We start from the raw sequence: 50987 nt of genomic DNA, 5'->3' as shown, positions 1-50987 counted from the left end.
AACCGCCGCCCGTCAATCCAAGTCGAAGGCACTCCCGTTGCTCTCCCGATCAGATGAGCCTCGACTATGTCTAACTTTCCCCGGACAGCCCTGCCGTGAACGGGGGGAGATTGGCAGTTTCAGCGCCTCGCTCGGTCATGCAACGTTGGCGATTGGCGAAGGCCGGCGCGACATCTGATCTCCCCCCTTGCGGGGGAGATGTCCGGCAGGACAGAGGGGGTGCTGTCCCGCCGACGTCTCGGACTTTCCAACTTACTACTACCGGTTGCGCATCACCACGCACGCCCCGCCGACGCTTTGCAGCTTGTCGCAGATGCCGTTGGCTTCGCCGCGCGAGTCGGCGCCGATCCTGACTGCGTAGATGCCGCGGCGACCGATCGGCGTGCGCACCCGGCTCACCACCGGATCATGGCTGGCGAGCAGCGCCGGGAATCGGCTTTTGACCCTCAGCCATTGGCCGATCGCCGCCGAGCGGCGGAAATTGCCCGCCACCTGCACGCCCCACGGCTTGACGTTGATCGAGGCCATGGCGACGGTCCGTGACATGATCACCGGCAGCCGGCGGCAGGCGACCGCGAAGCTCATCTTGGGATCGAGCGGCTGGACGGCGCCGGCATAGGATTTGTCGGAGAACTTGTCGACGGGCTCGCCCATGATGTCGAAGACATAGCTTTCCGTCTCCATCGGCAGGAAGCCGCCGGAGGCGAGCCAGCGCGACACGCGGTTCTCGCCGGCATTGTAGGCCGCCGCCGCGAGGCCGAGATTGCCGTAGCCCGCCTTCATCTCGGCGAGATATTTCGCCGAGGCCGGGATCGCCTGCTCGATGTCGAAGGAATTGGCCAGGCCTCGCATCTTGGCGGTGCCGGGCATGAATTGCGCGATGCCTTCCGCGCCGACCGGGCTCACCGCGTTCGGATCGAAACGGCTTTCCTTCCAGATCAGCCTGGCAAAGAAATCCTTGGGCAGGCCATTCTGTCGGGCCTGGGTTTCGATCAGATCGCAGACACGGCTGATCAGCCGTTTGGCAGCCGATTTCGACTGCGGCGGATCCGCCGAAGCGGCCGCCACCCAACTCAGGCAGCAAAGCAAGGCCAGGGTCACCGTGAGGAAACGGTGCATGGCCTACTCGGCCGCCGCCTTGCCGTGTCCGTAGCGCTGCTCGATATAGTCGCCGACCATCTTCTCGAAATCCTGCGCGATCGAGGGTCCGCGCAGCGTCGCCGCCTTCTTGCCGTCGATGAAGACCGGCGCCGTCGGCGTCTCGCCGGTGCCGGGCAGCGATATGCCGATATCGGCGTGCTTGGATTCGCCCGGGCCGTTGACGATGCAGCCCATCACCGCGACCTTGAGGTTCTCGACGCCGGGATATTTCTCGCGCCACATCGGCATGTTCTTGCGGATGTCGGCCTGGATGCTCTGGGCGAGTTCCTGGAACACGGTGGACGTCGTGCGCCCGCAGCCGGGGCAAGCCGCGACGATCGGCACGAACTGCCGGAAACCCATGGTCTGCAAGAGTTCCTGCGACACCTGCACCTCGCGGGTGCGATCGCCATTCGGCTCCGGCGTCAGCGAGATGCGGATCGTGTCGCCGATGCCCTGCTGCAGGAGGATGCCCATCGYGGCGGAAGAGGCGACGATGCCCTTGGTGCCCATGCCCGCCTCGGTGAGACCCAGATGCAGCGCATGGTCGGAGCGGGTGGCGAGCTCGGTATAGACGGCGATCAGATCCTGCACGCCGCTGACCTTGGCCGACAGGATGATCTTGTCGCGGCCAAGCCCGATCTCTTCGGCCATCTCCGCCGACAGGATCGCCGACTGCACGATCGCCTCGCGCGTCACTTCCTGCGCGGTGAGCGGCGAGCCCTTCGCCTGGTTGTCGTCCATCAGCCGGGTCAAGAGCTCCTGGTCGAGCGAGCCCCAGTTGACGCCGATGCGCACCGGCTTGTCGTGTTTGATCGCCATCTCGACGATGGCCGCGAACTGCCGGTCCTTCTTGTCCTTGAAGCCGACATTGCCAGGGTTGATGCGATATTTCGCCAGCACCTCGGCACAGGCCGGATGATCGGCGAGCAGCTTGTGGCCGATATAGTGGAAATCGCCGACCAGCGGCACGTCGATGCCGAGCCTCAGCAGCCGCTCATGAATGCGCGGAACCGCGGCCGCGCTCTCGTCGCGGTCGACCGTGATGCGCACGATTTCCGAGCCGGCGCGGTGCAGCGCCGCGACCTGGGCAACGGTCTGATCGACATCGGCCGTGTCGGTGTTGGTCATCGACTGCACGACGACCGGGGCGCCGCCGCCGACGATCACGCCGCCGACCGACACGCCGACCGAGTTGCGCCGCGGAAAGGGAGAGGAAAAATATCCGGTCATGCCGGCCGCCTTCATCTGAAAGTTCCGGGCATGAGGTGGCGGAGCAAAGATGGCTTGTCAATGGCAACCGGCAGGCAAGGCCGTCAAATCCGCTGCTCCCAATTTGCCGCCGCGCGGCTCAAAAGGAAGCATCGGCCTGCCGAATGGCGCCCAAAGCGGTCGGGAAATTCAGCGTAAAACACCAGCCGGTGGCATTTCTTGCCACCGGGAGGCTGCACCGCGGCGGGAGCGGTTATGGTGCCTAGAGGAGTTTCAGTGTGCGGTCGGTTTCACCTTCAGCTTTTCAATCTCGTCCTTGATTGCCAACTTGCGCCGCTTGAGAGTGGCGATCTCGAGGTCGTCTACCGAAGGATGGTTCATCGCGTCGATAAGTTCGCGCTCGATATCGCCGTGCTTTCGCTGCAGCTCATCAAGATGGGATGCAAGAGACATGATTGGTTCTCCCTTTCATGGTTTCCTCGATTGCAGCCGTCGCGGGCGCCTCCACCGCAGGTTGCGACTGTGACGGCACGATGATAGTTTGCCACCAACCAATCTCGATGTCGAATGCCACGTGGTAGCATTCCACGACAAAGTGAAATGTGATAAGGGCTGCGCGCCGGTCACCAACCGGTCCCGCCCAACCAGCCCGATTGGGCGATGCATACGCAAAACGGTAGATAATGTCCGAACAGGAACAGGCTGAAATACGCCTCGAATATTCCCGGCTCAAACAGGAACACGCCGATTTCGACGCCGCCATCAACGCGATGATCGCCACAGGCTGCGACCCGCTTCAGATCCAGCGCATGAAGAAAAAGAAGCTGATGCTGAAAGACCGGCTGTCGGCGCTGGAAGACCGCATCATCCCCGACATCATCGCCTGAGCTGAGGCGACGGCCAAGGCCGTGGACCGCGCCGGCCGAAAGGACTGCAGGCATCGACAATCCTTGCGGCAGCAGGCGAATTCCGCTAAGGCGCGCCTTTGTCGCCGGGGAGCGAAGCCTTGACCGATCAGCGTGCCGACGTCGCCATCATCATGGGCAGCCAGTCCGACTGGGCGACGATGCGCCAGGCCGCGGAGACGCTCGAGGCGCTGGGCATCCCGCACAAGCGGCTGATCGTCTCGGCGCACCGGACCCCCGACCGTCTCTATGAATTCGCCAAGGGCGCCAAGGCCGCCGGCTACAAGGTGATCATCGCCGGCGCCGGCGGCGCGGCGCACCTGCCCGGCATGACGGCGGCGATGACGCCGCTGCCGGTCTTCGGCGTTCCCGTCGAATCCAAGGCGCTGTCGGGCCAGGACTCGCTGCTTTCCATCGTGCAGATGCCGGCCGGCATCCCGGTCGGCACGCTGGCCATCGGCAAGGCGGGCGCGGCGAACGCCGCCCTTCTCGCCGCCGCCGTGCTGGCACTGAACGACGACAAGCTTGCAGCCCGGCTCGACGCCTGGCGCTCTGCGCAGACCGCCAAGGTCGCCGCCGAACCGACGGACACGCCGTGAATCTCGCTCCGGGATCGACCATCGGCATCATCGGCGGCGGCCAGCTCGGCCGAATGCTGGCGATGGCCGCAGCGCGCCTCGGCTATCGCGTCGTCGTGTTGGAGCCCCAGCCCGACTGCCCGGCCGCGCAGGTCGCGAACCGGCAGATCGTCGCCGCCTATGACGATCCGGCAGCGCTTGCCGATCTGGCTGCCTCCAGCGCCGTCGTCACCTACGAATTCGAGAATGTTCCGGTCGCCGCTGCCGAAGCGTTGGCGGCGAGGGTTCCGGTCTATCCGCCGGCCCGCGCGCTCGAAGTGGCGCAGGATCGCCTGACCGAGAAAAGTTTCCTCAACGGTATCGGCATCCCGACGGCGGAGTTCCGTCCGGTCGGCAATGACGACCAGCTGACCGAGGCGCTCAAGACGTTCAACGRCAGCGGCGTGCTGAAGACCCGCCGCATGGGCTATGACGGCAAGGGCCAACGCGTCTTCCGCAACATGGAAACGGCCGGTTTTGCCGGTGTCTGCGAGGCCATGGGCAATGTGCCRCTGATCCTCGAATCGCTCGTCGCCTTCGAGCGCGAGATTTCGGTGATCGCCGCGCGTGGGCTGGACGGATCCGTCGCGGCTTACGATCCGGCGGAAAACGTCCACCGCGAAGGCATCCTGCGCACCTCGACGCTTCCAGCCGCGATTGATCCGGCGACAGCGGCGGCCGCCAAGGACGCGGCCGCCAAAATCCTCTCCGCGCTCGACTATGTCGGCGTCATCGGCGTCGAATTCTTCGTGCTTGCCGACGGTTCGCTTCTGGCCAACGAGCTGGCGCCGCGCGTCCACAATTCCGGCCACTGGACGGAAGCCGCCTGCGTCGTCTCGCAGTTCGAGCAGCATATCCGCGCCGTCACCGGCCTGCCGCTGGGCTCGCCTGCCCGCCATTTTGATTGCGTGATGGAAAACCTGATCGGCGACGACATGCTGAGGGTGCCGGCCCTGCTTAACGAACCCGATCTGATGCTGCATCTTTACGGCAAGGCCGAATCGCGCCCCGGCCGCAAGATGGGCCATTTCACGCGCCTCATCAGGCCGCGATAGCTATTGCATATCCTGGTCGCCGCCGCTCGCGTCCGAGCCGGCGCAGCTCGGATCGCTGAGCTTGCAGTTGGCGTCGGACGTGAGCTGCTTGATGCGCTCGTTGGTGAGCTTGGTCAGGCACTGCGATACCTCCATCGGATGGATGGAGCCGCCCTCGCTGTCGGCGGTCGAATAGGCGCATTCGGCGTCGCGGAAAGCGATCCAGGCGCGTTGCGCCGTCTGCAAGAGCTTGTTCGAGGCCTGATCGTTGCTGCCGACGATGTTCTTGTAGGCGGCGTTGAGCTTGGCGTCGGCGGCCTGGTAGTCGGCATCGGCGCAGATATTCAGCATCGACTGACTATCGTCGTTGCGGTCGCAGTCTTCCGCCCAAGCGGCCGGGGCTGTCGCAAGCAAGACCAGACAGGCAGGCAGAAACATGCGGCGCATGTGCAATCTCCGGTCGTTTCGCCGAGATCGCACCATTCCAGCCGCTTTCGAGTCGCGCAATGGCGCGTCGCCGGGATGGCGAATATTTGATATGCCGGCCCACTTGTGGCATTCGGACATCGTCACGTGGTTGACACGGACGACACTCCTCGTTTATGAGCCACGCCAAGTTCAAAGGCGCGCTTTTTTCGGGCGCGCCTTTAAAATTCGGCCCGGGACGGGCCCTGACCGAACAGGCAAGACCATGAAGATCAAGAATTCGCTCAAGGCGCTCAAGGCGCGTCACCGCGACAACCGGCTGGTTCGCCGCAAGGGACGCATCTACATCATCAACAAGACCGCTCCGCGCTACAAGGCGCGCCAGGGCTGAGCCTTGCGCGCGGCTTGATGCATGTCGCCCGAAAAGGAAGCGGCATGCGAAGAGACCAGGCCGCGCTGATGTCGATTGCCGGTTCGCCGGCGCTCTCACGCTAAAATCACTTTGACGATCCGCCGTCYGGGACTAGATTCCGGCGATGCGGATTCTTTTTGCATTTTTCACCGCCCTTTTGCTTTCCGGCTTGCCTGCGGGAGCCGAAGAGGTGCCGGGCGCGCTGCCTCCGGATGCCGCGCCGCCGCCCGCCGCCACGCCGCCGCCGGCCGCTCCGACCAAGCAGGGCCGCCTCGACCAGCTCTTTACCGAGCTGAAGCGCGAGCGCAACGAGAAGGCGGCCGAGCGCATCGCCGGCCGCATCTGGAACGAATGGAGCCAGTCGGGCAGCGCCTCGATCGACCTGATGATGCAGTGGGCGCAGAAGGCGACGGAAGACCAGAAATTCGACGTCGCCCTCGATTTCCTCGACCAGGTCGTGACCTTGCAGCCCGACTATGCCGAAGGCTGGAACCGCCGTGCCACTGTGCATTTCCTGATGAAGAACTACGGGAAGTCGATGGCCGATATCGACCGCACCTTGCAGCTCGAGCCGCGCCATTTCGGCGCGCTCTCCGGCCTCGCCCAGATCATGACCGAGACCGGCCACAAGCAGTCGGCGCTGGAAGCCTGGCAGAAGGTGCTGGCGATCTACCCGATGATGCGCAGCGCCCAGGACCAGGTCTCGACGCTCTCGGAAGAGCTGGCCGGCGAGGGAATTTAGGCAGTAGGGATTGGGCAGTAGGCAGTAGGGGAAGAGAGCCCTACTGCCTACTGCCTACTGCCTACTGCCTACTGCCTACTGCCTACTGCCTACTGCCTAAACTAATTCCGCCCCTCGCCCGTATCTCCCCCCATGAACCTCATCTGCGCCGCTCTCCTCTTCCTCGTCGCGTTTTTCTTTGCCCTCGCCGGCGTCACCCGCGCCGGCGTCTGGTCGATCGAGCGTCGCAATCCGCCCGTCGGCGCGTTCGCCGAGATCAGGGGCGCGCGCATCCACCATGTCCATATCCCGGCGCCGGCCGGGGCCGATCTGCCGCCGGTCGTCTTCATCCATGGCGCCAGCGCCAATCTCAAGGACCAGATGCTGCCGCTGAAGCCGCTGCTCGAGGGGCGCGCCGAGATGCTGTTCCTCGACCGCCCGGGTTTCGGCTGGTCGGCGCGCGGCGACAATGAGACGCTTGCCGCGCAGGCGGACACGATCGCCGCGCTGATGGACCGCTTGGGCATCGAAAAGGCGGTCATCGCCGCCCATTCCTTCGGCGGCGCGATCACCACGGCCTTCGCCCGCCGGCATCCCGAAAAGACGTTGGGGTTGGTCTTCGTCTCGCCCGCCACGCATCCATGGCCGGGCGGCGCGACCGCCTGGTATTACAAGCTCGCCGCCACGCCGGTGATCGGCTGGCTGTTTTCCGAAACGCTCGCTTATCCGGCCGGCATGCTGCGGATCGGCGATGCCACCGCTTGCGTCTTTTCACCCAACAAAGTGCCGGAGTTCTATATCGACGACGCCTCGATCCCGCTGGTGCTCAGGCCATCCGCCTTCCGCGCCAACGCCCGCGATGTCGCTCAGCTCTACGACTATGTCCACGCCGCCTCACCCTCATACCGCGAGATCAAGGCGCCGACCGTCGTCATCTCGGGCGACCGCGACAAGGTGGTCTACGCCACGATCCATTCCGTCGGCCTCGAGCGCGACATTCCCGGCGCCGAGTTGGTCTGGGTCCGCAATCTCGGCCACAAGCCAGACTGGACCGCGCCCGACCTCGTCCTCGGCGCGATCCAGAAAGTCGCGGGCAAAGATGTCGATCTACAAGCGATGGCCAGAACCGTGGAGGGGCGGATCGCCGGCGATGCCTATCATGACGGCCAATGCCCGGACATCAAAGTGCCCGATGCCGAGCTCGCGCCGACCTGAAACCTCGGGAATCAGCTCCTGAATGCCACGGCAAGTACGGTTAGGTGTGCCGATATTCGGGTTAGGCCGGCCTGACCCGAATATCGGCACGCCCTAATGCGTATCCGACCCGACATAGGCAATGCGCAGCATATTGGTCGATCCAGGCGTTCTCAGCGGCACGCCGGCGGTGATGATCACCCGGTCGCCAGGCTTGCCGAAACCTTCTTCCAGTGCGATCCGGCAGGCCCGGTCGACCATGTCGTCGAGATCGGTGGCATCCTCTGAGACGACACAGTGCGTGCCCCACAAGAGCGACAGGCGGCGCGCGGTGTTGAGGATCGGCGACAGCGCCACGATCGGCACCTGCGGGCGCTCGCGCGCGGCGCGCAGGCCGGTGGTGCCCGACGCGGTGTAGGAGATGATCGCCGACAGTTTCAGCGTCTCGGCGATCTCGCGCGCGGCGAGCGAAATGGCGTCGGCCCCGGTCGCCTCGGGCTCCGAGCGCTGCGCGTTGATGATGCCGGCATAGGTCGGATCGGTTTCGACCTTGGTGGCGATGCGGTTCATCATGGCGACCGCCTCGACCGGATAGGCGCCGGCCGCGGATTCGGCCGAAAGCATGATCGCGTCCGCGCCTTCGAAGACGGCGATCGACACGTCGGAGACCTCGGCGCGGGTCGGCACGGGCGCGGTGATCATCGATTCCAGCATCTGCGTGGCGATCACCACCGGCTTGCCGGCACGGCGCGCCGCGCGGGTGATCTGCTTCTGGATGCCGGGCACCGCCTCGACCGGCATCTCGACGCCGAGATCGCCGCGGGCGACCATCAGCGCGTCGGAGAGTTCGATGATCTCGGGGAGCCGGGCAACCGCCTGGGGCTTCTCGATCTTGGCCATGATCAGCGCGCGGCCGCGCGCGATCTTGCGGGCCTCCGCCAGGTCTTCCGGCCGCTGCACGAAGGACAGCGCCACCCAGTCGACGCCGGTGGCAAGCACCGCGTCGAGATCGGCACGATCCTTCTCGGTCAGCGCGCCGACCGGCAGATCGGTGTCGGGCAGGCTGACGCCCTTCTTGTCGGAAATGCCCGAGCCGGCGACGACCGTGCAGGTGATCGACTTGCCGTCGGCCTTCACCGCCTTCAGCTCCAGCTTGCCGTCGTCGATCAAAAGTCGGTGACCGGCCTCGACCGAGCTCAGGATTTCCGGATGCGGCAGGTAGACACGGCTGGACGTGCCCGGTTCCGGATTGTCGTCGAGGGTGAAGGTCTGGCCGACGGTCAACGCTTCCTTGACGTTGGCGAACTTGCCGACCCTGAGCTTCGGCCCCTGCAGGTCGGCGAGGATGCCGATCGGCCGGCCGACGGCGGCCTCGACGGCGCGGATGCGACCGACGAGCGTGCGCATCAGCTCGTGATCGGTGTGGCTCATATTGATGCGGAAGACATCGGCACCGGCTTCGAAGAGCTTTCTCAGCATCTCTTCGGAGGAGGAAGCCGGACCGATGGTGGCGAGGATCTTGACCTTGCGGTTACGTCTCATTGACTGTTTGTTCCCGGAGCGGGGGCCGCCGCTGGCGCGCCTCCCGTTGCGGGCTCGTCGGTCAGCTGGACCATCCAGCTGGCCTGCTCGCCCGTGTCATATTCTTGGAATCCGGCGCGCTGGAAGCCCCGGGCGACGCAATCATTCACGCCGGCGATCTTGAACTCTTTTTCGGCGACGCACATGTTGATCGGGCCATCCCAGCGCCCGCCGCGTTCGGCGTCTTCTGCATAAAGATAGTAAAACCTTGATGACAGCGGACCCTCGATGAGCGTCTTGCAGGTCGATCCTTCGATGTGCCACCAGCCCTCGGTGATCCAGCCGGCCTTGGCGCGATAGCCGATGCCGACGCCCACCAGATTTTGCGTTGCGTTGCAAACGCGGAAGTCGGCCCGGGCCGGCGAGGTCGCGAAAACCGCGCACGATCCCGCGCCGATGATCAGCAACGGCACGGCCAGGCGCTTGCGCAACCGGCCGGCAAAACCCATCGCAGATTCCCTTGCGAACCACATTTGCATCTCTCGAAGCCCCTTTTCAGCAAACTCCGGTCGCATGTCAACGCGCCGTTTTGTTCAATTCCAATCGATTTAGAAGGGCCCGTCGCGCAAATTCTCCCCGCGCAGGGGATTTTTGCGGAAACCTTGGCCAAACAACGGCATTGCGCCAGCGTCCTCTTCGTGGAATGACGATACCACATCGCAGCCGCCATCCCCTTTTCAGCCGATGACCCGATCCACAGTTTTCACGCCATTCGACATTGTCGAGGGCGACCGCAAGAAAGGCGTCGTGCTTCTGGCCGACCACGCCCGCCGCGACCTGCCGGAGGAGTATGGCAGCCTCGGTTTGCCGGCGTCCGAATTCGAGCGTCACATCGCCTATGACATCGGCGTCGAGACGGTGACGCGCGAGCTCGCGGCACTGCTCGGCGTGCCGGCCGTGCTTGCCGGTTTCTCGCGGCTGTTGATCGACCCCAACCGGGGCGAGGACGACCCCACCATGATCCGTCAGCTCTATGACGGGACCGTGGTGCCGGGAAACTATCCGATTGCCCGGGAGGAACGCGAGCGGCGGCTCGACCGCTTCTACCGGCCCTACCATGACGCCGTCGGCGCTATGATCGCCTCCGTGGCGCACGCCTCGGGCCAGGCGCCATTCATCTTCTCCGTGCATTCCTTCACGCCGGTGATGCAGGGTTTTGTCCGCCCCTGGCATGTCGGCGTCCTGTGGGACCGCGACGACCGCGTGGCGCGGCCGCTGATCGATATGTTGGCGCAGGACCAGTCCCTCGTCGTCGGCGACAACGAACCCTATGACGGCGCGTTGCGCGGCGACACCATGTTCCGCCACGCCATCGTCAATGGCTACGCCCATGCGCTGATCGAGATCCGCCAGGATCTGATCGCCGACCGCGCCGGCGCTCTCGCCTGGGCCGAGCGCCTTGCGCCGATCGTTGACGCCATCGACCGGCGTGCCGATATACATCAGGTGAAGATGTTCGGCTCGCGCACCGGACCCGTGTGACGAGCCCGACAGGCCCGGAGGTTCCCAATGACCGAACTCAGCGACGACCAGAAACGCGACTTCGAGGCGGCGGCTTTCCGTCGGCTGGTGGCGCATCTGCGCGAACGCGGCGACGTCCAGAACATCGATCTGATGAACCTCGCCGGCTTCTGCCGCAACTGCCTGTCCAACTGGTATCGCGAGGCCGCCGAGGCCGAGGGCGTGGCGCTGTCGAAGGATGCATCGCGCGAGATCATCTACGGCATGCCCTACGCCGAATGGCAGGCGCTCAACCAGACCGAGGCTTCCGCGGCCAAGAAGGCCGAGTTCGAGGCGAAGCGGCCGAAAGATCACTGAGCCAACGGCGAGGGCATAAGAGCGAACGCTGGCGGGACAGCGCCCCCCTCTGGCCTGCCGGCCATCTCCCCCACAAGGGGGGAGATTGAGCGCCATCGCCTCGCTTTTCCTGCAACGCTGGCGATTGGCGAAAGCCGACGCGGCATCTGATCTCCCCCCGTGTGGGGGAGATGTCCGGCAGGACAGAGGGGGGCGCGAAGGATCGCTACCGAGTAACTTTTTTGAGTGCACACGGCTTGGTACAAGCACTTCCTCATCAGGGTCCTTGACTGCGAATTGAATCGATCTAATTTGCCGCACAAAACACCCTTTGCATGGCAGATTTTCAGACCATGACCTTGCAAACCACGATGCAGGCCGCCACGCGCGGCCGCTGGGCCGTCGCCGGCATTTTCCTCGCCAATGGTTTCTTGACCGGCAGCTGGGCGCCGCAGATTCCGGTGTTCCTCACCCGGCTCGACATCACCCGGTTCACGCTCGGCCTGCTGATCCTGCTGTTCGGCGTCGGCGCCGTGATTTCCATGACCTGGTGCGGCCATCTCATCTCCAGGCATGGCTCGCGCACCGTGACCCGCTGGTTCGGCGTCTGCGGCAGCTTCGGCCTGCTGATCGTGGCGCTCGCGCCCAACGTTCCCCTGGCGGCGATCGCCATGCTCATCTTCGGCGGCTCGATCGGCGGCATGGATGTCGCGATGAACTCGAATGCCGTGGTGGTGGAAAGAAGGCTTTCCCGGGCGATCATGTCGTCCTCGCACGGTTTCTGGAGCCTTGGCGGCTTCGCGGGTGGCGCGCTCGGCGGCTACTCGATCCAGAACTACGGCCATCTTCCCCATGCCGTCGCAGTGACGGTGATCGCCTTTGCCGTGATCGCCTTTGCCATTCGCTACCTCATCGCCGAGGACAAGCCGCAAACGGTCGAGCACCAGAAATTCACGCTGCCGCGGCACACGGCCGTCTATCTGGTCGGGCTGATGGCGCTGCTCACCATGATCTCGGAAGGCGCGGTGCTCGACTGGGCGGCGCTCTTCCTGCATCAGGAGCTGGGCGCCGATCTCGCGGTCGCCGGCCTCGCCTATGCCGCCTTCTCGGGCGTCATGGCGCTGATGCGTTTCCTGGGCGACGGCGTGCGCAACCGCTTCGGCGCGGTGTCGACCTTGCGCGGCTCGGCGCTGGTCGCCGCTGCCGGCATGCTGGTCGCCGGTCTTTCGCCCTCGCCTTACCTCGCCATCGCCGCCTTCGCCTTCTGCGGCTTCGGCATCGCCAACATGGTGCCGATCATCTTTTCGGCCGGCGGCAACCAGGAAGGCATGTCGTCTGGCACCGGCATGAGCGTCGTCACCACCATGGGCTATTCCGGCATCCTGGTGGCGCCCTCCGCGATCGGCTTCGTCGCCGAGCACTCCAGCTTCGGCCCGATCTTCGTCGCGCTGTCCGGACTGCTGGTCATCGTGCTCTTGATGGCGGGCCTTGCTMACCGGGCCGAATTCGCTCCAGACCCCGTACCGGCCGAGTAAAGCTTCAGCTCCTCATGCAGGAAATCCGCCACGCGGCGGATGCGCATGCTGGTGCGCACGTCGCGATGCATGGCGAGCCAGACGGGCAGGACCGGCAAGGGCACGTCCGGCAGCAGCTTTTCCAGGTCCGGGTCGCGGTCGGCCAGCGGCTCCTGGCCGATGCCGATGCCGTTTCCCGTCCGCACCGCTTCCCAGAGCACGATCTGGTTGTCGGTCCTGAACCGGAAATGGCTGCGGCCGACCGGAATGCCGAACGCGGTGAAGCCGCGAATGATCTCGTCGCTGCGGTCGAAACCGACCAAGGCGTGATCGGCAAGGTCGGCCGGTTTTTCCGGCCGGCCGCGCCGGTCGAGATAGGCGCTTGCCGCGCACAGGCAGAGCGGAATGTCGGTGACCTTGCGCGCCACCAGCTCGTTCTGCGCCGGCCGGACCATGCGGATGGCGATGTCGGCGTCGCGGCGCAAAAGGTTCTCGACCTGGTTCGAGGCGACGATCTCGACCTCGATGCCCGGCTCTTCCTCGCCAAGACGGGCCATCATGTCCGGCAGCACGAAGGCGGCGACCACCTCGCTAGCCGCGATGCGCACCGTGCCCTCGATCGCCTCGACCGCACCCAGCGCCAGCAATGAAAAGGCATTGGCCTCAGCGCTGACCGCCCGCCCGCGCTCGTAGAGCGTGCCGCCGGCTTCCGTCAGCTCGTAGCCGCGCCGCCCGCGCCGGAACAACGTCACGCCGAGCGCTGCCTCCAGCTCGGCGATGTGGCGGCCGAGCGTAGGCTGGCTGGCCGCCAGCCTGCGCGCCGCACCTGAAAGACTGCCGGTTTCGGCCACCGCGACGAAGCTCTTGATCAGGTTCCAGTCGAATTCTTTCATTCATTTTTGAATAACAGATCGCCGATCTCAGTCAATTTCAATTCGTTCGTGGAGGCATCAGATTAGCCGGGCAAACGCAAACAACGGAGAGAACACATGACCAAGATCGCAATCCTCGGCGCCAATGGCCGGCTCGGCCGCGTGGTCGGCAAGGCTTTCATCGACGCCGGCTTCGACGTCCGCGCCATCACCCGCACAGGCAAGGTGCCGGCGGAGCTCAAGGGCGCCACGGCCGTCGCCGGCGACGCGCTGGACCGCGAATCCCTGATCCGCGCGACACAGGGCGCCGACATCGTCTTCAACGGCCTGAACCCGATCTACACCGACTGGGGCAAGTGCATGCCGATGGCCGAGAACGTCATGGCCGCCTGCCGCGAAAACGGTGCGCTGCACCTGTTCCCGGGCACGGTCTACAATTACGGCTCGCCGATGCCGCAGGTGATCACGGAAGCGACACCGTTCCATCCGACCACCGAGAAGGGCCGCATCCGCTGCGCTATGGAAGCGCTGTTCCGCGGCGAGGCCGAAGCCGGCCGGGTGCGCACCATCGTGCTCAGGGCGGGAGATTTCTTCGGCGGCACCGGCTCAGGTTCCTGGTTCGACCTCGTCGTCGCCGCCAAGATAGCGAAAGGCGTCTACACCGCGCCCGGCCCGGCCGACCTGACGCATGAATGGGCCTACCTGCCGGACTTCGCCGTCGCCTTCGTCGGCCTGGCGAAGAACCTCGACAAAACGGGCTTCTACGAAGCCATCAACTTCCCCGGCCACGCCATTACCGATCTCGACATGAAAGCCGCGGCCGAGAAGGCGCTCGGCCGCCAGCTGAAGCTCTCCTTCATGCCCTGGTGGGTGCTGCGCGCCGGCAGCCCGTTCGTGGCCATGTGGCGCGAGATCGTCTCCATGTCCTATCTGCGCTTCGAGGCGCACCGGCTGGCTTCGACCCGGCTGGAACAGGTCATCGGCGAAATCCCGCATACCCCGCTCGACCAGGCGGTGGCGCAAGCCATGCAGGATATCGGCATCGCCATTGCGCAGGTCTCGCGCCAGGCTGCTTGACTGTCGAGCAGGAAGGGAGCGGCCGGGCCTCGGAAGGCCCGGCTGTCATCGTTCAGCATCAGATCCTACCCATCAACAACAGGATCAGCAGCACGACCAGGATGACGCCGACGATGCCCGACGGGCCGTAGCCCCAGGCACGCGAATGTGGCCATGCCGGCACTGCGCCGATCAGGATCAGGATCAGGATTATTACGAGAAGTGTGCCGATCGTCATGAAAAACCCTCGCCGTCTGGTTGAACCTCGAGGGAACAATGCAAAAAGCCGCCCGGTTGTTCCCGGACGGCTTTGGTCTCTGCCGGTGACAAAGTGGCTTATTCAGCTGCCTTCGGGAAAGTGATCTCCGCTTCGGCAGCCACTTCCGCCGCCTTGCCGATCGACGACATCTCGCCCCTGCCGCGCCGGAACAGGCGGCTGAACCAGTTGCGCCGCTGGCCGGGCTTCACCTTGGCGCGGGTGAACACCATCAGCATCGAGGGCGTCACCACCAGCGTCAGCAGCGTGGCGAAGGACAGGCCGAAGACGATTGCCGAGGACAGCGATATCCACCATTGCGTCRACGGCGCGTTGATYGTCGTCTCGTGATGGAAGATTTCGAGACCGAGGCCGAAGGCGATCGGCAGCACGCCGAGGATGGCCGACACCGCCGTCAGCACCACCGGACGCGCACGCTCGCGGCAGGTCTGCAGCACCGCGTCCATCTTGTCCCAGCCCTCCTCGCGCAGCCGGTCATAGGTGTCGATGAGCACGATGTTGTTGTTCACCACCACGCCGGCCAGCGCGATCACGCCGATGCCCGACATGACGATGCCGAAGGCCTCGCCTGTCAGAAGCAATCCGAGGAACACACCGATCGTCGCCATGACCACGCAGGACAACACAAGCCACACGCTGGTGAACTTGTTGAACTGCGCAAGCAGCACCAGGAAGATCAGGAAGATCGCGGCGCCGAAGGCCTTGCCGAGGAAGGCGCTGGCTTCCGCGCTGTCCTCGTTGGAGCCGGCAAGCTTCCAGCGAATGCCGCTGCCGAGGTCCATGTCGGCGACGGCCTTGGTGACCTCCTGCTGCACCGCCGCGACCTGCTGCGCGCCGGCGCTGACATTGGCCTGCACCACCACGGTGCGCGCGCCGTCGATGCGGTTGAGGATGCCGACGGTCGGCTCGGGTTTCCTGACGACGAAGTTCGAGATCGGCACCGACCCTTGCGAGGTCTGCACGCGCAGTTCGTCGAGCGTCGACAGGGTGCGTCGGTCTTCCGGCAGGCGCAGCCTTATGTCGACCGCGTCGTCGGCGCCGGCCGGCCTGTATTCCGACAGCTTGAGGCCGTTGGTCACCAGCTGCACCACCGTGCCGACCGAGGTCGGGCTGATGCCGTATTGCGCCGCCTTGGCGCGGTCGACCTCGATCGCCCAGTCGACGCCGGGCGGCGGCAGGCCGTCCGAAATGTCGATGACGTTGGGGATCTTGGCGATGCGTGCGGCGACCGCCCGCGCCTTGTCGTCGAGCCCGGCCGGATCGGCGGCCGACAGCCGGATCTGGATCGGCTTGCCGGTCGGCGGGCCGGCTTCCGGCACGCGCACTTCGACATCGACGCCGGGGATGCCGGCCATCACGCCGCGCAGGTCGTCGAGGATCTGGTTGGCGGATTTGCGCTCGCGCCAGTCGACGAACTCGTACTGGATGACGCCGACCACATCCTCGGGAATGTCCTGGCCGCCGCCTTGCGTCTTGCCGACGCGCGTGTAGACCGACTTCACGCCCGGCCAGCCGAGCAGCCGGTTTTCCGCCGTCTTGGTCGCGGCGTCCATTTCCGCCAGCGAAAGATTGCCGCGGGCATGCACGTAGAGCAGGCCGTAATCCGGCTCGACGCTCGGGAAGAACTCGACGCCGGCGCCGTATTTCGAATAGGCGAAGCCGACGCCGACCAGAAGGCCGACGGTGAGCAGGATGACGGTGATCGGGAAGCGCACCGCCTGCTTGACCACGGCCATGTACCAGCCGTCGCGATTGCCCTCCTCGTGATGCTCCGGCGCCTTGGCGAAGATCGCGCCAAGCGTCGGCGCGAAGACCAGCGCGTAGAGCATCGAGGCCGACAGCGTCACGATCAGCGTGATCGGCATGTATTTCATGAAGTCGCCGATGATGCCGGGCCAGAACAGCAGCGGCGAGAAGGCGGCGATGCGCGTCATCGTCGCCGCGATGACCGGGCCGGCCATGCGCTTGGCGGCGAGCGCGAAGGCGTCCCCCTTCGGCATGCCCTCGCTCATGCGCCGTTCCGCGAATTCGGTGACGATGATGGCGTCGTCCACCAGCATGCCGACGGCCAGGATGAGGCTGAACAGCACGATCATGTTGATCGTGTAGCCCATCATGGCGAGCAGCAGGATGCCGATCAGGAACGAAGATGGAATGGCAAGGCCGATGAGCAGCGAGGCGCGGCCCGACAGCGCATAGAGGATGACGATGAACACCAGGATGACGGCGATCATCACGTGGTTCTGCAGGTCGCCGAGCAACTGGTTGACGAAGACCGACTTGTCCTGCGTGTAGGTGACGTGCATGCCTTCGGGCATCGTCTTGATGAAGGCGTCCGACACCTGCCGCACCTGGCCGATCGTGTCGATCAGGTTGGCGCCGATGCGCTTCTTCACTTCGATGGCGATGGCCGGCCTGCCGTCGAGGCGCGTCACCGTCTCGGCGTCCTTGAAGGTTGAGCGCACTGTCGCGATGTCCTTGGCCTGGACCACGGCGTTGGGCGTGGCGACCACCGGCAGGTTCGCGACATCCTCGGGCGTCTCGATCAGCGACGGCACCTTGACCGCGTATTTGCCTTCCGAACCTTCGAGATTGCCGGCTGCGACCAGGCTGTTGGAGGACGCGACGCCCTGGATCACCTGGTCGAGCTGCAACCCATAGGAGGAGAGCTTCACCGGGTCGACGACAACCTCGACGAGGTCGTCGCGCGCGCCCTGCAGCGAGCCTTCGAGCACGCCGGGCACTTCCTCGATGCGGTCGCGCAGCTCGCGCGCGGCCGACGTCAGCACGCGCTCCGGCACGTCGCCGGAAAGTGTCACGACCAGAACCGGGAATTCCGAGACGTTGACCTCGTTGACCGTCGGCTCCTCGGCCGCCTGCGGCAGGTCGGCCTTGGCGTCCTGAACCTTGCTGCGCGTATCCTGCAGCGCCGTCGCGAGATCCGTCTGCGGCTGGAACTCGACCAGCACGTAGCCGCCGCCCTGGAAGGCGGCCGAACGCATCTCCTTGAGCCCCTTGAGGCTCTTGAGCTTGCTTTCCATTGGCCTGAGCAGCAGGCGCTCGGAATCCTCCGGCGAGATGCCCTGATAGATCAGGCTGACATACATCATCGGAATCGGAACGTCGGGCTCCGCTTCCTTGGGCGTCGACTGATAGGCGACCCAGCCCGCGACGAGCAGGAACAGCAGCGCCGAGATCGTGAGGCGGGCGTTGGTGATGGCGAGTCTGACGATATCCATGACTTCGGCCTGTTATGCTTCAAAGGCTGCGGACCGCCATCGCCGGATTGGTCCGGCAACGGCGCGTCGTGCTTTACTGCGTGCCGGCGGAGGCTTCACTGATCAGCTTGTTGATGGTCGCCTGGTCGGCCTCGACGGGTTTCACCGTGTCGCCTTCCTTCACCAGTTCCTGGCCGGCGACGATGATGCGCGCATCTTCCGGAATGCCGCCCAGCACCAGGCCGTGCGGCGTGTCGTCGACCAGGTCGATCGGGAAGAACGCCACCTTGCCGTCCTTGCCGACGGCGCGGATGCCGAGGTCGCCCTTGTCGCCCAGCGTCACCACCGAGCGCGGCAGCATGACCGCGTTGGTCGGCTCGGCACTGAGCGTGATCTCGGCCGTCATGCCGGCGGGGATGGAGCCGTCGCCATTGGGGATCGCCACTTCAACGCGGAAGGTGCGGGTCTGCGCCGACGCATCGCGGCTGATGTAGCGGACCGTGCCGGTGACCTTCTGGTCGTTGACCAGGCGCACATCGGCCTCGTCGCCGATCTTGACGTAGCGCAGGTCGCGCTCGCTGATCTCGCCGCGGGCGATGACGGGATCGAGCTTCAGGATCGTCGCCACCTCGCCGCCCTGCATCACCGAGCTGCCGAGTTCCACCGGGATGCGGTCGATGACGCCGTCGAACGGCGCCTTGACCTCGTTGCGGTCGAGCTCGGCCTGCGCGGTGTCGAGTTGCGATTGCGCCAGCGTCAGGTTCGAGCGGGCGGTGTCCAGCTGCAGCTTCGGCAGATTGCCGGTCTTGGCTAGGCGCTCGGCGGCATCGAGCTCGGCCTTGCGCTGGACAAGAAGCTGCTTGGCGTTGTCGACATTGGAGATCTTCTCCTCGGCCGCGAGCATCAGCACGAGATCGCCTGTCTTGACGCGGTCGCCCTGCTTGACCGGCAGCTTCTCGATGACGCCGTTGACGCGCGTTGCAAGCACCGCGCGCTTGTCGGCCTCAGTCAGGCCGGAGATGCGGATGGCGCGCGCGAAGGTCTTGCGCGGCGGCGTCACCACCGCCACGGTGCGCGGCGCGGCCTTTGGCCCGACCTCGGCTGTCTTCGCCTTGGCGGCCTCCGGCTGGCCGGCGCCGGCCTGTTTGTCGATGGTAACCGACTTGTCCGCGGCGCTGCCGACGGAGGAAAACTCGCCCGTCCCCATCCAGGCCGCGAACCCGATGAGCACGGCAATGGCTGCAAGCTTGTGAAACCTGATTTTCGGCATCGTCATTTTTCCGTTGCAGGACCTGGCGAGGTCGGCGCTTCCGACTTGGGCGCGCGGCCGATATGGGTGTGCGCGGGGCCTAGTTCAATTTGCCGTGATCGGCGAACGCGCGCTTCTACCTGAAAGTTGCGGCGCAAAATAGTCGGAAAAGTTGCAGGAACATTGCGGCGTGGGACGCAGTGCCTCGACAAACACAGGCTTTTCTGCCAGCCGGCTGGCGCTTTTGCCGGCGCGCCGACGGGTTCCCCAAGGTTACTGGCAGCAGCCGTCAGCATGATGCGAAAAATCGTCCATCGGCGGCGGCAACCGCCCGGTTAGAGCGCGGTCATGCCCCACTATGCCAGGGTTGAATCTGTCAAGTGATGAGGTTGAGCAGCCGGAAGATGCGCTCGAATGTCCTGCCGTAAGGCGGGCGTAGCAAGCCGCCGGCGCTGAGCTTCGACTGGATGAAGATCGGCTTTTCCTTGCTGAATGTGCGGAACCCCCATTCGCCGTGATAGGCGCCGGTGCCGCTCTCGCCGACGCCGCCGAAGGGCTGCCGCTCCTGCACCAGATGCAGCATGCAGTCATTGATCGTGACGCCGCCGGCCACGGTTCCCCGCATGACCTTCTGGCGATTGGCGTTGTCGCTGCCGAACCAGTAGAGCGCCAGCGGGCGCTCGCCCCGGTTCACATGCTCGATGGCCTCGTCGACCGTGCCATATTCGACGATCGGCAGCACCGGCCCGAAAATCTCCTCGCGCATGAGCCGCAGATTTTCGCCCGCATTGCGCACCAGCACCGGCGCCATTTTGCGGTCGGTGACGCCGAGCGTCTCGTTCGCCGGATTGACCTCGATGATGTCGGCGCCGCTGTCACGCGCCTCGGCGACCATGTCGCTCAGCCGCCGGTGATGCCGCTCGCTGACGATCGCCGTATAGTCGCGATTGTCGCCGAGGCGCGGATAGAGCTTCGCCATCGCCGCGGCGAACTTTGCCGCGATCGCCGCGCCCTGGCCTTGCGGGACCATGAGATAGTCCGGCGCGATGCAGGTCTGGCCGGCATTGAGCAGCTTGCCGTAGGCGACGCTGGCGACCGCCGCGTCGAGATCGCAGGACGGATCGAAGATCGCCGGCGACTTACCGCCGAGCTCGAGCGTCACCGGCGTCAGATTGGCGGCGGCGGCCAGCGCCACCTGCCGGCCGACGGCGGTCGACCCGGTGAACAGGAGGTGATCGAACGGCAGCGACACGAACGCCTTGCCGACATCGGCGTCGCCGACCATCACGCTGACCTCGTCGGCGGCGAAATATTTTTCGACCAGGCTGGCGAGCAGGTCCGAAAACTTAGGCGTCAGCTCCGACGGCTTGATCATCACGCGGTTGCCCGCCGCGAGCGCCGCGGTCGCCGGCGCGACGGCGAGCTGGAAAGGGTAGTTCCAGGGCGAGACGATGCCGACGACGCCGAGCGGCTGCGCCAAGAGGCGGTTGCGGCCGGGCAGGAACGGCAGGCTGGTGGCGACGCGCCGCTCGCGCATCCAGGCGCCGAGATGCGACAGCGCATGCCTGATGCCGGCGCGCACGACGAACAATTCGGCAAGCCGCGTCTCCTCGGCCGAGCGGGCGGAGAAATCGCTGTCGATCGCGGCGCATATCTCGGCCTCGTGCTTTTCGGTGAGCGCGAGGACGCGCTTCAGCCGATCCTTGCGCAGGTCGAGCGTCGGGAACGGCTCCTTCTCGAAGGCCCTGCACTGCGCTTCAAACCGGACCCCGAGAGCATTCTGTCTKGTCTGCAGCATCGCGACCTCCCGTTTACGTGCAGGTAAGTTACATCGCCCGCACAGCCGAATCCAGCATTGCCCCGGTTCCGTAGGGGAATGCTCCGGCAGTGCCGACCCAAGCGCCTCGAACATGCCGTTTGGCACCCGCCTCAGCATGGGGACGGGAAAGCGATCGGTCCGCAAACGGCCCTTTTCGCCGTTCATGCATTGATCGGGCGTGCGTAAACGGCCCTTGGCGATGGTGCGGCTCGCGGCAAAACCGCAAGATCGGTCGAGCGCCTCATGTCCGCGCGGCTTAGCTGGTGCTGCCACGGAGAATGGAACGATGAAGGCGGCGGTTCAAAACCACCATGCCCGGATGCAGCGGGTGCTGGATCACATAGACCGGCATCTCGACGACGATCTGGACCTGGACGCGCTGAGCGGCGTCGCGGCCTATTCGAAATATCATTTCCACCGGCAGTTCACGGCGACCTTCGGGCTGTCCGTGCATCGCTATGTCCAGCTCGCCCGCATGAAACGCGCTTCATTCAGGCTGGGCTATGCGGACGCCGAAAGCGTCACGGACATAGCGATGGATGCCGGTTACGACGCGCCGGATGCCTTTGCCCGCGCYTTTCGTCAGCGGTGCGGGCAATCGCCGTCGTCGTTCCGGAGATCTCCCGACTGGGGGTCGTGGCTGATGGCCTTCGGGCCTCTCGACAATGCGAGGAGAAAGCTCATGCAGATCATTTTCACCGATGACGACGTGACGATCCGCGAAGTGCCGCCCACCCCGGTGGCGATCATGGAACATCGCGGGGATCGGGCGACGCTCGGCGACACCATCCAGCGCTTCATCGCCTGGCGCAAGGCAGCCGGCCTGTCGCCAGAAACGAGCCCCACCTTCAACGTCTTCCGCTCCGAGAGATGTCCCGCTGTCGCGGCCGACTACAGCATGGACATTTGCGTCGGCACCGACCAGCCGATCGCGGCGGACGACAAGCAGATGAAGGCCGGCGTGATCCCCGGCGGACGTTGCGCCGTGCTGCGCTACCCCGRCAACACCAACAATCTGGAGCCGGCAGCACTCTACCTTTATCGGGAATGGCTTCCGGCCAGCGGCGAGGAAGCGCGCGACTTTCCGATCTATTGCCAGCGGCGGCTGTCCTTCCTTCCGGAACTGTCGGTGCCCGAGATCGTCGTCGAGCTCTTTCTGCCGCTGAAATAGCGCGGCGGGAAGAGCGGACCGGCCGCTATCCACCCGATCTCGGTCTTACGGGCAGACGACCTTGGCAATCAGGCGCGCCGGCGCGCGGATTCCGGCTTGATGCGCGCCGCGAGGAATTCCTTGACGCGACGCCCCGGCGCCGGGCCGCGCAGCGGCTTGAAGCCATCGTCGAGCTCACCCGACAGGTCGAGCGTCGGCCGCTTGCCGACGGCGTCGTAATTCTCCTCCAGCCAGTCGCTGGCCGCACTTCGGCCGAGGTCGCGAAGGTAGGCGAGGAAGGCCCATTCGGCATTGACCTTGGACGACGCGGAGAGGTCCTTGAAGGCCTCGTCGGCATCGATGCGGTGCATGCGGATGTCGCGATATTCGCCATGCGGCAAGCGGCCGGCCGCGATCAGTTCCTTGACGAAGGCGATCGAGCGGAATTCGCGCAGGAGCCCGGCGTTGAAGGTGATCTCATCGATGCGGTTCTGGATCTCGTTGGCGCTCTTCGGCGTGCCTTCGCGCACGACCGGATTGATCTGCACCAGAAGCACGTCCTCGGTCGCCGCCGTCTTGAAGAACGGATAGAGCGCCGGGTTGCCGCCATAGCCGCCATCCCAATAGGGCACGCCCTTGATCTCGACGGCGCGGAACAATTGCGGCAGGCAGGCCGAGGCCATCACCGTGTCGAGATCGATCTCGCCGTCGGAAAAGACGCGCAATTGTCCGGTCTCGACATTGGTCGCCGAGATGAACAGCTCCATCGACTTGCAGGCGCGTACATTGTCGAAGTCGATCTCCTTCGCCACCACGTCGCGCAGCGGGTTGAGGCCGAGCGGATTGGCGACATAGGGCGAGAACACCCGCGACATCGTGTCGAAGAAGACATAGCCGGGCGTGTTCTCGATCGACCAGTTGCCCCAGACCACGTCCCAGGGCATGCGCTGCACCGGGCTGAAGCGGCCCTTCGAGGCCACCGCCCGCCAGAAATCGTCGAGCTTCCTGCGCGCGCCTTCCACGCCGCCCCGCACGAACCCGTCGGCCAGCGCCACCGCGTTCATCGCGCCCGCGCTGGTGCCGGACACCGCCGCGATCTCAAGCCGCCCATCTTCCAGCAGCCGGTCGAGCACGCCCCAGGAAAAGGCGCCATGCGAGCCGCCGCCCTGGAGCGCGACGTTGATCTTCTTCTTGTCCTCCGCCTTGCCGTTCTTCGCCATGGCGTTCCTTGTCTCGATGCGCCGGCCTGCCCCTGCGTCATCGCGAGGGACAGGGTTCCGTCTGCCTATGTTGCAGTGCAGCATATAAGGGCGGACCAAGGCAAGAACACGAACACACAAGCGTGATCGAATGAAATTTCGACCGCGAGACGCTCCTTCCTCGCCCCACGAAAGTGGGGAGAGGTGGCCCGGCGAAGCCGGGACGGAGAGGGGTCTTCGCGGCAGCCGGAGGTCCCTACCCAGAGCTGTTTGTGGATATCGAGGGCTCGCCGGGCGCCTCACTTGCAGGGAATGTCGCTTCACCACCGGCGTCCCCCTCTCCGTCCCGGCTTCGCCGGGCCACCTCGCCCCCGCGTTGCGGGGGCGAGGAACGGCTTCTCAAGCCACCAGATCCGGCACCGGCCCGATATAGCGCGACTGCGGCCTGATGAGCCGTCCGGTTGCCTGCTGCTCGCGGGCGTGCGCAATCCAGCCGGCAACGCGGCCGGCGGCAAAGACGTTGGAGAATGCTTCTTGCGGGAAGCCGACCGCTTCGAGCAGAAGCGCGGTGTAGAACTCGACATTGGTCTGGATCGAACGCTGCGGCTTGGCGACGCGAAGCACTTCGAGCGCCGCCTGCTCCACTGTCTCGGCGAAGACCAGCCGGCTGCCCATCTCCTTGCTGCTTGCCTCATTGCGCGAACCGAGCTGCCGCACGACCGCCTTCAGCGCGTCGGCGCGCGGGTCGCGCACGCGGTAGATGCGATGGCCGAAGCCCATGATGCGCTCGCCATGCGCGATCTCGTTGCGGAGCCAGGCAGCCGCATCGCCGCTGGCCTCGATGGCGTCCAGCATCTCGATCACCGGCCCCGGCGCGCCGCCATGCAGCGGGCCCTTCAGCGCGCCGAGCCCGGCTAGGATCGCCGAGGTCAGCCCGGCTTGCGTCGAGGCCACCACGCGGGTCGCGAAGGTCGAGGCGTTGAGGCCGTGGTCGCAGACCGTCACCAGATAGCTGTCCAACGCCTTGGCAAGCGCCGGCGAGGCGGTGCCGGCAAGCATCCTGAGCATATCGCCGGCATGATCGGCTTTTTCGTCGGGAACGATCGGGGTCTCGCCCCGGCCAAGGCGCAGCAGGGCCGGCGTCAGCACCGCCGGCGCCGCGATCAGCCTGAGCGCGTCGGCAAGTCCGTCGCCGTCCGGCAGGATAGCCATGCCGGCGCGCATGCCGCTGTAAATATCGAGCGACGCAAGCTGGGTGAGCATCGGTTTCACACGATCAAATACTTCCACTCGCGCCTTGCCGATCGCCTTTTCCAACTCGGCATCGCTGGGAAGCTCGTCGAAGAAACCGTCGAACAGCAAATGCACCACTTGCGCGTAACGCCAGCGGCCAGCGAGCTCCATCAGCGAATGGCCGCGGATGGTGAGATGCCCGCCCACGCCGTCGACATCGGAAAGCACCGTGTCGGCCGCCACAACATCATCGAGCCCATTCGCCATGATCGTCTCCTTGATCTTTTGCGCTTTGCAATTAATGCTACGCAATCAATGCATCAATCTTGATCAAGATAATCAACGTAAGGCGGCAGATGACGGAGTGGCTGACGCGGGAGCAAGCGCTGGAGCGGCTGAACGTCCGGCCGCAAACGCTTTATGCCTATGTCAGCCGCGGTCGCATCGGCATGAAGCCGGACGAAGCCGACCCGCGCCGCAGCCAATACCGCGCCGACGACATCGCAGCGCTTGCCACGCGCCGCGACCGCGGAAGGAGCCCGCAGGCGATCGCCGAAAGCGCCATCGCCTGGGGCGAGCCGGCCATCGCCACCTCGATCTCGACGGTGCTGCATGGCCGCCTCGTCTATCGCGGCAAGGACGCGGTGGAATTTTCGGCGACAGCGACGCTCGAGGAGACCGCCGCGCTGCTGTGGGCCTCCGACCATCCGGTGTCGTTCGCTTCGCTGACGCCGTCAGCCGCCCGGCAAAGCGGCACGCCGACCGCCTTCGCCAGGCTCTCGGCGCTTGCGACCGCAGGCTGGTCCTCGCTCGGCCGCAGGCCGGCCATGCTGCAGCAGGACGGCGCCGCCGCAACCAGCTCGCTGGCAACGGCGCTCGGCGCAACGCCGGGCTCCGAACCCGTGCACATCAGGCTGGCGCAAGGCTGGTCGGTGGAAGCCGCCGGCGCCGATCTCATCCGCAAGGCGCTGGTGCTCTTGGCGGATCACGAGCTCAACGCCTCGACCTTCGCAGCCCGCGTCGCGGCCTCCACCGGCGCGCCGGTCGCCGCCTGCCTGCTCGCCGGTCTCGCGACACTGACCGGCCCGCGCCATGGCGGCGCGGGTGCCGCGGCGATCGCGCTGGTCGAGGACGCGGAGCGGCTGGGCGCGGACGAAGCGGTCGCCCGCTGGCTGGCGCATGACCGGCCGCTGCCCGGCTTCGGCCACCCGCTCTATCCGGAAGGCGACCCGCGCGCCGAGGGCGTTTTCTCCGGCCTCGACATCGACGACGGGCTGTCGCGGTTGCGCAAGGCGGTGCTTGCCGCGACCGGCCTGCATCCGAACATCGATTTCGCTTTGGCCGCGATGACGCGCAGCCTGCGCTTGCCGGCCGACGCGCCGTTCCGCCTGTTCGCGCTCGGCCGCAGCGTCGGCTGGACGGCGCACGCCATCGAGCAGGTGACCAGCAACAGGCTGATCCGGCCGCGCGCCCGTTACGACGGGCCGGTCGGCACTTAGTGAACGCCGATGGGTCTATTACGGTGAAGCGCTTAGCGCTTTGCCTTGCGGTAAAGCGCGCCAGGGTGTGCCGAGATTCGGGTCAGGCCGAGTCGAGAACGATGGCTACCGAGAACCGGAGCGGAGCGTACTTAAAGTACGTGAGCACCGGAAGCGCAGGCAGCCGTCGTTCGCAGGCCGGCCTCACCCGAATATCGGCATACTCTAGGACATCGTGTCGAGCTTGCGCTGCATGGCCGCGATCTGCGCCTTCAGTTCCTGCAAATCGTCGGATTTCTCTTCCTTCTTCGGCGGCTCGGCAGGAGCCGCGGAATTGCCGCCGGCGGGCGGGAACGGCGTGAACATGCGCATGGCGTTCTGGAACATCTCGACATTGCGGCGCGTCTGTTCCTCGAGCGCCTTCATCGGCGTCTTCATCATGTCCATCGGCGTCTTGCCGAATGYGCCCTTCATCTGCTCGCGGAACCGCTCCTGCTCCTTGGAGAAGGCGATCATCGACTGTTCGAGGAAGCTCGGCACGATCATCTGCATCTGATCGCCGTAGAAGGAGATGAGCTGGCGCAGGAACGGGATCGGCAGCATGTTCTGCCCGTCCTTGTTCTCCAGCTCGAAGATGATCTGCGTCAGCACCGGGTGGGTGATGTCGTCGCCGGTCTTTGCGTCCTGGACCGTGAACTCCTCGCCCTTCTTGACCATCTCGGCCAAGTCCTCGAGCGTCACATAGGTACTGGTGCCGGTGTTGTAGAGCCGGCGATTGGCATACTTCTTGATGACGATCGGGTCGTCTTTTGCGGCCATCCGTATCCTCCCCAGGACACCGGCACCTTTCGGAGTAAGCGGCCGGTAACGATTGCGCCCTCAATCGAGGATACGCGCAAAAGCGTCACAATTCCAAGCGGTTTGTGCACTGCGGCATCAATTAATGCTGCACAGCCATTGCAAAATCCGCCGCATGGCCGACGTCACGTTACCGCGACTGGCGCGCGCTCTGCTTGCCGCGCATGGCGGCCATGCCCATTTCCGGTTTGACTCAGGTCATTGAACGGGCAAGAAAAGTCTTCAACGATAGCCTAAAATACGACACCTCGAAGTCTGGAGAAGAAAATGGCCGCTTCCAATTCAATCGTCGTCGCCAGCGCCGCCCGCACCGCGGTCGGATCTTTCAATGGCAGTTTCGCCGCAACGCCGGCGCATGAGCTCGGCGCCGTCGTCATCAGGGAATTGCTGGCGCGCGCGAAGGTCGAGGCGACGGAGGTCGACGAGGTCATCCTCGGCCAGGTGCTGACCGCCGCTCAAGGCCAGAACCCGGCCCGCCAGGCCTCGATCAACGCCGGCCTGCCGAAGGAGACCACCGCCTGGGGCCTCAACCAGGTTTGCGGCTCAGGCCTGCGCGCGATCGCCCTCGGCATGCAGCAGATCGCCACCGGCGACGCCAAGGTGATCGTCGCCGGCGGCCAGGAATCGATGTCGCTGTCGCCGCATGCCGAGCATCTGCGTGCCGGCGTCAAGATGGGCGACTACAAGATGATCGACACCATGATCAAGGACGGCCTGTGGGACGCCTTCAACGGCTACCATATGGGCAACACCGCCGAGAACGTCGCCCGCCAGTTCCAGATCACCCGCGAAACCCAGGACGAGTTCGCGCTGGCCTCGCAGAACAAAGCCGAGGCCGCGCAGAAGGCCGGCAAATTCAAGGACGAGATCGTCGCCTTCACCATCAAGGGCAAGAAGGGCGACACCATCGTCGACCAGGACGAGTACATCCGTCACGGCGCGACGCTCGACGCCATGACTAAGCTTAAGCCCGCCTTCGACAAGGACGGCACGGTCACCGCCGCCAATGCCTCCGGCATCAACGACGGCGCCGCCGGCGCACTGCTGATGACCGAGGCCGAGGCCGCACGCCGCGGCATCACCCCGCTGGTGCGCATCGCCTCCTGGGCGACCGCCGGCGTCGATCCGGCGATCATGGGCACCGGGCCTATTCCCGCCTCGAAGCGGGCGCTGGAAAAGGCCGGCTGGTCGGTCAAGGATCTCGACCTCGTCGAGGCCAACGAGGCTTTCGCCGCGCAGGCCTGCGCCGTCAACCAGGGCATGGGCTGGGACCCCTCGATCGTCAACGTCAATGGCGGCGCCATCGCCATCGGCCATCCGATCGGCGCTTCCGGCGCCCGCATCTTCAACACGCTGGTCCACGAGATGCGCCGCAGAAGTGCCAAGAAGGGCCTTGCCACGCTGTGCATCGGCGGCGGCATGGGCGTCGCTATGTGCGTGGAAGCGCTGTGAGCGAATAACGAATAGGGAGCAGCGGATAGGGAAGAACGGCGTCAGCGCAGCGGGACATCGGATCCCTATTCGCTATTCGCTACTCCCTATTCGCCTCAAGTGACCAAAAAGGGAGGACCACATGAGCAAAGTAGCAATCGTCACCGGCGGATCGCGCGGCATTGGTGCTGCGATATCGGTCGCCTTGCAGAACGCCGGCTATTCGGTCGCGGCAAACTATGCCGGCAATGACGAGGCGGCCCAGAAATTCAAGGCCGAGACCGGCATTCCGGTCTACAAATGGTCCGTCGCCGACTACGAGGCCTGCACCGCTGGCATCAAGCAGGTCGAAGCCGATCTCGGCCCGGTCTCCGTGCTGGTCAACAATGCCGGCATCACGCGCGACGCCATGTTCCACAAGATGACGCCCGCGCAGTGGAAGGAAGTGATCGACACCAACCTTTCCGGCGTCTTCAACATGACGCATCCTTTGTGGAGCGGCATGCGCGACCGCAAGTTCGGCCGCGTCATCACCATTTCCTCGATCAACGGCCAGAAGGGCCAGGCCGGCCAGGCCAACTATTCGGCGTCGAAGGCCGGCGACATCGGCTTCTCGAAGGCTCTTGCCCAGGAAGGCGCGCGCGCGGGCATTACCGTCAACGTCATCTGCCCCGGCTATATCGCGACCGAGATGGTCAAGGCGATCGACGAGAAGGTCCTCAACGAGCGCATCATCCCGCAGATCCCCGTCGGCCGCCTCGGCGAGCCGGAAGAGATCGCGCGTTGCGTCGTCTTCCTGGCTTCCGACGAGGCCGGCTTCATCACCGGATCGACCATCACTGCCAATGGCGGCCAATACTTCTCCTGACATCATTTGTCGCCAAGGCGGCTCCGGCACCGGAGCCGCCTTTTTCGCCAGCGGCATAGCCGGCGTGACACCTTGCCTCAATCCGGCACGCAAAAGTTAACGGCCGCGACCGCACTCTGTGCATAAACCCTAAGACAAGCTGTGAATCCTCGGTGGGTAAGCTGTGGACAACACCATATCTAGGGGTGAACAAACCAGGAAACTTTGCCCTTCTCTGATTCGTCGCCGATTCGTTCTGGCTTTGGCCGAAAGATTAACGGCGGACGGCCCAAACATCGCTGAAATCGTTAAAATCAATTAAGAAAGCTCAACAATTTCATAACCTTGACGACGCACCCCGAGTCGATCGCGATCGTTCACCGGCAAAGGTTAACGACAGCCCGGCTCCAACGGAGGCTAGGCATGAATCGGGCCAATTTCCCGATTCAGCATGTGGTGCGACTCGTCGTCAAAAAATCCACATATAGCCGTGAACAAAACCTGAATCAGGGTGAGTCAGCGATTCGTCGCTGATTCGTTCCAGACTCGTTCCAGCCGTTAACAGCAGCCGGTTTTGACCGGTGCTCGCATTCCCGCCTGCTCCCGGAAGAACATTCCGCTTTCGCTCGGCGTCCTAAATCCCTATGTGTCGGCTGTCACACGCGGCGGCGCCGCGCTTCCGACCAAAAGCATGATCCCGAAAAGCGGGAACCGGTTTTCGGAGAAAGATCATGCTTGAACAATCAAAGCGGCAGAAACACTTATTTCCGAGCCGATGAATATCCAGCCGAAACACTCCCAGCCGCTGATCCTTTCGGGCCGCGACGTGACGGCCGTGCTGGGGCCTACCAACACCGGCAAGACCCATCTCGCCATCGAACGCATGGTCGCGCATGAGACCGGCATCATCGGCCTGCCGCTGAGGCTGCTCGCCCGCGAGGTCTATGCCCGCGTCTGCGAGAAGGTCGGCGCCCACAAGGTGGYGCTGATCACCGGCGAGGAGAAGATCGTGCCGGCGAGCGCGAAATATTCGGTCTGCACCGTCGAGGCGATGCCGCGCGAGACCGACGCCGCCTTCGTCGCCATCGACGAGGTGCAGCTCGCCGGCGATCTCGAGCGCGGCCATATCTTCACCGACCGCATCCTGCATCTGCGCGGCCGCCAGGAGACGCTGCTTCTGGGCGCGGCCACCATGCACGGCATCCTGCAGCGCCTGTTGAAGGGTGTGTCGGTGGTGACGCGGCCGCGACTTTCGCATCTCGCCTATGCCGGCTCGAAGAAGCTCACCCGGCTGCCGCGACGCACCGCAATCGTCGCCTTCTCGGCCGACGAGGTCTATGCCATCGCCGAGCTGATCCGCCGCCAGCAAGGGGGTGCGGCCGTCGTGCTCGGCGCGCTCTCGCCGCGCACCCGCAACGCCCAGGTAGAGATCTTCCAGTCCGGCGACGTCGACTATCTCGTCGCCACCGACGCCATCGGCATGGGGCTGAACCTCGACCTCGAGCATGTCGCCTTCGCCCAGAACCGCAAGTTCGACGGCTACCAATACCGCAACCTGACCGCCGCCGAGCTCGGCCAGATCGCCGGCCGCGCCGGCCGGCATCTGCGCGACGGCACGTTCGGCGTCACCGGCCAGGTCGATCCGTTCGACGAGGATCTGGTCGCCAAGATCGAGGCGCACGACTTCGACCCGGTGAAGGTGCTGCAATGGCGCACCGCCGATTTCGACTTTTCCAGCCTCGATGCGTTGAAGCGCTCGATCGAGGCCAATTCGCCTGTCGAGGGCCTGACCCGCGCGCTGCCGGCCGTGGACGCGCAGGCACTGGAGCATCTGTCGAAGGACGGCGACATCCGCGCTCTGGCCACCGGCAAGGAGCGCGTCGCGCTGCTGTGGGAAGCCTGCGCGCTTCCCGACTACCGCAAGATCGCGCCGGCCCAGCATGCCGACCTCATCGCCTCCATCTACATGGACCTTGCGCGCCATGGCCATGTCGATGAGAATTACATGGCCGAGCAGGTGCGGCGCGCCGACACGACGGACGGCGATATCGACACGCTGTCGCACCGGATTGCCCAGATCCGCACCTGGACTTTCGTCTCCAACCGGCCCGGCTGGCTGGCCGATCAGCTACACTGGCAGGAAAAGACGCGCGAAATCGAAGACAGATTGTCGGATGCGCTGCATGAGCGGTTGACGAAACGCTTCGTAGACCGCAGGACTTCCGTCCTCATGCGGCGCCTTAGAGAAAATACCATGCCTGAAGCCGAAATCAGCCCTACCGGAACCGTCCTCGTCGAAGGCCATCACGTCGGCGAGCTGCAAGGGTTCCGCTTCACCGCCGACCAGAGCGCCGGCGGCGAGGATGCCAAGGCGGTGCGCACCGCCGCCCAGAAGGCGCTCGCGGCCGAGTTCGACGCGCGCGCCGAACGCTTTGCCGCCTGCGCCAATGGCGACCTGGCGCTCGGCTCCGACGGCATCTTACGCTGGATCGGCGCGCCGATCGGCACGCTGGTCGCCGGCGACGAGGCGCTGAAGCCGCGCTTGGTGTTGCTTGCCGACGAGCAGCTCAACGGCCCTGCCCGCGACAAGGTCGCGGCGCGTGCCGAGCGTTTCGTCAATTTCCAGATCGAGTCGCTGCTGAAGGCGCTGGTTGACTTGAAGAATGCCGACCAGATCACCGGCATCGCGCGCGGCATCGCCTTCCAGCTGGTCGAGCATTTCGGCCTGATCAACCGCCGCGACATCGCGGAAGAGATGAAGTCGCTCGACCAGGAAGGCCGCGCCGCGTTGCGCCGCCTCGGCGTGCGCTTCGGCGCCTACCATGTCTTCGTGCCGGCGCTGATCAAGCCGGCGCCGGCGGGACTGGTGACGCTGCTGTGGGCGCTCAAGAACGACGGCAAGGACAAGCCGGGTTTCGGCGACGTGGTGCATGCGCTGGCCTCCGGCCGCACCTCGGTGGTCATCGATCCGGCCTTCGACAAGACCTTCTACAAGCTCGCCGGCTACCGCAATCTCGGCCGCCGCGCCGTGCGCGTCGATATCCTCGAACGGCTTGCCGACCTCATCCGCCCGGCGACCAACTGGAAGCCCGGCCTCGGCCAGCGTCCGGACGGCGCCTATGACGGCCACGCCTTCATGGTGACGCCGCCGATGATGTCGATCCTCGGCGCCACGGCCGACGACATGGAGGAGATCCTCAAAGGTCTCGGCTATCGCTCCGAGGCAAGGCCTGCCGCCGAGGTGAAGGCGAAGCTCGACGCGCTGGACGACGCCGCCCGCGAAGCAGCCGCGGCCAAGCTCGCCGCGGAAGAAGCGGCGCGTGCCGCGCCGGCAACGGCGACTGAAGTTGCGACGACGGACACGGTTGCTGAGACATCAGCCGACGGTTCGGAGTCGGCCGTCGTCGAACCCGTAACCGAAGCTTCGGCTGAAGCCGTCGCGGAAGTGGCGGCGGAGCCTGTCCCGGGAGAGCTGGCGGAAGCTGCGGCCGAGATCACGCAAGAGGCCCACCCCGCAGAGATCACTGTGGCGCTTGAGGCGGCCGAAACCGCCGAGGCGCCTACCTCCCCCTCGATGGGGGAGGTCGCGGCGCGAAGCGACGCGGGTGGGGGTGACGGCGCCGACGATGCAGGCGGTGCCGATGCCACCGACGCCGGCACTCCCCCCGCCCCGGCGCTGCGCGCCGACCTTCCCCACGAGGGGGAGGGTAACGCCGCCACCGGCGAAACTCCGGCCGAAGCCGAGGAACCGAAGCCTGTCCTTCTGTGGCGCCAGGCGCGTTTCGACCATCAGCGCCCGCGTCACCGTCATGACAACCGCCGCGACAATCGCCCGCGCGGCGGCCAACCCTCACGCGAGGCAGGCGCCGGCGGCATGCCCGGCGACAAGCCGGCGCATGAAGGCCGCCGCGACGGCGCCGGCAAGCCGCGCTTCGACCGCTCGAAGTTCAAGCCGAGGCCGGAGACAGGCGATCGGCGCGAAGGCAGGCCGCAAGGCGAGCGCCCGGATCGTCACGAAGGGGGCGGGGGCCGCCGCGACGGCCGGCCCGACTGGAAAGGCAACAGGCAGGACGGCAAGGGCAACGCTTCTGGCGGCAAGCCGGCCTTCCAGAGCAAGCCGCGCGAGGAACGCCCGCAGCGCTTCGACCCGGATTCGCCTTTCGCCAAGCTCGCCGCCTTGCGCGACCAGCTGAAGAAATAGGCGCGAGCATGATCCCGAAAAGTGGGAACCGGTTTTCGGGCGAGATCATGCTCCAACGAAGCTAGCCGCGATGGTTGGAGAAGGCCGCCAGCGCATCGACAAATGGCTGTTCTTCTCGCGCGCGGTGAAATCGCGCTCGCTGGCGGCGAAAATCGTCGTCGCCGGACGCGTGCGCATCAATCGCGACAAAGCAGCGCAGGCCTCGGATCTGGTCAAGCCCGGCGACGTGCTGACCATCACGCTCGAGGGCCGCATCCTGGTCTGGAAGGTGGTCAATTGCGGCACGCGGCGCGGCCCGGCCGACGAGGCGCGGCTGCTCTACGAGGACATGTCGCCGGCGCCGACGCCCAAAGGCGGAGCGGTTCCGGACGCCATTCCGGCACTGCGTGAGGCCGGCAGCGGCCGCCCGACCAAACGCGAGCGGCGGCAGACCGACCGCCTGCTCGGCGACGATTGAATAAGGTCGACCGTACCGCCGGCGGCGGCACCGTTGGATTTCCTTTTCCCGATGCCGACAGCGCCCGAATGCCCTGCCCTTGCAAGCAGCCGGCAAAGGCGTTACCTCAACTTGAAAAAGCCGAGCAAATCGGGACGTTCCGGAGCCTGCGATGACCTATGTCGTGACCGACAATTGCATCAAATGCAAATACATGGACTGCATCGAGGTCTGTCCGGTCGACTGTTTCTACGAAGGCGAGAACATGCTCGTCATTCACCCCGACGAGTGCATCGACTGCGGCGTGTGCGAGCCCGAATGCCCGGCCGACGCGATCAAGCCGGACACCGAGGGCGGTCTCGACAAATGGTTGCAGATCAACTCGGAATATGCCGAGAAATGGCCGAACATCACCGCCAAGAAAGAGCCGCCGGCGGACGCCAAGACCTTTGACGGCGAGCTCGGAAAGTTCGAGAAATATTTCTCGGCGGAGCCCGGCGAAGGCGATTGATGCTGGTGCCGGCAACACCGGCCTGACGCGACGTAACGGGACCGATACAATTACTGTCTTGACAGGCAGCGACCTCGTTTGGCGTTAGCGAACGCAGCAAAACCTTGATTCTTCCGACTTTTTGTGTTACATAAGCGAAACATGCCGGTGACACGACGTCGATTTATGGCGCTAACGCCCCAAATCACTGAAAGGTGAGCTTTTAGATCCGGACCAGAGCGATCTGGGGCAGGCGGTTGCATTCGTGCGATATGCCGGTCCCTGCTTTTCCGGTGGGTTCATCCTGTTGCGCGGCTGACGGTCGGCTATCGCCGACCCTATGGGTTCGCGCCGGCATGATGCCGGCTGCACAACTAAGGAGTTCAGGGCGTAATGGCAACGATCACCCCGCAGAAGAAGTCCAACGCGGCCCGCCACGGGTTCAAGACCGGCGAGTTCATCGTCTACCCCGCGCATGGCGTCGGCCAGATCGTGGCGATCGAAGAGCAGGAAGTTGCGGGTCACAAGCTGGAGCTGTTCGTCATCGACTTCCAGAAGGACAAGATGCGGCTCAAGGTTCCGGTCGCCAAGGCGACCTCGATCGGCATGCGCAAGCTGTCGGAAGAGGACTATGTCGACCGCGCGCTCAAGGTCGTGCAGGGCCGCGCCCGTATCAAGCGCACCATGTGGTCGCGCCGCGCCCAGGAATATGACGCCAAGATCAACTCCGGCGACCTGATCTCGATCTCGGAAGTGGTGCGCGACCTCTACCGCGCGGACAACCAGCCGGAGCAGTCCTATTCCGAGCGTCAGCTCTACGAAGCCGCGCTCGACCGCATGGCTCGCGAGATCGCCGCGGTGAACCGCATGTCGGAGACCGAGGCGGTGCGCCTCATCGAGGTCAACCTCAACAAGGGTCCGAAGCGCGGCGCCAAGGCCGACAACGAGGAAGCCGAGCAGGAAGAAGCTGCCTGAGCTTTCCGCTCAATCGAATACGAAAAACCCGGCCGAGGCCGGGTTTTTTGTTTCGGGAGCCTTCTTTCTTCTCCTGAGTTCAAACGCCAGCGTCCTTCTGTGCTTCCTCCTGCCGCAGCGAGGCAATAAAGCGCTTGGTCCGCTCGCGTTCAGGATTGTCGAAGACGACCGAGGCCGGTCCCTTCTCGACGATCGAGCCGGCATCGAGGAAGACGACCTCCTGCGCGATCTTGGAGGCGAGCCTCAGATCATGCGTGGCCATCACCATCGTCGTGCCTTCGCGGGCCAGCTGCCCGAGCACGTCGACCACTTCCTGCGCCAGTTCCGGATCGAGCGCCGAGGTCGGCTCGTCGCAAAGCAGCACGCGCGGCGACGGCGCCAGCGCCCGGGCGATCGCCACGCGCTGCTGCTGGCCGCCGGACAGCGTCGCCGGCCAGGCATCGGCCTTGTGCGCCATGCCGACCTTTTCGAGCAGCGCCATCGCCCGCTCGCGCGCTCGCGCCTCCGGCCATTTCAGCACCGTCACCAGCCCCTCCATGACATTCTCGATCGCCGTGCGATGCGGAAAGAGCTGGAAATTCTGGAACACCATGCCGGTCTGCAGGCGGATGCGCTGAACGTCTTTGGCCGGCACCTTGACGCCGGGATGGAACGCAAGCGTCTCGTCGCCGATGCGCAGGGAACCGCACGTGGGAATCTCCAGCAGGTTGATGCAACGCAGGAGCGTGCTTTTGCCGCCGCCCGAAGGGCCGACCAGCGCGGTCACGCTGCCCTCGTCGAGGCTGACAGTGACGCCCTTCAGCACCAGATTGTCGCCGAAGCGCTTTTCGATGTCGGTGAGGCCGATCATGCGTTGGCCTCCAGGAACCCGCCATAGCGGTTGAGCCGCACCTCCAGCCGCGCCTGCAGCGCCGACAGCACCGAACTCAACGCAAGATAGAGTGCCGCCGCCTCCACATAGAGGATCAGCGGCTCATAGGTGGTGGCGACGATGCGCTGCGCGGCCTGGAACATCTCGGGCACGGTGATCGCCGCCGCGAGCGAGGTGTCCTTGACCAGCGAGATGAAGGTGTTGGAAAGCGGCGGCACCGCGACGCGGCCAGCTTGCGGAAGGATGGTGCGCCGCATCGCCTGGTTCCAGGTCATGCCGATCGAATAGGAGGCCTCCCACTGGCCCTTCGGCACCGAGCCGATGACGGCGCGGATGATCTCGGAGGTATAGGCGCCGATGTTGAGCGTGAAGCCGATCAGGGCGGCGGGAAAGGCATCGAGCAGGATGCCGACCGAGGGCAGGCCGTAGAAGATCAGGAAGAGCTGCACCAGAAGCGGCGTGCCGCGAAAGATCCAGACATAGAATCGCACCAGCGCGACCAGCGGCTTCGGGCCGAACAGCCGGATCAGCGCCGTCACCAGCCCGGCGATCAGCCCGAGCGCGAAGGACAAAAGCGTCAGCGGCACGGTGAAGATCAGCGCCGCCCATAGCAGCGTCGGCAATGATTCCAGCATCAATTGCAGCCAGTGCGGCACGGGGCGCTTCTCCCTTCCAGATACGGCGGCGCGTTCCCCCGTATGGGCTGACTATCACGCAAAAACCGCCGGGCCGTCAAAGACGGCCCCGATGAATGTCGTGTAAAAAATGGCGGGCCGTTTTTGACGGCCCGCCATTTTCCGAACAAAGGAACGATTGGCTTACTTCGAAACGTCCTGACCGAAATACTTGTCGGCGATCTTCTGGTAGGTGCCGTCGGCCTTGATGTCGGCCAGCGCCTTGTTGATGGCCGCGACCAGCTCCGGATCGCCCTTGCGTACGATGACGCCGGAATAATCGGCATTCTCTTCCTGCGCGGCGATCTTCACATTGGCGTCCGGCTTGTGCTTCTTGAAATCAAGGAAGGACAGGCTGTCGTTGATGGTGGCGTCGGCGCGGCCGGTGAGCAGAAGCTGGATCGACTGGTCGAAGCCGTCGGTGCCGACGAGCTCGGCGCCGTTCTTCTCAGCGAGCTTGCCGAAATTCGAGGTCAGCGACTGCGCCGACTTCTTGCCCTTGAGATCGGCAAAGGTCTTGATGTCTGTGTTGTCGCCGCGCACGATCAGCACCGCCTTCGAAGCGATGTAGGGATCGGAGAAATCATACTTGGCCTTGCGCGCATCGGTGATGCCGACTTCGTTGATGACGGCGTCGTAACGGTTGGCGTCGAGGCCGGCGATCAGCCCGTCCCACTTGCCTTCGAGGAACTCGACCTTGACGCCGAGCTTGTCGCCGATGGCCTTGGCGATCTCGACGTCGAAGCCGACCAGCGCGTTGGACTCGTCGTGATAGGTGAAGGGCGCGTAGGTGCCTTCAGTACCGACCTTGAACACCCCGGCCTGCTTGATCTGGTCGAGATTGGCGCCGGCATGGCCGGCGGTGATCGCCAGAACCTGCAGCGTTCCGGCGAGAAGGAGCGGTTTGAGCCATTTCATTTTTCTGTGATCCCGTTTTGACCGGTGCCCGGCGCGATTGTGAGAGCCGGAAACTGACAGATAGAAGGCTGCAAAATAAGGAACCAGATTTCAAATATCGGCTCCACCAGAAATCTGATTCTCAAATCGACCGAAAATCCGCCAAGCAGCTTTTCCTGGCCGATAACAAAATGTTCCCGCCGGCAACATCTGCCCCCTCGGGCGGCGGAACCATCCATGCGCCTGACACGTTGCATGGCTGTTGTAGGGCGCGGCGGCGTCTTTTCAACCGTCATACGCGCAATCGTGGCAAAGGAGCCGACATGATCGAGGACGCGGCAGGGCGGACACTGGTCCGGGCGGCAATGAGGGCTCCCTATCTCGAGCGCGACGAGGAGCATGTGCTTGCGCTCCGCTGGAAGGAAGAGAACGACCAGCATGCGCTGCACAGGATCACCGTCGCCCATATGCGCCTGGTCATCTCCATGGCCTCGAAATTCCGCCATTACGGCCTGCCGCTCGGCGATCTCATCCAGGAGGGTCATGTCGGCTTGCTCGAGGCGGCGGCGCGTTTCGAGCCCGCGCGGGAAGTGCGCTTCTCGACCTATGCCACCTGGTGGATCCGCGCCTCGATGCAGGATTATATCCTGCGCAACTGGTCGATCGTGCGCGGCGGCACCAGCTCGGCGCAGAAGGCGCTCTTCTTCAATCTCAGGCGCTTGCGCGCCCGCCTTGCCAACGGGGCCGAGCCGATTTCCAACGCCTCCCTCTACCGCGAGGTCTCGGCGGCGCTCGGCGTTCCGGAGGCCGACGTGGCGATGATGGATTCGCGCCTGTCTTCGCCCGACAGCTCGCTCAACGCGCCCCTGGCCGACGAGAACGGCGCCGCCGAGCGGATGGATTTCCTGGTCTCCGAAGACCCGCTTCCCGACGAGATCGTCGGGGAGAGGATCGATGTCCAGCGCCGGGCCGTCTGGCTGAAAAGCGCGCTCGGCGCGCTCAACGCCCGCGAGCTTCGCATCATCGAGGAGCGCAGGCTGAGCGATGACGGCGCCACGCTGGAATCGCTTGGCGAACAGCTCGGCATCTCCAAGGAGCGCGTCCGCCAGATCGAGGCCCGCGCCATGGAAAAGCTGAAGCTGGCCCTGGTGAAACAGAACCCGGAATTTCTGGCGGAGGCCGCCTAAGGCTGATCAGCCCTCGAATTCGATGATAAGATATTAGTAAATAAGAAAATATCGCCACCGGAGCAATTTTCCTCCATCCTACTTCCGGATTGTGAGGTCTTTAACAGATCATTGCGTCGCAATTGGCCCCTTTGAAGCCTCCAGATCACACATGGGGGATTTGCCATGCTGCGATGCTTCGCACTCCTTGCTGCTTTGATCCTCGTGGGTTTCACGACGCTCGAAGCGCATGCCGATCGAAGGGTTGCCCTCGTCATCGGCAATTCGCAATACCGCGAGATCCCGGCGCTCAAGAACCCGGACAAGGACGCCGAGGATGTATCGAAGACATTCCGGCTGGCCGGCTTCGAGGTCTTCGCGGCCAAGGACCTCACCAGGCTTCAGTTCGAAGAGAAGTTCCGCAACTATCTGGCTGCGGCCGACGGCGCCGATCTGGCGGTCGTCTATTATTCAGGACACGGCTTTCAGATCGGCGGGGAGAACTTCCTGATCCCGGTCGATGCGTCGCTGAAAGATGCGGCCGACATGGAAGTCCAGGCCATCAAGGTCAATGACATACTGCGGCAGCTGCGCTCGAGATCGAAGATCCAGATGGTCATCCTCGACGCCTGCCGCAACAATCCCTTCCCACGCAAGGACTATTGGCTGCGCGACYAGTTGATCGTCGCCGGCGACAGCGGACTTGCACAGGTAACCGGTTCGCAGAACACGCTGATTGCCTTTGCCACCGAACCGGGCGCGGTCGCCTACGACGGCTCCGGCGACCTTAGCCCGTTTTCATCGGCCTTCTCCCGCCGTGCGCTGACGCCGGACCAGGAGATACGCTCGGTGATGGCGGCCGTGCGCCGCGATGTGGTCAAGGCGACCAACGGCAAGCAGGTGCCGTGGGAGAACTCATCGCTGATCGACGACGTCGTGCTGATGCGCGGGACCGAGCAACCTGCGCCGCCGCCCGACACTGAGCAGGATCAGCAGACGGCGGAGCGCGGAATCGAAGCCGCCGCCGCTGCCGAAGCGATTGGAAATCGCGACATCCGCGTCCCGGTCGGCGTCGGCCCGGTTCCGCTGAAGCTGGATTTCCCCACCAAGGATGCCGGCGTCAGCCTCAAACTTGCGAGCTACCCGGCGACGGGAACGCTGTCCCTGCCGGATCGCGTGCTGTCGCCGCAATCGAGCCTGAAGGCCGCCGAGGTCGGCAATCTGCGCTACGAGCCGCAGATCGGCTCGGCCGCTCCCGTCGACATCGGCTTCCAGATCCGCGCGGGCAGCGCCGCGAAACAGGCGACGGTGAAGCTGTCGCCAAACGTCGATCCTTGCGACCAGGCCGCCGGCGAGCCGCTCGACCTGCAGGGTGTCGTCCCAGGCCGCTTGCCGAACGAGATCGGCGGCGGAGCTGTCGAAGCCTGCGAGGCGGCGGTGAAATCCTATCCCGACATTGCGCGCTTCCGTTACGAGTTGGGGCGGACGCTTCTGGCGTCCGGCAGGATCGACGAAGCCAGACAGGCGATCCAGGAGGCCGCGGACAAGGGACATATCCGCGCCCTGTTCGCGCTCGGCTCTATCGGCTCCGTCGACTTGGCGAAGGCGAACGACCTCTATTCGACAGCGTCCGACAAGGGAGACCCCTACGCCATGGCCGTCTGGGGCCGCGCTTTGTTCGACGGTCTCGGCGTCCAGCGTGATACCGGCAAGGGGCTCGACCTGCTGCTCCAGGCAGCGGCGATGGGACATGTCGATGCCATGAAGAACCTTGCGATGATCTTCAAGGAAGGCCGCAATGGCGTACCCACCGACCCGGACCGCGCGCTGGCTTTCCTCAAGGCCGGCATGGAGCGGCAGGACGTGTACTCGATGGGCATCCTGGGCCTTGCGGCGCATCTCGCGCGTCCCGCGGTCATGGCTTGCAAGCCCCCGAAGGTCATCACGAAGATAAAGGTGGTCCGCGTGCCCGTGTCGAAACCGAAGACCATCGCACCGACAGTTCCAGTAACGCCAACGGTCAAGCCGGTGCCGCCGGAAACCGGGAGGACACCCTGGAGTGGCGGCAACCAGGGCGCCAATCGCGCCGGCGGCGGCAGTACCGGTGGTGGCCAAAGTGAGGGTGGCGAAACCGGCAGCGACGGCTTGTGACGACAACGGCTCCCGACCGGGCGATTGTTCAAGCAGCCGACGGAGCCCGGTCGGGCTGAACTCGCGACACGCTACCTGTCGGTGACGATCTTGACCTTGTCGCCGGCCGATACGCTGGCGCCGGGCGACATGGCGTTGAGCACGCGGAAGAGGTCTAGCTTGCGGTCGACGCCGACCATCTGGGCCGCGAGCGAACCCATCGTCTGGCCGGCCTGGACGGTGACGACCCGGATATGCAGCGGCTTCAGCGCCGCCTTCTCGGCCGGGCTCAGCACGCGGAAGGAGCCGCTGACCGAGCGCGCGACCGGGTCCAGCGCGGTGCTGGCCGAAGGCGCGGCCGTCAGCAACCTGTAGACCTGCCCGCCGGCGCGGATCACCGCGATATCGAACTGCCAGCCTTGCGCGCTGGCATGCGCCATAGCCGCCTCGTTGCCGTTGACCGTCTCCTGGCGCACGCTGGCGTCTTCGAGCCCCGCCACCCAGCCGCTGCGGATGTAATCGGTGAGCGAGACCGACTTGTCGATCGCCACGCCATCGAAACGGATGGCGATGTCGCCCGGCCCGGTCGCGGTCACCGCGGCCGCCGAATTGTCGATGACGAAGCCGTCCGGCACCGTGAAGGAGACGCCGAGATTGGGGTGCATGAAGGTCTGGCCGCGCACATAGCCTTCTTCCGGCGTGTCGCCGTAGAGCAGGCCGTCTATGCCGGCCAGAAATGCGTCGCGGTCGCGCGTGCCGACGCCGGGCGGGCCGAAATTACGCGCAAGGCGCTGCGCCAGCTCGATGCGCTGTGGCGTGTTGGGGTGCGTCGCCAGGAAGTCGAGGCTGGCGTCGGTGGCGCCGCTGACCGAGCGGAAATCCGTGTAAGCCGACATCGACTGCAGGAAACGGCCGGCGGCGTAAGGATCGTAGCCCGCCTCGCCGATCGACTTGATGCCGATGGCGTCGGCCTGGAGTTCCTGGTTGCGCGAGAATTGCGCCAGCCTCAGCTTGCCGCGGATCAGCGCCGCCTTGGCCGTCGGACTGTCGCCGAGCACGTCGGAAACCACCTTGGTCGCCAGGCCTTCCTCGGCCTCGAGCTGCTGCCGCTGCAGGCCATGGTTGGCGGTGACGTGGCCCATCTCATGCGCGATGACGGCGGCAAGCTCGGAGGAATCGTTGGCCAGCGCCAGCAGCCCGCGCGTCACATAAAGATAGCCACCCGGCAGCGCGAAGGCGTTGACATTGGGTGAGTTGAGGATGGTGATGCGATAGGTCTGGGTCGGGTTGGCCGACACCACCGTCAGATTGCCGACGACCTTGGCCACCATGCGTTCCAGCTTAGGATCGGAATATTCGCCGCCATAGGTGGCGAGAATCCGTGGATGCTGCGCTTTCGCCATTTCGGCGAGCTTGGCGTTGGCGACGACGTTGTCGACGGTGATCGGCTTGTCGGAAGGCTGGAAGCCGCTCTCCTGCACGTCCGGCGGCGTGAACATCTGGCAGCTGGCAAGCGCCACGGCAACGCTCGCCAGCGCGAAAAATCGTGCCAGTGGCCTCATCCACACTTTCTCAGTGCCGGTCGACAGATCGGCTTCCTTTCGACATCTTTCGGCAAATCACGGCCCAGCCGGACCAGCATGGCCGGACCTAGCCATACTCCCCCGGACAAGGCAAGCAAACGCCGGATCACCCGTTGCCGGTTTGGCCGTAAATTATGTCCGCTTCCGGGCAATATGTTGTGATCCGGCAACGGTGCCGCCTTGATCGCCGATATAGCGCCTGAACGCATCCGGTCCAGACCGGTCGAAGAAATCGTCGGCCGGCCCGGCCGCCGCGATCGTGCCTTCATCGAGAAATGCCACGTCCTGGCCGATGCGGCGCGCATCCTCCGGCTGATGCGTGACGAACAGCACCGTCATTTCGCGTTCGGCATGGATGCCGGCGACAAGATCGAGCATGTCCTCGCGCAGCGCCGGGCCGAGCGATGCGAAAGGCTCGTCGAGCAGCAAGACCGGCCGGTCGCGCAGCAGCACCCGCGCCAGCGCCACGCGCTGCCGCTCGCCGCCGGAAAGCTCGCGCGGCAGCCGCTTTTCCTTGCCCGCCAGGCCCACACGCGCCAGTGCCTCGGCGACGGCAACGCGGTCGGCCTCGCCGAGTTTCAGCGACGGCGAGCGGCCGAGTCCGACATTGGCTTCGACCGAAAGGTGGGCAAACAAATTGTTTTCCTGGAACACCATCGACACCGGTCGCGCCGAAGGCGGCGTGTCGCCGATGTCGATGCCGCCGATCAGCACCCTGCCCGCATCGGGCGTTTCGAAGCCGGCTATCAGATTGAGCAGCGTCGACTTGCCGGAACCGCTCGGCCCCATGATGGCGGTGATCCTGCCCGCCGCGAATTCGGCATCGAAGCGGAAGGAAGATTCGCCGTAGCTGAACGCGATACCATCCAGCGTGACGGTGAGGCCCTTATGCGCGGCGGTGCCGTCGATCGTCGTCGTCATGACTTTCCTTCCCGCCCCAGCCAGTCAGCAACGACCACCAGCATCAGGCAGACGAGGCCGAGCAGCAAGGCGAGTCCCGCGGCGTCGGCGGTCCGGTAGCTGCCCATGCGCGCCAAAAGCAGATAGGGCAAGGTCTGTACGGAATCGCTGCCGAACAGCGCGATCACCCCGAGATCGCCGAGCGACAGCGCCATGGCGAAGGCGAATCCGGTGGCCAAGGGCCGCCTCAGCGACGGCCAGTCGATCAGGCTGAGCCGGGTCCAGCCGGATATGCCGAGCGCCAGGCAAAGCCGCTCATGGCGTTCGCTCGCCGCATCATAGGCCGGGCGAATGGCGCGGATGGCGAAGGGCATGGCCATCACCGCATTGACGGCGACGACCATGACCGGCGCGATGGCGAAGACATCGGTGATGCTGCGCAACGCCAGGAACCAGCCGGCGCCAAGCACGATCGGCGGCACGACGAGCACGAAGCCGGCTCCGGTGTCGGCGGCGTGCTCGAGCAGCGACATGGCGCTGCCGGCACGGCGCCGCAGGGCCAGCGCGCGCCGCGCCGCGATCAGCGCCAGCGACAAGGTCACGCTGAGCAGCGCCGCAAGCAAAGCAAGGCCCGCGCTGGTGAGCGTCGCGCGGCGCACCGCCTCCTCGCCCGCCAATCGGCCGAGATCGGCCTCCAGACCTGAAACCACCGTCGCCGCCATCGGTCCGGCGACGAACAGCAGGGCAAGCACGATGAGGCCGCCATTCAGCACGCTCTCCATGCGGCCCGCCGAAAGGTAGCGGCGCGGCGCCACCGGCAGATTGGCGTCGCCGACGGCGTTGGCGCCGAGCCGCGTGAGAGCGACGACCACGATGAAGGTCAGCGCGATCTGCAACAGCGTCAGCACCACGGCGCGCGCGGGATCGAAATCGAAGCGCAGCGCCTGGTAGATGGCGACCTCCAGCGTCGTCGCGGCCGGACCGCCGCCCAGCGTCAGCACGATGGTGAAGGAGGTGATGCAGAGCATGAAGACCAGTCCGGCGATCCCCGGCAAGGCCGCGCGCAGCACCGGCCATTCGATCAGCCGGAAGGCCGGGCGGGCGCTCATCCCAAGCTGGCTCGCCAGTCGCCACTGGTCGGCGGGAATGGTGCCCAGCGACTCCAGGAACAGGCGCGTCGCCAAGGGCAGGTTGAAGAAGACATGCGCGACCAGGATGCCGGAGAGGCCGTAGATGCCGGGCCATTCTCCGCCGCCAAGCCCGGCGAAGACGCCGGCAAAGTACCCGGCGCGACCGTAGAGCGCCAATATGCCGAGCGCGGCGACGATTGCCGGCAATGCCAGCGGCACGGTGAACAGTTGCAGGATCAGTCGGCGGCCGGGAAAGGCTGGATGCCGGGACAAGGCGCGCGCCACGAGCAGCGCCGGCGCGACCGACAGGAGCGTCGAGAGAGCCGCCTGCCAAAGCGTGAAGCGGGCGACGCGAAAGAGATAGCTGTCGAAGGCGGCGGCAGCGCCGGAGAGGTCATGCGCGCCTTCGATGGCGAGGCCGGCGAAGGCGCCGCCGATGAGGATGGCGATTGCTGCAAGAGCGATGACGCCAGCGGTTATGCGGGAGTCACGCGTGGCGTGCACGCTGCACCTTGTTGAGATTCAGCGAACGCCGCGTTCCTTCGCGCCCCCCTCTGGCCTGCCGGCCATCTCCCCCTCTAGGGGGGAGATTAGCAGCTTCGACGCCCCGCTTAGTCCTGCAGCATTGGAGATTGGCGAAAGTCGGCGTGACAGCCAATCTCCCCCCTTGAGGGGGAGATGTCCGGCAGGACAGAGAGGGGGGCCTTGGCGCAAGCATCGCAGCCCTACTTGCTCATCACCGCCAGCCACTCATCCACCCAGGCCTTGCGGTTGGCCGCCACTTCCTCAGGACTGAACAGCAAGGTCTTGGTCGGCTTCACCAGCTTGTCGAAGGCCGGGTTGAGCGGCTTGTCGGTCTTGCCGGCCGGGAACATCCAGTTGGTCTCCGGAATGACGTCCTGGAACTTCGGTCCGGTCATGAAGGCGATGAATTTCTGCGCCAGCGGGTTCTTCGCGCCGGCCGTGGTGATGCCGGCAACCTCGATCTGCAGGTATTCGCCCTCCTCGAAGGAGGCCGCCTGGTAGCGCTCGGTGTTCTCGGCCACCATGTGGTAGGCCGGCGAGGTGGTGTAGGAGAGCACCATCGGAGCCTCGCCCTTGGTGAACAGGCCATAGGCCTCGCTCCAGCCCGGCGTCACCGTCAGGACCTTGGTCTTGAGCTTGGCCCAGGCTTCCGGCGCCTTGTCGCCATAGACAGACTTCACCCACAAAAGCAGGCCAAGGCCGGGCGTCGAGGTGCGCGGATCCTGGATGACGATCTTGTCGGTGCCGCTGCCTTCCACCAGCTCCTTCAGGCTCTTCGGCGGGACTTTCAGCTTCTGCGTGTCGTAGACGACGGCGAAATAGCCATAGTCGAAGGGCACGAAAGTGTCGTCGCTCCAGCCTCCGGGCACATTGATCCCGGAGACTTCGCCATGCGGCGCGAAGAGGCCGCTCGCCTTCGCGTCCGCCGTCAGATTGGTGTCGAGGCCAAGCACGACATCGGCTTTGGTGCCGGCGCCTTCGAGCTTGACGCGGTTGAGCAGCGCCACACCGTCGGCCACCGAGACGAATTCGAGATCGCAGCCGCATTCGGCCTCGAATTCCTTCTTCACGGCCGGTCCGGGTCCCCAATCGGCGGTGAAGCTTTCATAAGTATAGACGGTGAGCTTGTCCTTGGCCTYGGCAGGCGCGACGCCCGCCAGAAGCGCAACAAGGCCGGTTGCGAGAATGAGATTGGACAGCATTGCGCGCATCGGCGCCTCCTTCGTTCGAGTGACAAGGAATTGAGGCGCCGGATGGTCCGAAACGTCTAATCCCTCCGCCGGTACAAACCGGATCAGGTTCAGCGGGTTGGCTTGATCGCCTCTCAGCCGGATCACGTCCGGCACCCCGTTAGAGCGTTTCGACAGATAGGCCCGGCCGAAGCGGCGCGCAAGCGGAAGTTTTGCCGGGCAGCTAATGTTCGCCGGCAGGGTTCGCAACCGAAGCGCACTGCATCCGGCTTCCGTTTCGCCCGGTGGGCTGGTAAGGGCGACGCCCATGGGCACATTCACCATCCTGCTTGGCGGCGAACTCATCCGCACGCCCCGGCTCGAACGCCAGATCACTGGCTCGCGCGTCATCGCCGCCGACGCCGGCATCGGCCATGCCCGCTTGCTGGATATCGTCCCGGAACTCTGGGTTGGCGATTTCGATTCGGTGCCGGCCAACCTGCCGGATGATCTCGCCGCCGTTCCGCGAAAAGTCTTCCCGGCCGAGAAGGACATGACCGACGGAGAGCTCGCCATAGCGGAAGCGCTTCAGCGCGGCGCCACCAGCCTGGTGCTGGCCGGAGCCTTTGGCGGCAAGCGCGCCGACCATGCCGTCCTGCATCTGGCGCTGGCCGTGCGGCTGGCCGCCGCCGGCACGCGGGTGCTGCTGACGAGCGGCGCGCAGGAAGGCGTTCCGATCCTGCCCGGCAAATCGAGCTTCGACTATGATGAGGGCACCTTGTTTTCGGTGCTCGGCTTCTCCGAGCTTGGCGGCCTGACTGTGACCGGCGCCAAATGGCCGCTCGACCGCGTCGAGGTGGCGTTCGGCTCCTCGCTCACTATATCAAACGAGGTCAAAGGGCGGCTCGGCATCGCGCTGGAGCGCGGCCGGGCGCTGCTTCTGGCCCACCCTTATCCTCTTCCAGAAAGCTGATATGGCGCCGCCACTCCTCAACCTCGACGGCATTAAACTGACCTTCGGCGGCACGCCGCTGCTCGACGGCGCGGCGCTCAGCGCATCCGCCGGCGAGAAGATCGCGCTGGTCGGCCGCAATGGCTCGGGCAAGTCGACGCTGCTCAAGATCGCCGCCGGCATGATCGAGCCGCAGGACGGCGAGGTCTTCCGCCAACCCTCGGCCACGGTCCGCTATCTGCCGCAGATGCCCGACATGGACGGTTTCGCCAGCGTGCGCGCCTATGTCGAAGCCGGCCTCGGCCCGGCCGACGATCCGCATCGCGCCACCTATCTGATGGAACATCTCGGCCTCACCGGCGAGGAGCGGCCGAACGATCTTTCAGGCGGCGAGGCGCGCCGCGCTGCGCTAGCCCGTGTCATGGCGCCCGAGCCCGACATCCTTTTGCTCGACGAGCCGACCAACCATCTCGATCTCTCGGTCATCGAGTGGCTGGAAGAAGAGCTTGCCCGCACCTCTTCCGCGGTGATCCTGATCTCGCACGACCGCCGCTTTCTCGAGCGCGTCTCGCGCGCCACCGTCTGGCTCGACCGCGGCCAGACGCGGCGCCTGGACAAGGGCTTCGCGCATTTCGAGGAGTGGCGCGACCAGGTGCTGGAGGAGGAGGAGCGCGAGCAGCACAAGCTCGGCCGCCAGATCGTGCGCGAGGAGCACTGGCTGCGCTACGGCGTGACCGCCAGGCGCAAGCGCAACATGCGCCGGCTCGGCGAATTGCAGACCATGCGCCAGCGCTTCCGCAGCCATCGCGGCGCCGAGGGCACCGCCACCATGGTGGCGAGCGACGCCGCCGAATCCGGCAAGCTGGTGATCGAAGCCAAGGCCATCGACAAGAGCTTTGGCGACCTCACCGTGGTCAAAGGGTTCTCGACCCGCATCCAGCGCGGCGACCGCGTCGGCCTGGTCGGCCCGAACGGCGCGGGCAAAACGACATTGCTGAAGATGCTGACCGGAGAGCTGGCGCCGGATGCCGGCACCGTGCGGCTCGGTGTCAATCTCGAGATCGCGACGCTCGATCAGAAACGCGAGGCCGTCGACCCGCAGGAGACGCTGGCGCACTACCTGACCGACGGGCGCGGCGAGAACCTGCTCGTCAATGGCGAGCAGCGCCATGTCGTCTCCTACATGAAGGATTTCCTGTTCAAGCCCGAGCAGGCGCGCACGCCGGTGCGCGAGCTTTCCGGCGGCGAGCGGGCGCGGCTGCTGCTGGCCCGCGTTCTGGCGCGGCCGGCGAACCTTCTGGTGCTCGACGAGCCGACCAACGATCTCGACATGGAGACGTTGGAACTGCTGCAGGAATTGGTCGCGGGCTTTGCCGGCACGGTGATCCTGGTCAGCCACGACCGCGACTTCCTCGACCGCACCGTCACCAGCGTGATCGCGCCAGAGGGCAACGGCCGCTGGATCGAATATGCCGGCGGCTATTCCGACATGCTGGCGCAGCGCGGCGGCTCGAAGCTAGAAGACCGCAAGGCAAGGTCGAAGGCCGAGACCGCCGAGGCTTCGCCGAAAGCCGAACAGACAGCACCCAAGGGTCCAGCGAAAAAGCTCTCCTTCAAGCAGAAGTTCGCGCTGGACTCCCTGCCGAAGAAGATCGAGGCGGTGACGGCCTCGATCTCGCGGCTGGAGAACAACATCGCCGACCCCGCCTTCTACGAGCGCGATCCCGTCTCGTTCCAGAAGACCATCGCCGCGCTCGACAAGGAGCGCACGACGCTTGCCGCACTCGAGGAAGAGTGGCTGGAGCTGGAGATGCTGCGGGAGGAGATGGAGGGGTAATACCGCGTTCATTGCAAAGGCGGTACCGTGCGCATAAGATATGCGCATAATGAGGACGCCATCATGCGCAAGATAGCAGCGAACGCGGTCCGTCAACCGGCTAATCTGTCGATCGATTCTCAACTTATGGCGGAAGCCAAGGGGCTCAACGTGAATGTCTCGCGTGCCGCGGAAGCCGGTATAGCGGAAGCGGTTGCTGCGGAGAAAACGCGGCTGTGGAAGCTTGAGAACCGTGCGACGATGGAGGCCTGGAACGACTATGTCGACAAGCATGGCATCCCGCTCGCCGAGCATCGGCAATTCTGATGGCGCGCTACGACGTCTTCGCCAGCGGCATCGAAGGCGGCTATTTGCTCGATGTTCAATCCGGCCTGCTCGACCACTTCAAGACTAGGGTCGTCGTTCCGCTTCTGCCGCTGACCTCGACGCCTTCGCCGATGCGCAAGCTGCATCCGGTCTTCGAGATCAATGGGCGCAAGATGGTGATGGCTACTCACCTGATCGCGACAGTGGCTGCGACCGAACTCGGTGAAAATCGAACCAACCTCATAAGCCACCACGACGAGATCGTCGCCGCGCTCGACATGCTGTTTCAGGGCTTCTGAGCGGCGGCGGCTTAAACCGCCGCTGCCCCTCACCCCGACGTCTTCGTCGCCCAGGCCTTCAGCGCCTCGTCGAACACTTTCTCGCCCGGGATGCCCTTTTCCATGGTCAGCAGCGCGCGGCGTCCGGTCTTGTAGACCACCGGCACGTCGATCCAGTCCTGGCCTCGAAGCAGCGTCAGGTTGGCGTCCTCGTCCGCCTTGGTGTCGTTGAGCGCGACGAGGAAGAAGCCGTCGGCGATCTTGGCCGGAATGCCGATCAGCGGGCTGCCGGCATCCTGCTCGGAGCTCTTCATGGCTATGCGCAGGATGTTATCGACGCCGCCGCCGTCAAACCCTTCCGGCGTCAGGAAGATCATCTCGATGATGTGGCTGGCCGGCAAGGTCTGGTCGGTGTTGCGCCGGATCGTCATGCGCAACTGGATGTTCTTGCCGGGGATCGTCGCCTCGGCGCGGATCGCCGGTTCCGGCGGCAGGTCGCCGCCGGGCGATTCCTGCACCAGCGACCAGACGATGCTGCCGGGCTCGGCCGTGCCCTGCTGGGTGCTCGTGCGCTCCTCATAGAAGATCGCCTTCTGCCCGACCGGCACGGTCGCCTCGGCGGTCGCCGGCGCGGGCGGCGTCGTGCCTGCGGCCGGCGGCGTTGCTCCAGCCGCGGGCGGCGTGGCGCCTGCCGCTGGCGGTGCGGTTCCGGCCGCCGGCGGGGTCGGATTGGCCGCGTCGGTCGCCGGCGCTGTTCCTCCGGCAGGCGCGCCAGGCGTTTGCGTGGCCGCAGCAGGCGGGGTCGTCGCTGGCGCCGTTGTCGGCGCGGCCGGCGGCCGCGACGTCAGCGCCGCGACGGATTCGCCCTCGCCGATCGTGGCCTGTCCGCCGGCGGGGCCGGGATCGGTCTCCTTGCCCTCGGGCGTCAGGCGTTGTGTGAACTTGGTCGTCTCCGCGGGCTCGCTGGCGGCGGGGGCCGGCGCGGCGGCCGTCTCGGTGGCGGGCTTGGCCGGAGCCGGCTTCACCAGAGGCTCGGTCGAGACCGTCTTGCTGCCGCCGCCAAGGCCGAAGAGCGAGCCGAACGCGTTCTTGTTCAGCCATATGCCGTAGCCGCCGCCCGCCAGCACCAGGAGCGCGATGAGAGCGGCGATCAAGCCGCCATAGCCGCGCTTGCGCTCCTGCGGCTGTGGCCGCAGGCGCTGGAAGGTGTCGGCCGGCTGCTCATCG

General features: G+C 65.2%; 46 protein-coding genes, 1 pseudogene and 1 riboswitch (1 of these 48 running past the window's edge). Of the genes and pseudogenes, 24 read left to right on the top strand and 23 right to left on the bottom strand.

Annotated features, from left to right (window positions below):
• Nucleotides 1-258 precede the first annotated feature (258 nt).
• The 3 genes from LCM4577_RS12310 to LCM4577_RS12300 form a co-directional block, all read right to left on the bottom strand.
• Nucleotides 259-1119 carry a lytic transglycosylase domain-containing protein gene (locus tag LCM4577_RS12310; RefSeq protein WP_071071390.1) on the bottom strand — a complete coding sequence of 287 codons (861 nt, stop codon included), beginning with the start codon at nt 1117-1119 and terminating at the stop codon, nt 259-261.
• 3 nt (nt 1120-1122) lie between these two features.
• Nucleotides 1123-2373, bottom strand: coding sequence for a flavodoxin-dependent (E)-4-hydroxy-3-methylbut-2-enyl-diphosphate synthase (ispG, locus tag LCM4577_RS12305; RefSeq protein WP_071071398.1), 1251 nt, complete (start codon nt 2371-2373; stop codon nt 1123-1125).
• Between the two features lie 252 nt (nt 2374-2625).
• Complete coding sequence (locus LCM4577_RS12300; RefSeq protein ID WP_040985241.1) at nt 2626-2805, bottom strand: YdcH family protein; 180 nt, start codon at nt 2803-2805, stop codon at nt 2626-2628.
• Between the two features lie 230 nt (nt 2806-3035).
• Here LCM4577_RS12300 and LCM4577_RS12295 point away from each other — a divergent pair, with 230 nt between their 5' ends.
• The 3 genes from LCM4577_RS12295 to LCM4577_RS12285 all read left to right on the top strand — a co-directional run bounded on the left by LCM4577_RS12295 (nt 3036) and on the right by LCM4577_RS12285 (nt 4929).
• Nucleotides 3036-3239, top strand: coding sequence for a YdcH family protein (locus LCM4577_RS12295; protein WP_040985243.1), 204 nt, complete (start codon nt 3036-3038; stop codon nt 3237-3239).
• Between the two features lie 119 nt (nt 3240-3358).
• Nucleotides 3359-3856 (top strand): 5-(carboxyamino)imidazole ribonucleotide mutase, encoded by a 498-nt coding sequence (gene purE, locus LCM4577_RS12290; protein WP_040985297.1) that lies wholly within the window; start codon nt 3359-3361, stop codon nt 3854-3856.
• Nucleotides 3853-4929: a 5-(carboxyamino)imidazole ribonucleotide synthase gene (locus LCM4577_RS12285; RefSeq protein ID WP_071071388.1), complete on the top strand. Its 1077-nt coding sequence runs from the start codon at nt 3853-3855 to the stop codon at nt 4927-4929. Before purE ends, LCM4577_RS12285 begins: the two co-directional genes overlap by 4 nt.
• On the opposite strand, the gene LCM4577_RS12280 is transcribed toward LCM4577_RS12285, so the two are convergent.
• On the bottom strand, nt 4930-5355 hold the full coding sequence (locus LCM4577_RS12280) for a lysozyme inhibitor LprI family protein (protein WP_071071385.1): 426 nt from the start codon (nt 5353-5355) through the stop codon (nt 4930-4932).
• Between the two features lie 244 nt (nt 5356-5599).
• Between LCM4577_RS12280 and ykgO the strand changes: the two genes are divergently transcribed.
• From ykgO to LCM4577_RS12265, 3 genes are all read left to right on the top strand, one after another.
• Nucleotides 5600-5725: a type B 50S ribosomal protein L36 gene (gene ykgO, locus LCM4577_RS12275; protein ID WP_040974291.1), complete on the top strand. Its 126-nt coding sequence runs from the start codon at nt 5600-5602 to the stop codon at nt 5723-5725.
• 145 nt (nt 5726-5870) lie between these two features.
• Nucleotides 5871-6488: a hypothetical protein gene (locus tag LCM4577_RS12270; protein ID WP_071035981.1), complete on the top strand. Its 618-nt coding sequence runs from the start codon at nt 5871-5873 to the stop codon at nt 6486-6488.
• A gap of 132 nt (nt 6489-6620) precedes the next feature.
• Nucleotides 6621-7682: an alpha/beta fold hydrolase gene (locus tag LCM4577_RS12265; RefSeq protein WP_071071382.1), complete on the top strand. Its 1062-nt coding sequence runs from the start codon at nt 6621-6623 to the stop codon at nt 7680-7682.
• A 93-nt stretch (nt 7683-7775) separates the two neighbouring features.
• Here the strand turns inward: LCM4577_RS12265 and pyk are convergent, their stop codons facing one another.
• Together pyk and LCM4577_RS12255 are read right to left on the bottom strand one after the other, a co-directional pair.
• Nucleotides 7776-9203: a pyruvate kinase gene (gene pyk, locus LCM4577_RS12260; protein ID WP_071071380.1), complete on the bottom strand. Its 1428-nt coding sequence runs from the start codon at nt 9201-9203 to the stop codon at nt 7776-7778.
• A complete protein-coding gene (locus LCM4577_RS12255; RefSeq protein ID WP_198540339.1) occupies nt 9200-9757 on the bottom strand; it encodes a DUF1036 domain-containing protein in 558 nt (185 codons plus the stop codon). The genes pyk and LCM4577_RS12255 overlap by 4 nt, the downstream gene beginning before the upstream one ends.
• A gap of 169 nt (nt 9758-9926) precedes the next feature.
• Between LCM4577_RS12255 and LCM4577_RS12250 the strand changes: the two genes are divergently transcribed.
• The 3 genes from LCM4577_RS12250 (at nt 9927) to LCM4577_RS12240 (ending at nt 12574) form a co-directional block, all read left to right on the top strand.
• Entirely contained in the window at nt 9927-10724 is a 798-nt protein-coding gene (locus LCM4577_RS12250) for an N-formylglutamate amidohydrolase (RefSeq protein WP_071071378.1), read from the top strand.
• Between the two features lie 27 nt (nt 10725-10751).
• A complete protein-coding gene (locus tag LCM4577_RS12245) occupies nt 10752-11060 on the top strand; it encodes a DUF1244 domain-containing protein (protein WP_040985259.1) in 309 nt (102 codons plus the stop codon).
• Nucleotides 11061-11392: 332 nt separating this feature from the next.
• Entirely contained in the window at nt 11393-12574 is a 1182-nt protein-coding gene (locus LCM4577_RS12240) for an MFS transporter (protein ID WP_071071376.1), read from the top strand.
• On the opposite strand, the pseudogene LCM4577_RS12235 reads toward LCM4577_RS12240, so the two are convergent.
• A pseudogene (locus LCM4577_RS12235) lies at nt 12535-13446 on the bottom strand (LysR family transcriptional regulator); the annotation flags it as partial. The gene LCM4577_RS12240 and the pseudogene LCM4577_RS12235 overlap by 40 nt on opposite strands.
• A gap of 96 nt (nt 13447-13542) precedes the next feature.
• Between LCM4577_RS12235 and LCM4577_RS12230 the strand changes: the two are divergent.
• Nucleotides 13543-14502, top strand: a complete 960-nt coding sequence (locus tag LCM4577_RS12230) for an SDR family oxidoreductase (protein WP_071071374.1) — start codon at nt 13543-13545, stop codon at nt 14500-14502.
• A gap of 58 nt (nt 14503-14560) precedes the next feature.
• On the opposite strand, the gene LCM4577_RS12225 is transcribed toward LCM4577_RS12230, so the two are convergent.
• From LCM4577_RS12225 to LCM4577_RS12210, 4 genes are all read right to left on the bottom strand, one after another.
• Nucleotides 14561-14719, bottom strand: coding sequence for a DUF3309 family protein (locus LCM4577_RS12225; protein WP_041011188.1), 159 nt, complete (start codon nt 14717-14719; stop codon nt 14561-14563).
• 98 nt (nt 14720-14817) lie between these two features.
• Nucleotides 14818-17997: an efflux RND transporter permease subunit gene (locus LCM4577_RS12220; RefSeq protein ID WP_071071372.1), complete on the bottom strand. Its 3180-nt coding sequence runs from the start codon at nt 17995-17997 to the stop codon at nt 14818-14820.
• 73 nt (nt 17998-18070) lie between these two features.
• Nucleotides 18071-19246 carry an efflux RND transporter periplasmic adaptor subunit gene (locus tag LCM4577_RS12215; protein ID WP_116390038.1) on the bottom strand — a complete coding sequence of 392 codons (1176 nt, stop codon included), beginning with the start codon at nt 19244-19246 and terminating at the stop codon, nt 18071-18073.
• 355 nt (nt 19247-19601) lie between these two features.
• Nucleotides 19602-21023 carry a coniferyl aldehyde dehydrogenase gene (locus LCM4577_RS12210; RefSeq protein ID WP_071071370.1) on the bottom strand — a complete coding sequence of 474 codons (1422 nt, stop codon included), beginning with the start codon at nt 21021-21023 and terminating at the stop codon, nt 19602-19604.
• A gap of 307 nt (nt 21024-21330) precedes the next feature.
• On the opposite strand from LCM4577_RS12210, the gene LCM4577_RS12205 reads away from it, so the two are divergent.
• Complete coding sequence (locus tag LCM4577_RS12205; protein ID WP_071071368.1) at nt 21331-22215, top strand: GyrI-like domain-containing protein; 885 nt, start codon at nt 21331-21333, stop codon at nt 22213-22215.
• Between the two features lie 68 nt (nt 22216-22283).
• Here the strand turns inward: LCM4577_RS12205 and LCM4577_RS12200 are convergent, their stop codons facing one another.
• Nucleotides 22284-23414: a patatin-like phospholipase family protein gene (locus LCM4577_RS12200; protein WP_071071366.1), complete on the bottom strand. Its 1131-nt coding sequence runs from the start codon at nt 23412-23414 to the stop codon at nt 22284-22286.
• A gap of 378 nt (nt 23415-23792) precedes the next feature.
• The gene (locus LCM4577_RS12195; protein ID WP_071035997.1) at nt 23793-24893 is read right to left on the bottom strand and encodes a citrate synthase/methylcitrate synthase; all 1101 of its coding nucleotides are present in this window, start codon (nt 24891-24893) and stop codon (nt 23793-23795) included.
• Nucleotides 24894-24982: 89 nt separating this feature from the next.
• Between LCM4577_RS12195 and LCM4577_RS12190 the strand changes: the two genes are divergently transcribed.
• Complete coding sequence (locus LCM4577_RS12190) at nt 24983-26125, top strand: citrate synthase (protein ID WP_083354705.1); 1143 nt, start codon at nt 24983-24985, stop codon at nt 26123-26125.
• A gap of 204 nt (nt 26126-26329) precedes the next feature.
• Here LCM4577_RS12190 and phaR read toward each other — a convergent pair whose 3' ends face one another.
• A complete protein-coding gene (gene phaR, locus LCM4577_RS12185; RefSeq protein ID WP_071071362.1) occupies nt 26330-26923 on the bottom strand; it encodes a polyhydroxyalkanoate synthesis repressor PhaR in 594 nt (197 codons plus the stop codon).
• Nucleotides 26924-27229: 306 nt separating this feature from the next.
• Between phaR and LCM4577_RS12180 the strand changes: the two genes are divergently transcribed.
• The 6 genes from LCM4577_RS12180 to LCM4577_RS12155 all read left to right on the top strand — a co-directional run bounded on the left by LCM4577_RS12180 (nt 27230) and on the right by LCM4577_RS12155 (nt 35342).
• Nucleotides 27230-28414, top strand: a complete 1185-nt coding sequence (locus LCM4577_RS12180) for an acetyl-CoA C-acetyltransferase (RefSeq protein ID WP_071071360.1) — start codon at nt 27230-27232, stop codon at nt 28412-28414.
• 121 nt (nt 28415-28535) lie between these two features.
• Nucleotides 28536-29261, top strand: coding sequence for an acetoacetyl-CoA reductase (gene phbB / locus LCM4577_RS12175; protein ID WP_071071359.1), 726 nt, complete (start codon nt 28536-28538; stop codon nt 29259-29261).
• 754 nt (nt 29262-30015) lie between these two features.
• A complete protein-coding gene (locus LCM4577_RS12170) occupies nt 30016-33441 on the top strand; it encodes a helicase-related protein (RefSeq protein ID WP_071071356.1) in 3426 nt (1141 codons plus the stop codon).
• Between the two features lie 70 nt (nt 33442-33511).
• Nucleotides 33512-33898: an RNA-binding S4 domain-containing protein gene (locus LCM4577_RS12165; protein ID WP_040991755.1), complete on the top strand. Its 387-nt coding sequence runs from the start codon at nt 33512-33514 to the stop codon at nt 33896-33898.
• Nucleotides 33899-34049: 151 nt separating this feature from the next.
• On the top strand, nt 34050-34388 hold the full coding sequence (gene fdxA, locus LCM4577_RS12160; protein WP_071071354.1) for a ferredoxin FdxA: 339 nt from the start codon (nt 34050-34052) through the stop codon (nt 34386-34388).
• Nucleotides 34389-34760: 372 nt separating this feature from the next.
• On the top strand, nt 34761-35342 hold the full coding sequence (locus tag LCM4577_RS12155) for a CarD family transcriptional regulator (protein ID WP_071071352.1): 582 nt from the start codon (nt 34761-34763) through the stop codon (nt 35340-35342).
• Between the two features lie 79 nt (nt 35343-35421).
• On the opposite strand, the gene LCM4577_RS12150 is transcribed toward LCM4577_RS12155, so the two are convergent.
• The 4 genes from LCM4577_RS12150 to LCM4577_RS12135 all read right to left on the bottom strand — a co-directional run bounded on the left by LCM4577_RS12150 (nt 35422) and on the right by LCM4577_RS12135 (nt 38080).
• Nucleotides 35422-36192 (bottom strand): amino acid ABC transporter ATP-binding protein, encoded by a 771-nt coding sequence (locus tag LCM4577_RS12150; protein ID WP_071071350.1) that lies wholly within the window; start codon nt 36190-36192, stop codon nt 35422-35424.
• A complete protein-coding gene (locus tag LCM4577_RS12145) occupies nt 36189-36869 on the bottom strand; it encodes an ABC transporter permease subunit (protein WP_041000882.1) in 681 nt (226 codons plus the stop codon). The genes LCM4577_RS12150 and LCM4577_RS12145 overlap by 4 nt, the downstream gene beginning before the upstream one ends.
• Nucleotides 36870-37031: 162 nt before the next feature.
• Nucleotides 37032-37805, bottom strand: a complete 774-nt coding sequence (locus tag LCM4577_RS12140; protein WP_071071348.1) for an amino acid ABC transporter substrate-binding protein — start codon at nt 37803-37805, stop codon at nt 37032-37034.
• Nucleotides 37802-38080 carry a hypothetical protein gene (locus LCM4577_RS12135; protein ID WP_131803458.1) on the bottom strand — a complete coding sequence of 93 codons (279 nt, stop codon included), beginning with the start codon at nt 38078-38080 and terminating at the stop codon, nt 37802-37804. The genes LCM4577_RS12140 and LCM4577_RS12135 overlap by 4 nt, the downstream gene beginning before the upstream one ends.
• 27 nt (nt 38081-38107) lie before the next feature.
• On the opposite strand from LCM4577_RS12135, the gene LCM4577_RS12130 reads away from it, so the two are divergent.
• Nucleotides 38108-38971, top strand: a complete 864-nt coding sequence (locus LCM4577_RS12130) for an RNA polymerase factor sigma-32 (protein ID WP_041000887.1) — start codon at nt 38108-38110, stop codon at nt 38969-38971.
• Between the two features lie 165 nt (nt 38972-39136).
• Entirely contained in the window at nt 39137-41101 is a 1965-nt protein-coding gene (locus LCM4577_RS12125) for a caspase family protein (RefSeq protein ID WP_071071344.1), read from the top strand.
• Nucleotides 41102-41172: 71 nt separating this feature from the next.
• On the opposite strand, the gene LCM4577_RS12120 is transcribed toward LCM4577_RS12125, so the two are convergent.
• The 4 genes from LCM4577_RS12120 to thiB all read right to left on the bottom strand — a co-directional run bounded on the left by LCM4577_RS12120 (nt 41173) and on the right by thiB (nt 46420).
• The gene (locus LCM4577_RS12120) at nt 41173-42642 is read right to left on the bottom strand and encodes a M48 family metalloprotease (protein WP_071071342.1); all 1470 of its coding nucleotides are present in this window, start codon (nt 42640-42642) and stop codon (nt 41173-41175) included.
• Between the two features lie 153 nt (nt 42643-42795).
• Nucleotides 42796-43584 (bottom strand): thiamine ABC transporter ATP-binding protein, encoded by a 789-nt coding sequence (thiQ, locus tag LCM4577_RS12115; RefSeq protein ID WP_041000890.1) that lies wholly within the window; start codon nt 43582-43584, stop codon nt 42796-42798.
• On the bottom strand, nt 43581-45197 hold the full coding sequence (gene thiP, locus LCM4577_RS12110; protein ID WP_071036012.1) for a thiamine/thiamine pyrophosphate ABC transporter permease: 1617 nt from the start codon (nt 45195-45197) through the stop codon (nt 43581-43583). Before thiP ends, thiQ begins: the two co-directional genes overlap by 4 nt.
• 221 nt (nt 45198-45418) lie before the next feature.
• Entirely contained in the window at nt 45419-46420 is a 1002-nt protein-coding gene (gene thiB, locus LCM4577_RS12105; RefSeq protein WP_371410045.1) for a thiamine ABC transporter substrate binding subunit, read from the bottom strand.
• A 52-nt stretch (nt 46421-46472) separates the two neighbouring features.
• Nucleotides 46473-46578, bottom strand: a riboswitch (TPP riboswitch).
• Between the two features lie 137 nt (nt 46579-46715).
• Here thiB and LCM4577_RS12100 point away from each other — a divergent pair.
• The 4 genes from LCM4577_RS12100 to LCM4577_RS12085 all read left to right on the top strand — a co-directional run bounded on the left by LCM4577_RS12100 (nt 46716) and on the right by LCM4577_RS12085 (nt 49781).
• A complete protein-coding gene (locus LCM4577_RS12100; RefSeq protein WP_041000895.1) occupies nt 46716-47360 on the top strand; it encodes a thiamine diphosphokinase in 645 nt (214 codons plus the stop codon).
• Nucleotide 47361: 1 nt separating this feature from the next.
• Nucleotides 47362-49176 carry an ABC-F family ATP-binding cassette domain-containing protein gene (locus tag LCM4577_RS12095; RefSeq protein WP_071071339.1) on the top strand — a complete coding sequence of 605 codons (1815 nt, stop codon included), beginning with the start codon at nt 47362-47364 and terminating at the stop codon, nt 49174-49176.
• A gap of 63 nt (nt 49177-49239) precedes the next feature.
• Complete coding sequence (locus tag LCM4577_RS12090) at nt 49240-49482, top strand: type II toxin-antitoxin system CcdA family antitoxin (RefSeq protein ID WP_040991729.1); 243 nt, start codon at nt 49240-49242, stop codon at nt 49480-49482.
• On the top strand, nt 49482-49781 hold the full coding sequence (locus LCM4577_RS12085; protein WP_071071337.1) for a CcdB family protein: 300 nt from the start codon (nt 49482-49484) through the stop codon (nt 49779-49781). The genes LCM4577_RS12090 and LCM4577_RS12085 overlap by 1 nt, the downstream gene beginning before the upstream one ends.
• Before the next feature lie 29 nt (nt 49782-49810).
• Here the strand turns inward: LCM4577_RS12085 and LCM4577_RS12080 are convergent, their stop codons facing one another.
• A protein-coding gene (locus LCM4577_RS12080) for a hypothetical protein (RefSeq protein ID WP_071031472.1) crosses the window boundary here: on the bottom strand, nt 49811-50987 show its 3' portion. The gene runs 605 nt beyond the window's last position; the window shows 1177 of its 1782 coding nt (coding positions 606-1782); its start codon lies beyond the right edge, outside the window — the gene reads right to left on this strand; its stop codon occupies nt 49811-49813.

Origin of the sequence: Mesorhizobium sp. LCM 4577 (assembly GCF_001854795.2) — a bacterium.
GTDB classification, from domain to species: domain Bacteria; phylum Pseudomonadota; class Alphaproteobacteria; order Rhizobiales; family Rhizobiaceae; genus Mesorhizobium; species Mesorhizobium plurifarium.
Note: the sequence above shows the minus strand (reverse complement) of the source record. Positions and strands in the feature narration are given on the sequence as shown.

Bases quoted from the DNA above. Each gene is read 5' to 3' on its own strand.
- LCM4577_RS12310 (WP_071071390.1), bottom strand. From the start codon at position 1,119: ATGCACCGTTTCCTCACGGTGACCCTGGCCTTGCTTTGCTGCCTGAGT.
- LCM4577_RS12300 (WP_040985241.1), bottom strand. From the start codon at position 2,805: ATGTCTCTTGCATCCCATCTTGATGAGCTGCAGCGAAAGCACGGCGAT.
- LCM4577_RS12295 (WP_040985243.1), top strand. From the start codon at position 3,036: ATGTCCGAACAGGAACAGGCTGAAATACGCCTCGAATATTCCCGGCTC.
- LCM4577_RS12280 (WP_071071385.1), bottom strand. From the start codon at position 5,355: ATGCGCCGCATGTTTCTGCCTGCCTGTCTGGTCTTGCTTGCGACAGCC.
- ykgO (WP_040974291.1), top strand. From the start codon at position 5,600: ATGAAGATCAAGAATTCGCTCAAGGCGCTCAAGGCGCGTCACCGCGAC.
- LCM4577_RS12270 (WP_071035981.1), top strand. From the start codon at position 5,871: ATGCGGATTCTTTTTGCATTTTTCACCGCCCTTTTGCTTTCCGGCTTG.
- LCM4577_RS12265 (WP_071071382.1), top strand. From the start codon at position 6,621: ATGAACCTCATCTGCGCCGCTCTCCTCTTCCTCGTCGCGTTTTTCTTT.
- pyk (WP_071071380.1), bottom strand. From the start codon at position 9,203: ATGAGACGTAACCGCAAGGTCAAGATCCTCGCCACCATCGGTCCGGCT.
- LCM4577_RS12255 (WP_198540339.1), bottom strand. From the start codon at position 9,757: ATGCGACCGGAGTTTGCTGAAAAGGGGCTTCGAGAGATGCAAATGTGG.
- LCM4577_RS12250 (WP_071071378.1), top strand. From the start codon at position 9,927: ATGACCCGATCCACAGTTTTCACGCCATTCGACATTGTCGAGGGCGAC.
- LCM4577_RS12245 (WP_040985259.1), top strand. From the start codon at position 10,752: ATGACCGAACTCAGCGACGACCAGAAACGCGACTTCGAGGCGGCGGCT.
- LCM4577_RS12230 (WP_071071374.1), top strand. From the start codon at position 13,543: ATGACCAAGATCGCAATCCTCGGCGCCAATGGCCGGCTCGGCCGCGTG.
- LCM4577_RS12225 (WP_041011188.1), bottom strand. From the start codon at position 14,719: ATGACGATCGGCACACTTCTCGTAATAATCCTGATCCTGATCCTGATC.
- LCM4577_RS12215 (WP_116390038.1), bottom strand. From the start codon at position 19,246: ATGCCGAAAATCAGGTTTCACAAGCTTGCAGCCATTGCCGTGCTCATC.
- LCM4577_RS12200 (WP_071071366.1), bottom strand. From the start codon at position 23,414: ATGGCGAAGAACGGCAAGGCGGAGGACAAGAAGAAGATCAACGTCGCG.
- LCM4577_RS12195 (WP_071035997.1), bottom strand. From the start codon at position 24,893: ATGGCGAATGGGCTCGATGATGTTGTGGCGGCCGACACGGTGCTTTCC.
- LCM4577_RS12190 (WP_083354705.1), top strand. From the start codon at position 24,983: ATGACGGAGTGGCTGACGCGGGAGCAAGCGCTGGAGCGGCTGAACGTC.
- LCM4577_RS12180 (WP_071071360.1), top strand. From the start codon at position 27,230: ATGGCCGCTTCCAATTCAATCGTCGTCGCCAGCGCCGCCCGCACCGCG.
- phbB (WP_071071359.1), top strand. From the start codon at position 28,536: ATGAGCAAAGTAGCAATCGTCACCGGCGGATCGCGCGGCATTGGTGCT.
- LCM4577_RS12165 (WP_040991755.1), top strand. From the start codon at position 33,512: ATGGTTGGAGAAGGCCGCCAGCGCATCGACAAATGGCTGTTCTTCTCG.
- fdxA (WP_071071354.1), top strand. From the start codon at position 34,050: ATGACCTATGTCGTGACCGACAATTGCATCAAATGCAAATACATGGAC.
- LCM4577_RS12155 (WP_071071352.1), top strand. From the start codon at position 34,761: ATGGCAACGATCACCCCGCAGAAGAAGTCCAACGCGGCCCGCCACGGG.
- LCM4577_RS12150 (WP_071071350.1), bottom strand. From the start codon at position 36,192: ATGATCGGCCTCACCGACATCGAAAAGCGCTTCGGCGACAATCTGGTG.
- LCM4577_RS12140 (WP_071071348.1), bottom strand. From the start codon at position 37,805: ATGAAATGGCTCAAACCGCTCCTTCTCGCCGGAACGCTGCAGGTTCTG.
- LCM4577_RS12135 (WP_131803458.1), bottom strand. From the start codon at position 38,080: ATGACGGTTGAAAAGACGCCGCCGCGCCCTACAACAGCCATGCAACGT.
- LCM4577_RS12130 (WP_041000887.1), top strand. From the start codon at position 38,108: ATGATCGAGGACGCGGCAGGGCGGACACTGGTCCGGGCGGCAATGAGG.
- LCM4577_RS12120 (WP_071071342.1), bottom strand. From the start codon at position 42,642: ATGAGGCCACTGGCACGATTTTTCGCGCTGGCGAGCGTTGCCGTGGCG.
- thiQ (WP_041000890.1), bottom strand. From the start codon at position 43,584: ATGACGACGACGATCGACGGCACCGCCGCGCATAAGGGCCTCACCGTC.
- LCM4577_RS12100 (WP_041000895.1), top strand. From the start codon at position 46,716: ATGGGCACATTCACCATCCTGCTTGGCGGCGAACTCATCCGCACGCCC.
- LCM4577_RS12095 (WP_071071339.1), top strand. From the start codon at position 47,362: ATGGCGCCGCCACTCCTCAACCTCGACGGCATTAAACTGACCTTCGGC.
- LCM4577_RS12090 (WP_040991729.1), top strand. From the start codon at position 49,240: ATGCGCAAGATAGCAGCGAACGCGGTCCGTCAACCGGCTAATCTGTCG.
- LCM4577_RS12085 (WP_071071337.1), top strand. From the start codon at position 49,482: ATGGCGCGCTACGACGTCTTCGCCAGCGGCATCGAAGGCGGCTATTTG.